The following is a 55,761-nucleotide window of genomic DNA, read 5'->3' on the forward strand; positions in this document are numbered from 1 at the left end:
CTCGACTCGCTGGTCTCCCTGGAGACGGTCAAACGCGAGGTCCGGCTGTACGCCGCCGAGGCCCGGGCCGAACGGCTGCGTGCGGACGCCGGGGTGCCGGTCCCCGCGCCCGCTCGGCACATGGTGTTCAGCGGCAACCCCGGCACCGCCAAGACCGTCGTCGCACGCATGCTCGGCGCCGTCTACGCGGAGCTGGGGCTGCTCTCCTCCGGGCACCTGGTCGAGGCCACCCGTTCCGACCTGGTCGGCGAGTACATCGGCCAGACCGCGCCCAAGGTGGAGCGGATGGTCCGCAGCGCCCTGGGCGGGGTGCTCTTCATCGACGAGGCGTACACCCTCACCGACGCCCGGGGCCGGGACTTCGGGCCGGAGGCGATCGCCACCCTGCTCAAACTGATGGAGGACCACCGCGACGAACTGGTCGTGGTGGTGGCCGGTTATCCCGCTGAGATGACCCGCTTCCTCTCCTCCAACCCCGGGCTGGCGTCCCGCTTCCCCCGCCAGCTCAGCTTCCCCGACTACACGGACCGCGAGCTCACCGAGATCTTCGCGGTGATGGCGGCCGAGGCCGGGCTGCTCCTCGGCGACGGCACCCGTTCCCGGGTCCGCCGCCTACTGCTCGCCACCCCCCGCGACCGGACCTCCGGCAACGCACGTCTGGTCCGCAACCTCCTGGAGCGCGCGAGGGCGCTCCAGGCCGAGCGGATCACCGACGGCCGGGACCGCACCCCCGAGGAGCTCCGCTCGCTGCTGCCCGCCGACATCCCCGCCACCCTCTCCACCCGGCTCGGCGCCCCCGATCCGGAGGACCCGCTGACCCGCGCCGGCCGGCTGGTCGGCCAGGAACCCGCCAAACGGGAGCTGCGCGACCTGGACGCACGCGCCCGGGTGGAGCAGGCCCGCCACGCGGCGGGTGTCACCGCCCCCGGGGCCCTGGAGCACATGGTGTTCCTCGGCGCCCCCGGGACCGGCCGCAGCACGGTCGCCGAACTGGCGGGGGCGGTCTGCGCACGCCGTGCGATCCTGTCCTCCGGCCACCTGGTCCGTGCCCGGAAGGAGGACCTGATCGGCAGCGGCCCCCGGCCGACCCCTGACTCGGGACCGGGCGCCACACCCGTGGAAACCGCCGTCCGGTCGGCGCTGGGCGGGGTCCTCTACCTGGAGGAGGCGCACACGTTCCTGGCCCGGCCCGCCTCCCCGGTGGTGGAGGAGACGGTGCGGGAACTGGTGCGGTTGGTCTCACTGCACCGGAACGAGCTGCTGCTGGTCGTTTCCGGGTCCGCGGAGGAACTGCCCGGGGTACTGGAGTCCCATCCCGGGCTCGACGCGCTCCTGACGCGCCGGGTGCCCTTCCCCGACCTCGACGGGGAGGAGCTCACCGCGGTGTTCACCGAACGCGCCCACGAGGCGGGGATGCGGTTGGCGCCCGGCACCGCGGACGCCGCCCGGGGCCGGCTGCGCGCGGGCGGACCGCCCCCGGGCCCGTACAACGCCCGGTTCGCCGCCGACCTGTTCGAGCGGACCGCCCGGGCCCAGGCGGCACGGATCGCCGGGCTCGACCTGGACGACCGGGACGTCCTGTGCACACTCGTCCCGGAGGACGTCCCGGCCGCCCGCCCCGACCGGGTGGAGGAGGGCGCGGGCGCGGGCCTGTACCTCTAGGGCCCCGGACCGCCGGGGCCCGTCCGGCGGTCCGGGCCCGTGCGGGTGTGCCCCGCGCAGGAGCGGCATAGGATTCGGGCATGGACGGCCACGCGGACACCGTGGTCCTCAGACCGGGGGTCGGCGGCATCGCCGAGGTGTTCCACACCCATCTGCGCCAACACGCCTACCCGATGCACACGCATCGGTCCTGGACCCTGCTCATCATCGACTCCGGGACCGTCCGCTACGACCTGGGGCGGCACGAGCACGGGGCCCTGGACCGGACGGTCACCCTGCTTCCGCCGCACGTACCGCACAACGGCACCCCCACCACCGCCCAGGGACTGCGCAAACGGGTCCTGTACCTGGAACCGGAGCAGATCGGCACGGACCTGGCCGGGCGGGCGGTGGACCACCCGATGTTCGAGGACCCCCTCCTTCGCCACCGCATCCACCAACTCCACGGCGCCCTGTTCCAGCCGGGGGAGGGACTGGAGGCGGAGAGCCGGCTCGAACTCGTCTCCGAGCGCCTCCGCCGACACCTGCGCGGCACGCTGGGTCAGCTCGCGGCCCCCGACGACCCCGGCCTCGCCGAACGGCTGCGGGACCTGCTGGACAGCCGAACCGTCGAGGGGGTCTCCCTGGCCGAGGCGTCCGGACTGCTCCTCACCCACCCCGCCTACCTGACCCGGGTGTTCACCCGCCGGTTCGGCATGCCCCCGCACCAGTACCTCGTGGGGCGGCGGGTGGACCTCGCCCGGCGGCTGATCCTCGAAGGCCGGGCGCCCGCGCACGCGGCGGCGGACGCCGGGTTCCATGACCAGGCGCACCTGAACAGGCACTTCAAAAGGATTCTCGGCCTCCCGCCCGGGCGGTACGCTCGCGCCCTCAGCCGTGCATCCGGGCGCCCTTGACGATCTTGTCGACCCCGTTCCTCGGCCCGTACACCGCCAACCCCACGAGGTCCAGGGAGTCCCGGCCGACCGCCCGGACCGCGGCCCGGTTGTCCCGGTCGTTGCCGGTGGCGAAGAGGTCGGAGGTGAACACGGCGAGGTCGGCCTCCCGGGACAGGGCCCGGGTGTGCGCCCTGGTCAGGATCTCCTTGGTGCCCTCGAAAACCAGGACGGGCTGACGGAACATCGGCAGGTAGGCGGTGCCGTCGGCGTCCTCGTAGGGTTCGCCGACCAGCTCCGGCACCCGGCTGCCGAGCCCGCTGACCAGGAAGGCCGTGACGTTGAGCCGCTGCCACACCTCAAGGTCCGCTCGGAGCAGGACGGCGATCTTGGTGTCGAAGCGCTTGTTGCCGGGGGTCACGGGTGCGTCTGTGGTCTCCATGCCCCGCATCCTCTCCGGGAGGCGGTCCAGCGGTCTTGTACGTTCCTCACCCTCCCCGCACCGGCCCGCGCGGCCCGTACTCCAGGCCGATACCGCGCGCCCACAGACGGGTCGCGGTCTCCACGACCACCTCGGGGTCGTGCTCCTCGCCGTACAGGAACAGCATCCGGGCGGTGTGCTCCACCATCCCGCCGAGCATGCTCGCGGTGGTCTCCACGTCGATGCCGGTCGAGGCCAGTCCCTCCTCCTGGAGGCGGCGGGTCCCCGAGATGATCCGGTCGACGAAGAGCCCGCGGATCTCCAGGAAGAGGGTGCGGAAGTGCGGGTGACGCGGGGAGACCTGCTCGATGACCTGCATGATCCGCGCGTTGTCCCGGTAGGCGGCCAGGAAGCGCTCCGTGGCGTACCGGATCCGGTCCACCGGCGCGGTGCCCGGGGGCGCGGCCGACCGGGCGGCGTCGAACATCTCCCCGGCCACACCCTTGGCGACCTCGTGGAAGACCGCCTCCTTGGAGTCGAAGTAGGTGTAGAAGCTCCCGTAGGCGATCCCGGCCCGGCCGGTGATCTGCGCGATCCTCGTCTCCTCGAACCCCCGTTCCTCGAACACTTCACGGGCCGCCTGGACGAGGGCACCGCGCTTACGCCGTCCGCGCGCCGTGGGCGGCCGCCCGGTCAGCGTCTGCTTTCCCACTGGTACCCCTCCTCGTGGTCAGCGCAGGGGGAGGAACTTAGCGATGACCTCGTTCATGATCTCGTAGGTGCCGCCTCCGATGCTGAACACCCTGGCGTCACGGTAGTGGCGCTCCACCTCGGTACCGCGCATGAACCCCGTGCCGCCGTGCAGCTGGACGGCGTTGTCGACCACGTAGTCCATCGCCTCGGTCGCGGTGTTCTTCGCCATCGCCACCTCCGCGATCAGGGGTTCGCCGTCCTGGAGGCGTTCGGCGATCCCCCGCACGTACGCGGTGGCGACCTCGGTGCGCCGGTGCATCTCGACCAGCCGGTGCCGCAGGACCTGGCGGCGCGACAGCGGCCCGCCGAAGGCCTCGCGCTCGCGGACCCATTCCAGGGACAGGTCGACGCAGCGCCGTGCCATCGCGCAGGCCTGCACCGAAAGGCCGATCCGCTCGCCGGCGAACTGGTGCATGATCTGGAGGAAGCCCTGGTCCACCCCGCCCACCAGCCGGTCGGCCGGAACCCGGACGTCGACCAGGGAGAGTTCGGCGGTGTCCGAGGAGCGCCACCCCATCTTGTCCAGCTTGCGGGTGGCCGTGAACCCGGGGGTGCCGCGCTCCACGACGAAGAGCGAGATCCCCTCGTGCCCGGTGTCCGAGGTGCGGGCGGCGACCGTCACGAAGTCGGCCCGGTAGCCGGAGGTGATGAAGGTCTTCGTCCCGTTCAGCACCCACTCGTCGCCGTCACGGACCGCGCGGGTGCGCAGGTGGGCGACGTCCGAGCCCGCGTCGGGTTCGGTGATTCCGAGCGAGCAGACGAGCTCGCCGGCCAGTGCTGGGCGGACGTAGTCGCGCATCAGGTGTTCGCGCCCGTCGGCGACCAGCGCGGGAAGTGCGATGGTGTGCGTGAACAGCGAGGCCAGGACCCCGGTGGGCACCCCGGCGAGGACGGCTTCCTCGGAGACGACCAACTGGTCGAGCATTTCGCCCTCCCCGCCCGCGGACTCCGGGTACCCGAGCCCGAGCAGGCCCAGTCGGGCCGCCGCCCGGTGCAGGTCACGGGGCAGTTCGCCCTGGTCCTCCCACTGTTCCACGTGGGGAAGGACCTCCTTGGCCGCGAAGGCCCGCACCGTCTCCCGGAGCGCGGCGCGTTCCGGGGTGTTCCAGCGGTCCGTGCCGGGGTTATCGGTCGCGGTCATGTACGCACACTCGCATCCGTTTCGGGGGGGCGGCCCGGGCGGCGCTCCGGGTTCCGGCGACCCGACCCCTGGGAGAGTCAGGTCACACTTTGCTATGGTGCGCCGAACATGACAAGTCAGTCAACATTTGTCGGGCGAGGCCGGAAGGCCAGCGGCTGCCCCCGTGAGGAGTCCCCGTGGTCGACGCAAAAACCCTGGTAGCGGACCTGCGCGCGGAACAGGAGGACCTCGCCGCGCTGCTCGACGGACTCGACGCCGCCGACTGGACCCGGCCGACCCCGGCACCCGGCTGGACCATCGCCGACCAGGTCGCCCACCTGGCCTTCTTCGACCAGTCGGCGCTGACCGCCCTGACCGACGCGGACGGGTTCGCGAAGATCGTTGAAGCGGCCGTGGCAGACCCCGGGGGATACGTGGACACAGCCGCCGCGCCCCTGGCCGCGCTGCCCCCGGACACCCTGCTCGCCGAGTGGCGCGCTGCCTCGGCCGCCCTCCGCTCCGCCCTGGCCGCGGCGCCCGCCGGGACCCGCGTGCCCTGGTTCGGTCCGCCGATGAGCGTGCCCTCGAAGGCGACCGCGCGGCTGATGGAGACCTGGGCCCACGGCCAGGACGTGGTGGACGCCCTGGGCACCACCCGACAGCCCACCGAACGCCTGCGGCACGTCGTCCACATCGCCCTGCGCGCCCGCCCCTACAGTTACTTCGCCCGCGGCCTACCGGTGCCCGAGGCGGCGGTCCGCGTGGAACTGACCGCGCCCGACGGCGGACTCTGGAGGATGGGCCCCGAGGAGGCCCGTGCGGTGGTCCGCGGCGACGCGGAACAGTTCTGCCTGGTCCTCACCCGCCGCCGCCACGTGGCCGACACTTCCCTGACCGCCGAGGGAGAGACCGCCCAGGAGTGGCTCCGGCTCGGCCAGACCTACGCGGGCGGCCCCGGCGAGGGCCGTCAGCCCGGCCAGTTCTCCGGCCGGACCGGGTCCGGGCGGGGCTGACCGGACGGGACCCTGCCGAACGGCAGCACCCGCTCCTTCCGATGTTGACCACCTTGTCAGGTCGACGGTCCGCTCCGTGGAGGGGCGGTCCGCCGGAGAACCCGGTGCCCCCAGGGGAGCACCCCGGCTCCCGCCAGGCCCGGACCCGTTGGACCCGGTGGGCTCAGGGCTCGGACCGCATCGACCGCATCAGGGATTCCAGAAGGGGCCGGAACTCCTCGTCGGAGGTGAAGAGCGAGATCTCCCTCTTCTCGTCGTCGACGGTGATCGCCACCTCCCGCAGATCGGGGAGGTCCCTGCCCCGCGAGTCGGGGTGCCACCAGTACAGCTTGTCGCTGACCGGCTTGTCCGTGTCGGCTGTGTACCGCTCGGCCAACTCCTGGAGGTGCTCCATGGCCGTGACGGGGTTGCTCCGGCCCAGGACGTGCGCCACGAGCACCGACGGGGAGGGGAGCACCACGAGGGCACCGTGCGGGGCCTGGCCCAGGTAGCGGTCGAGGACGTTCAGGTGGGCGAGGGTGTACTCCTGGTTCCCGCCGCCGATGTGCACGATCGGGGTGTTGAGGAGGTCCGTCTCGGAGACCTCGAACGGTTCCTCCAGGGAGTTGGCGACGGCCGCCTCCAGGGCCCGCTCCTCGGTCATATCGCCCAGCTGTTCGCGCCTGAGCACCAGCATGCTCTCCGGGTAGTCGACGACGACCACCAGCCGCAGGCCCGAGGTGAGCGGACGTGAGACCAGTGTCGGGAGCGCGTCCTCGGGAAACGACGACTCGGGGCGGACACGGACCCGCAACCGGTCCTCGGAGACCGAGGTCTGGACTCCCCGGGCGTAGTCGCGCTCGAAACCCGCCACGTACTCGACCGCGTACCGGGAGACGGCGTCCTCGTCGAGGCCCTTGGCGGCCGCGAGGTACCGGTGGGCGTGGAGCGTCCTCTCCTCGGCGTCCCCGAGGAGGGCCACGGTGTCGGGATCGGTGAAGCGGGCGTCGTGCCCCCGTTCGGACAGTGCGGCGAGCAGGGCCCGCCTGGCGTGGTCGTCGGACCGGGGCGGGTAGTGCGTGCCCAGCGGGATGCCGCGCTCCCGCATGTTGCGCATCATCGCGAGGACCACCTGTTCGGCCAGCTCGGGATGCCTCTCCTCCGGGTGGTCGGCGAGCTGTGCGATGGGGCCGGTGTAGTCGATGACCGTGGTCCCGTAACCCGGGAGTTCGACGCTCAGACCGGCCGGGGGAACGATCTCGACCTCGACCCGCGCCCTGGTGTAGGCATCGACGAGGAGGGCGAGGAAGCTGTTCGTGTGCGACATACCGAGGTGGTCCTCCGGCTACCCGCGCGGCGCGGATGCCTGGTGGTTGGTGGTCGGGGTGAGCGGCGGGGGCCACGGGAACGTTGTTCCGGGCCTCCGGGAAACCGGCCCCGTCAAGCTACCGGATCCCGTAGAGGGCCTTCTTCTGGATGGCCTCCAGCGGGCCCTGGCGAAAGTAGCGCAGCCACAGCGCGGACACCGCCACCAGCAGCAGGGAGACCGCGGTCCACAGGCCCATCACCCACCACGGCCCCGGATCCGCCATCCGCTCGGCCAGGCCGGACCCGGAGCCGCAGCAGGCGAACATCAGGACGGCGTTCTGCGCCACGTAGCCGGTCATCGCCATCCGCCCCCTCGTGAACCGGAGGTCCCTGCTGGTCGGCGGAGGTGTGCTCCTGGGCGGCCCGGTGGCGCTCGACTCCTCGGCCCGGATGCCGCGGCGGTCCGGGGTCAGTTCGCGGGGGGTGTGAGAGCGCCCTCCGTCCGGACGAGGCGGTTCAGTTCGTCGAAGGCCAACTGGACACCGAAGGCGTTGAGTGTGAGGGTCCGCCCGTCGGCGGAGAACTCCGGTCCGAGCCCGCGCAGCCGCGCGTAGCTGTACACGGCCCTGCGGTGGTCGGTGACGGAGGCGAGCCCGGAGACGGCCTGCTGGACGATGCCGATGACCCCGAGCGGGGTGGCCTCGGGGAGCTGGAATGCGGGGTGTTCGATCAGGAAGGCGGCGCGGGTGCCGCCGCCGACCTCGCCGTTGTAGGCGGTCCACCGTCCGGTGAGGACCTTGGCCGCGTCGGTGAGCAGCGTCAGGACCTGGTGCGGCAGCTCCGGGGAACCCGGAAGGGAGTCGAACGGGACCTCAGCTTCGGCCAGTTCCGGGATGCCGTGCTGGCGGCCGAGGTCGCGTACGGTCGCGGAGAGCTCGGTGACCTCGGGCTGGAACCCGGGCGAGGGATTGGCCCAGGCCCACATCCAGGAGCCGGGTCCCGGTGCGGCGGTACCCAGGAGATGGAAGCGGTCGCAGACGAGCCCCTGCTTCCCGGAGAAGTCGAACCTGGGCGCGGCGAGGTCCACGTGCCAGTCGAGACCGCCCACGACCGTCTCCAGGTGGAGCTGGTGCTCCAGGGAGAGGATCGCGGCGTCGTTGAGAAGGTCCTGGAGGGTGAGTGTGTTCTGCACGCGCCGGATGCTAGCGAGGGCCGCCGACACTCGTCCATCCTCCGAGGTGCAGGCGTCGGCGGTCCGCGGCCGCGCGGGTTCCGAGGTGCGCGTCGGCGGTGCGTGCTCACACCGCCGGTCGGGGTCCTGTACTTCGCGGGTGAGCCGGCCGCCGGGGAGAACACCGTGGACCGCGCCCACGCCAGCGGGTACGACGCCACCGACGCCCTGGTGGCGCAGGTGTGGGGCCTTCCGCCACCGGCCGCCTAGACTGGTGCGGGCACCGGCGCGGCACCCTCCCGGGCCAAATTCAGTCCGATATGCCTGAAATGACCAGTTGTGATGCAATATCCGGTGGGTTCGTGACCCGTGAGGGCTCCGGCACCGCGCAACAGCACAACAAGCAGAGGGAGGTTGGCGATGACCAACCGCGCGTACGTGATCGCAGGGTCGGAGGCCACCGGCGGCGCCGGGATCCAGGCCGACCTCAAGGCCTTCCAGGAACTGGGCGTCTACGGGATGGGGACGATCACCTGCATCGTCTCCTTCGACCCCGGGAACGACTGGGGCCACCGCTTCGTCCCGGTCGAGCCGGGCGTCATCGCCGACCAGATCGAGGCGGCCACCGCCTGCCACGACCTCGACGTCGTCAAGATCGGCATGCTCGGCACCCCGGACACGATCGACGTGGTCTCCGAGGCGCTCCAGCAACAGCCGTGGCGACACGTGGTCCTCGATCCGGTCCTGATCTGCAAGGGCCAGGAGCCCGGTGCCGCGCTGGACACCGACAAGGCCCTGACCGCGCAGATCCTGCCGCTGGCCACCGTCATCACCCCGAACCACTTCGAGGCCCGCACCCTCGCCGGGATGGAGTCCCTCGACACCGTCGACGACCTCGTCGAGGCCGCCCGCCGCATCCGTGAGCTCGGCCCCGCGCACGTGGTCGTCAAGGGCGGCACCGAACTGCCCGGGCCCGACGCCGTCGACGTCTACTTCGACGGCGAGGAGGTCACCGTCCTGCGCGCCCCCAAGATCGGTGAGGAGCGCGTGAGCGGCGCGGGCTGCACCTTCGCCGCGGCGATCACCGCCGAGCTGGCCAAGGGCGCCGAGGTGGGCGAGGCCGTACGCACCGCCAAGGCCATGGTCCGCGAGGGCATCGCCGAGCGCCTGACCACACGCGCGCCCTTCGCCTCCGTCGTCCCGATCGAGCCGTCCGAGGTCTAGGCCCCGCCTCCCGGGGTAGCGCCCCCGGCCGCCGGGAGAGACACCTCACTCCCGCGACATCCGTGGCCCCGGAGATGGTTCAACCGCCCGCGGAGCGGACAGGGATCCCGGTAGAACAGATCGAAGGAGGCTCCCATGTCCGAAGAGGACAAGGCTGAGAACAAGTTCGACGAGTTCAAGGGCAAGGCCAAGGAGGGCCTCGGCAAGGCCACGGACAACGAACAGTGGCAGGCCGAGGGCAAGGCCGAACAGACCAAGTCCAAGCTCAAGCAGGCAGGTGAGAAGGTCAAGGACGCCCTCACCCCGGACAACGGCCCCAAGAGGGACCAAGGCTAGTCCGGAGCAGGACTCCGGGGAGGTCCCGTGCGCGGGGCCTCCCCTTCGTGTCGCGGGAGGCCGGGTTCACGGGGGTGCCGCCCCGCTGCCGGACCGCCCCGGCCACGCGGCGCCCGGAGCCGGGTTCAGGCCCGCGGCTCCTCGGGCGCGGTGTCGCCCAGGGAGAGCAGCAGCTTGCGCATCAGGGCGGCGAGCTGGTCCCGTTCGGCCGCGTCCAGCCCTTCCAGCAGTCTTGCCTCGTTGGCCACGTGCCCCTCCGCAACCCGGTTCACCAGGTCCAGTCCCCCACCGGTGAGGCTGACCAGGACACGGCGTCGGCTGGCGGGGTCCGCCCGGCGGTGCACCAGCTCCCTGCGGACGAGGCGGTCGACCCGGTTGGTCATGGCGGCCGAGCCCACCATCATCATCCGCACCAGCTCCTTGGCGGTCAGCTGGTAGGGGGCGCCGGACCGCCGCAGGGTGGCCAGCACGTCGAACTCCCAGCGCTCCAGGTCGTACTCCGTGAGCAGCTCGCTGATCCCCCGGCCCAGGATCTGCTGCAGACGGTTCGTCCGCCCGATGACCCCCATGGGTGAGGTGTCGAGGTCGGGTCGCTCACGTGCCCATTGGGCGAGGAAGAGGTCGACGGCGTCGTTCATCCGGCGATCATAGCGCCGCACCCTTGACGGACCGGACCCGTGCGCATAATCTTTCGACATCGAACAATTAGACGCCGAAAGGTACCCCGTGGCGCCTCCCACCGTCGCCCTCCCGCCCTCCGTCGGCTTCCCAGCCGAGGAGCGCCGCCGCCCCGGCCGACACCCCCTCGCCCGCCCCGCCTTCGGCGAGCGCTACGGGGAGGGGCTGTGACCGGCCGCGGCCGTGTCGCCGCGGACTCCCTGCTCACCGTGCTCGCCCCGGCGGTCTGGGGGAGCACCTACCTGGTCACCACGGAGTTCCTCCCGCCCGACCGCCCGTTCCTGGCCGCGATGGCCCGCGCCCTGCCCGCCGGGCTCCTCCTGCTGCTGTTCACCCGGTCGCTGCCCGCCGGCGTGTGGTGGTGGCGTTCGCTGGTCCTCGGCACCCTCAACATCGGCGCCTTCCTCTACCTGCTCTTCGTCGCCGCCTACCTGCTCCCGGGCGGGATCGCCGCCCTGGTGATGTCGGTCCAGCCGGTCGTGGTGCTGCTGTTGGGGGCCCTGCTGCTACGCCAGGCGGTCCGGCCCGTGCACCTCCTGGCCTGCCTGCTCGGCGCCGCCGGGGTCGGCCTGCTCGTGGTGGGCCCCGAGGCCGCCCTGGACCCGGTCGGCGTCCTCGCCGGACTGGCCGCCGCGGTCTCCATGGGCACCGGCGTCGTGCTCACCAAGCGGTGGGGGCGACCCGAAGGGGTGGGCCTGCTGGGCTTCACCGGCTGGCAGCTCACCGCGGGCGGACTCGTCCTGCTGCCCGCCACCCTCGTGCTGGAGGGGCTGCCGACCTCGGTCACCGCGGTCAACCTGGCCGGGTTCGCCTACCTGGGGCTGATCGGCGCGCTGCTCTCCTACGCGCTGTGGTTCCGCGGCCTGGAACGGCTACCCGCCCTGGCGGTCTCCTTCCTGTCCTTCGCCAGCCCGCTCACCGCCACCGTCCTCGGCTTCCTCGTGCTCGACGAGACACTCAGCCCGCTCCAGGGGATCGGCGCGCTCGCCGCGGTCGGGGCGGTGCTGCTGGTCCAGTTCACCGCGCACCGGCCCCGCCCCGCGGCGGAACCCGACGGCGCCTCCGGGGCCGGCGCCCGCGGAACAGGAGTGCCCGGGGCCCCGACCGCCCTGAGGTCCGGGGCCCCGGAGGCCGCAGTCCGATAGGGCCCCCGGGGCCCCGGGGGGTGTCCGTCCCACGCGGCAGCGGCACCGTCCGCACCGGTCAGCCGACCGGGAGGAAGCCCAGGCGCAGGTGGTGGCGTCCGGCGGACAACCGGTGCTCGGGAAGGACACCCGGACCACAGGAGGCCGATCCCAGGCCGTGCTGGGCAAGGTCCAGCCCCAGGTGGATCCGGTCCTGCGGGGACAGCTCGTGCGGGTGCCCGGCGGCGTCCAGGGCGCGGTCGTCCCAGCGCCGGGCCGTCAGGGCGAAATCCGGTCCGCCCTCGATCCGCAGGCCCGCCCCGTCCGGTCCGCGGAGCTCGGCCCAGCGGACCCCCATCCGGTTCCCGTTCTCCTGCGGACGCAGGTAAGGGGTCTGCAGGCCGTCCACCGTGTCGAGGAACCGACCGACCCGCACCCCCTGCGCCATGTCCCGGTACGCCTCCCCCGGTCCGTAACCGAACCACTCCACCTCGCCCAGTTCGGCGGGGACCGTCAGGGCGAGGCCCAACCTCGGCAGCGGGCAGATCCACTCCCCCGTCGCCTCCGCCGTCAGGTCCAACCACAACCGGTCACCGTTGCCGGTCCACCGGTAGACCACGTCCATGCCCAGGTCGCGGGCGGCCGGGGCGACCCGGGTACGCACCACAACGGCGTCGGGTCCCGCCTCCACCGCCACCCGCCGTTCGGTGAGCCGGTCCAGGCCGACCGCCCGCCAGAGGGAGGAGACCGCCAAGCCGTGCAGACCGTCGTCGTTGTCGGTCGGCGCCCGCCACAGGTTCAATCCGGGAGCGCCCACCGCCACACCGCCCACCGAGCGCAGCCGCCCCGTCCTCGGGTCGAACATTCCCGGCCCGACTCTGAGCACCCCGCCGTCCACGACCGGCGCCGAGAGCGGTGCGGTCGGTTCCCCGGGCGCGGAGCCCTCCGCGCCCGGACCGGTGGCGCGGCCGGGGACGGGGGGAAGGACGCGGGCCTGGGCCCAGGCGACCTCGTGGCCCGTCTCGGCCCAGGCGCACCCCTCGGTCAGGTGCGCGGAGACCGTCAGCCAGCTCTCCTGCCCGGTCGCGCCCCCGGCCGCGGTCGGCAGCGCGATCCCGACCTCCTCCCCCGGCCCCAGCAGCGGTACCGGAAGGGGGCCCTCCGCGGTCAGGACCCCTTCCGCCTCCAGCCGCCAGCGGAACTCCAGCCCGGAGGTGTCCAGTACCTCCTGGCCGTTGACCACCCGAACCGTGCCGGCGTCGGCCCCTGCCGCCGCGTCCGTCCCCGCGCCCGGGGCCGTTTCCGTTCCGGCCCCGGGTTCGACGGTGATCCGTACCGGGGCGAAGGTCCGGGCCAGGGCGGTCAGCCCCGGGCTCGGGGTGCGGTCGGGGAACAGCAGCCCGTCCGCCACGAAGTTGCCGTCGTGCAGCTCCTCGCCGAAGTCGCCGCCGTAGGCGAACCACTCCGTGCCGTCCGCCTCCCGCCGCCGCACTCCGTGGTCGATCCACTCCCAGACGAACCCGCCCTGGCAGCGCGGGTACCGCTCGAACAACCGCTGGTACTCCTCCAGACCGCCCGGGCCCGGACCCATCGCGTGCGCGTACTCGCACAGCACGAACGGCAGGCCGCGCCGGTGCGCGTCGGCCTCCGGGTCCTCCGTGCGGGGTTCACGGTGCTGACCGATCGCCTCGACCTCGTCGTGCGGGGCGTACATCAGCGAGTACACGTCCGCGTAGGAGCTGTCCCGGTCGCCCTCGTAGTGCACCGGCCGGGTGGGGTCGTGCTCGCGCGTCCACTCCGCCATCGCACGCAGGTTCTCCCCGGTGCCCGCCTCGTTGCCCATCGACCACAGGATGACGCTCGGGTGGTTGCGGTCCCGGGCCACCGTGCGCCGTATCCGGTCCAGGTAGGCGTCCCGCCAGCGCGGGTCGTCGGAGGGGTTGCCCCGCCAGCCCACCACCTCGAACCCGTGCGTCTCCAGGTCGCACTCGTCCACCACCCACAGCCCCAGCTCGTCGCAGAGGTCGAGGAAGTCCGGGTGCGGCGGGTAGTGGCTGGTGCGCACGGCGTTGACGTGGTGCCGCTTCATCAGCAGCACGTCCTCGCGCATGGTCTCCCAGGGCACCGCACGGCCGTGGTCGGGGTGCCACTCGTGGCGGTTGACCCCTCGCAGCAGCAGGGGAACCCCGTTCACGCGCAGTCGCCCGCCCTCGGTGTCCACCGTCCTGAAGCCCACGCTCAGCCGGACCCGTTCCCCCGGTGCGACCACCTCGGCGTCGTACCGGCGCGGGACCTCGGCCGACCACGGTTCCACCGGACCGACCTCGTGCACGGTCCCGGTCCCGGCTCCGAGGAGGCCCATCTCGGGCAGGTCGACCACGGCCTCCGCGGAGCCCACGACGTCCACCCGCAGGGTGCCCGTGCCGGTCCGGTGGTCGTAGTCGGCGCGCACCGTGACGTCCTCGACCCCCCGGTCCGGCCGGGACAGCAGGGTGACGTCGCGGAAGATCCCGGACAGCCACCACATGTCCTGGTCCTCCAGGTAGCTTCCGGCTGACCACTGGTGCACCCGTACCGCCAGGACGTTGCGCCCCGGCCGCAGCAGGTGCCCCACCTCGAACTCGCTGACCAGGCGGCTTCCGGTCGCGAAGCCCACCTCGGCTCCGTTGAGCCACACCCGGAAACAGGAGTCCACCCCGTCGAAGCGCAGCACCGACCCGCCCGCGCGGGCCCCCGCCCCGGTCTCCGTAGGCCAGTCCCCGGGCAGGTCGAACTCCCTCCGGTGGTCACCGGTGGGGTTCTCGTCCGGCACGTGCGGCGGGTCGAGCGGGAAGGGGTAGTGGATGTTGGTGTACGCGGGGGCGCCGTAGCCGTGCATCTGCCAGTGGGAGGGGACCGGCAGCGCGTCCCAGGCGGAGTCGTCGAAGTCCGGCTGCTCGAACCCGCCGGTCCCGCTCTCCGTCCCGTCGGTGGCCTCCGGCAGCAGCCGGAACCGCCACGAGCCGTTCAGTGCGAGTTCCGGGGCGTTCGAGGACAGCCGGGCGCGCGGGGCGCGGGCTCCGGCGGAGGGGGTGAAGCCGTCCAGGTAGGCGGCTTTCGTCCCGGGCGTGGAACGGGTGTGCGCGAAGGACACTCAGCTCTCCCTTGGGGGTACGGCCTGCGCCGGGTCCGGGTTCGGCGTCCAACGGCCGGACCGGTTCGGAACGCCGCGCGCCCGTGAGCACCGCCGCAGGGAAACACCCACATAGTCAACACTTCACCCAGCACCTGTCAACACTTACAAACAAGGATCAACAAAAAACCAGATACAGGCCAGCATTGACAACGCAAACAAACCTCAGGACACTACTTTCGAACAAGAACCAACAGAGCCAACCGCCTTGGGAGACGGATGCTGGCCGCACAACGGCAGGAGCTGATCCTCGAACAGGTCCGGCGGGACGGGGGCGTGCGCGTCACCGAGCTCGTCGAGGCCCTCGCCGTGTCGGACATGACCATCCGGCGCGATCTCGACACCCTGGAGGGCCGCGGTGAGCTGCGCAAGGTCCACGGCGGCGCCGTCGCCCCCGAGGGGGCGCGCACCGAGGAGCCCGGCTTCGAGGCGAAGTCGACGCGGCAGTCCGGGGAGAAGCACGCGATCGCCCGCGCCGTCGCCGGTCTGGTCCGCCCGCACAGCGCCGTGGGGCTGTCCGCCGGAACCACCACCGCCCTGGTCGCCGAGTACCTGCACCGGACCCCCGGGCTGACCGTCATCACCAACTCGGTCCACGTGGCCGAGGTCTTCTACCGTTCCGAGCGCACCGACCAGACCGTGGCCCTCACCGGCGGTTTCCGCACCCCCTCGGACGCCCTCGTGGGGCCGATCGCCCTGGCCTCCGTGCGCGGGCTCAACCTGGACACCCTCGTCCTGGGCGTGCACGGCATACACGAACGGGCCGGGTTCACCACACCCAACCTGATGGAGTCCGAGACCAACCGGGCCCTGGTGGAGTCGGCCGACAGCCTGGTGGTCGCCGCCGACCACACCAAGTGGGGCACGGTCGGCATCAGCACCATCGCCCCGCTGGACCGCTGCGACGTACTCGTCACCGACGAAGGGCTGTCCCCCGCCGCACGCGACACCCTCCAGGACCGCGTGGGCCGCCTCGTGGTCGCCGAAGTCCCCCGGGAGGACCGATGAGGAAGACCTCCGCACGCCTGGCCGACGGCCGGGAGATCATCTACTACGACGAGGACGGCGGCACCCGGGCACCGGCCCCGGACCTGCGGGAGCTGCCGCCCGCCGTCCCGGGCTCCGAACTGCGCTGGGACCCGCTCAGACGCGAACAGGTGATCCTCGCCGCCCACCGCCAGGGCCGCACCCACCTGCCGCCCAGCGACGAGTGCCCGCTGTGCCCCTCCGAGGGCGGCCGACTCACCGAGGTGCCCTCGTCCTCCTACGACGTGGTGGCCTTCGAGAACCGCTTCCCCGCCCTCAGCGGCACCGAGGGCCGGTGCGAGGTGGTCTGCTTCTCCTCCGACCACCACACCTCCCTCGCCGGGCTCGGCCCCCGCCGCCTGCGCACCATCGTGGACGCCTGGGCCGACCGCACCGAGGAGTTGTCCGCCCGGCCCGGGGTACGGCAGGTGTACGTCTTCGAGAACCGGGGCCCGGAGATCGGGGTGACCCTGCACCACCCGCACGGGCAGATCTACGCGCTCCCGTTCGTCACCCCCCGGACCGAGCGCGACCTGGAGTCGGCCCGCCTGCACCGGGCGGAGACCGGGCGCGACCTGTTCGCCGACATCCTGGCGGCCGAGGCCGCGGGGCCCCGTGTGGTGCTGGCCAACGAGCACTGGACGGCCTTCGTGCCCGAGGCGGCCCGCTGGCCGGTGGAGGTGCACGTGTACCCGCACCGGGCCGTGCCCGACCTGCCCGCGCTGGACGGGGCCGAGCGCACCGCGCTGGCCGAGCTCTACGGCGACCTCCTCGGACGGGCGGACCGGCTGTTCGACGGCCCGCTGCCCTACGTCTCCGCCTGGCACCAGGCGCCCGTCGGCGCCCCCGGGCCGCGCGGGCCCGCCCGGCTGCGCCTCGAACTGTTCTCCGTGCGGCGCGCCCCGGGCAGGCTCAAGTACCTGGCCGGGACCGAGTCCGGCGCGGGTGTGTTCAGCAACGACGTGGCCCCCGAGACCACGGCCCGACGACTCAGGGAGGCCTGACCGTGAAGCTCCTCGTCACCGGCGGCGCCGGCTACATCGGCAGCACCGTCGCCGCGCTCCTGCTGGAGGCGGGGCACGGGGTCACCGTGCTCGACTCCCTCTCCACCGGGCACCGCGACGCCGTCCCCCCGGGCGCGGCCCTGGTCGAGGGGGACGTCCACGGGGCCGCCGACGTACTCGACCCGTCCTTCGACGCGGTCCTGCACTTCGCCGCGAAGTCACTGGTCGGCGAGTCCGTCCAGGACCCGGGCCCGTACTGGGCCAACAACGTCGGCGGCACGCTGGCGCTGCTGGAGGCGATGCGCAGCCACGGGGTGAACCGTCTGGTGTTCTCCTCCACCGCCGCCGTCTACGGCGACCCGCCCTCCGACGCGCCGCTGCGCGAGTCCGCCCCGGCCGTGCCCGCCAACCCCTACGACGCGAGCAAACTCGCCGTGGACCACCTGCTGTCCGGCTGGGCGCGGGCGCACGGGCTGGGCGCGGTGAGCCTGCGCTACTTCAACGTCGCCGGGGCGCACCTGGGGTTCGGCGAGCGGCACGACCCGGAGACCCACCTCGTCCCGAACCTGCTCCGGGTGGCCGCCGGGCGGGCCCCGCACGCCTCGGTCTTCGGTACCGACTACCCCACCGGGGACGGCACCGCGGTCCGCGACTACCTGCACGTGGCCGACCTCGCCGAGGCCCACCTCCGGGCGCTGGAGCGCACGGAGCCGGGGGGCCACCGGGTGTACAACCTCGGGAGCGGCGGCGGGTACAGCGTCCGGGAGGTCCTGGCCGCCGTCCGGCGCGTCACCGGACACCACGTTCCGGTGGTCGACGGACCTCGGCGCGCGGGCGACCCCGCGGTGCTGGTGGCAGCCAACGACCTCGCCCGCCGGGAGCTGGGCTGGGAACCCGTGCGCACCCTGGACCAGACCGTGGCGGACGCGTGGGCCTTCGCCCGCGGGCGGGAGGCCGGCGCGTGAGCGGCGTCGCGGCGGAGTTCCGGAGGCTGTTCGGCCGGGAGCCCGAAGGGGTGTGGACCGCGCCGGGACGGATCAACCTCATCGGCGAGCACACGGACTACAACGACGGTTTCGCGCTTCCGATCGCCCTGCCCCACTCGCTCGCCGTCGCTGCCGCACGCCGCCCGGACGGTGTGGTCCGGCTGAGCTCACGGCAGTTCCCGGACGTCTTCGAGGCGCCCCTGGCCGACCTGGTCCCGGCTTCGGTGCCCGGCTGGGCCGCCTACCAGGCCGGGGCGCTGTGGGCCCTGCTCGACGAGGGGTACCCGGTCAGCGGGGCGGACCTGCTGGTGGACAGTGCGATCCCGACCGGTACCGGGCTCTCGACGTCGGCGGCGGTGTGCTGCGCGACGGTGCTCGCCGCGACCGGTCTGCACGGCTGCGCACCGGCTCCGGCCGAGGTGGCGCGGTTGGCCCAGCGCTCGGAGAACGACTTCGTGGGGATGCCCTGCGGGATCATGGACCAGTCCGCGGTGATGCTGTCCGACCAGGGCCGGGCGCTGTTCCTGGACTGCCGTTCGCTGGTGACCGAGCAGGTTCCGTTCGACCCGGCCGCGCACGGGATGTCGCTTCTGGTGGTGGACACCCGGGCGCCGCGACGCCTGGTGGAGGGCGCCTACGCACAGCGGCGGCGCTCCTGTGAGGAGGCCGCCCGGATCCTGGGGGTGCGGGCGCTGCGGGACGTCTCCTCCGAGGAGTTGCCCGGGGCGCTGGCTGCGCTCCCGGACGACCTCGTCCGCCGCCGGGTGCGACACGTGGTCACCGAGAACGCGCGGGTGCTGGAGACCGTCGCCCTGTTCCGGGAGGGTCGGCCGCGTGCGGCGGGGCCGCTGTTCACCGCCTCGCACGCCTCCCTGCGCGACGACTTCGAGGTGAGCGTGCCCGAGGTGGACACGGCGGTGGAGGCCGCCCTGTCTGCGGGGGCCCTGGGCGCGCGGATCACCGGGGGCGGGTTCGGCGGCTGTGTGATCGCGCTGGTGGAATCCGGTCTCGTGGCCGGGTGCGGCAGGGCGGTGCGTGCCGCCTTCGCCGAGCGCGGGTTCGGTGAGCCCGTGGTGTTCACCGCCCTGCCGTCCGCCGGGGCCCGCCGCCTGAGCTGAGCGGGGCCCGCCCGCGGGCGGGGGCCTCAGCGCAGGTGCGCGCCCACCCGCTCGGCCTCGGCCCCGTTCCCGATCCCCCGGTACAGCCGTACCGCCACGACCAGGTGTTCGCGCCAGTCCTGCGCCCCGGAGAGCTGGTCCACACCGGCGAGCACCTCGCGGACCTTGGCCGTCTGGTAGGTGTGGCCCCCGGACTCGAAACCGGACAGCGCCCGTTCCAGCTCCTGTCGGGCCTGCGCGGTCCGGCGTTTGCCGTTGAGCGCGCGACCGCGTTCCAGGCGCACCCTGGCGACGTCCGTTCCGTCCGCGTCCCGCCCGTCCCCCGGCGCGGTGAAGACCTCCAGTGCCGCGTCCAACCGTTCCAAGGCGTGGTCGAACCGGCCCAGACTGACCAGCGACCGCCCGCCGAGCAGGTCCAGGACCGCGATCTCCCGTGGTCCGCCGGTGGCTTCCCGGAGGGGTCGGGCGCGGTCGAACAGCGCCAGCGCGGCCTCGTCCCGCCGATCGTGCTGGGCGAGGGCCCCCATGCACTCCAGGGCGGCCGCGCGAGCCCGGTCGTCCTGGTCCGCCTCGGCCAGCGCGTGGGCCGCGGCGGCCTCCTCCCCGGCGCGTTCGAGTGCGCCGGTGTCGAGCAGGGCGAACGCCAGGATGTTGCGCATGCGCGCCTCCCACGCGGTGTCACCGAGGGCCAGCGCGGCGCGCACACCGGTCTCGGCCATCTCCAGGCGTTCGGTGGGGGAACCGCTGCCCCGCAGGTGGCTTTCGACCGCCTCCACGACCCACAGCACGGTGGTGTGGCGCTCCTCGGTTCCGGCCCAGCGCACACAGGAGGCCAGTGCCTCGCCGTTGCTCCGTATCCACTCCCTGGCCTGGCCCTCGGCCTCGTCGGAGAGCGGACGCGGGCAGGTGCTCCCGTCCGACCGGACCAGGGGTCGGCGGCGGGTGATGAGGGTCGCGGCACGGACAGCGGTCTCGGCCAGGCGGTGGATGGTCGGCTCGTCGTCCATCGGGTCGGGACTCACCGGTTCGGCCCCTTCGTCCGGAGTACTGGCGTCCGTGGAGCAGGGGTTCAGACGGGATCCGCCGAGATTTCCGTCAGTGCTCTGACCTGCACCCACAGGTGACCATGATGGGGGAACCCCGAAGAGATCACCAGGAGTTTTCCGAAACGGGGCGTGACACCGTTCACGTACTCCTCGGACAAAGCCCGCCCCACCTGTGCTTTCGTCGGGGCGGCCCCGGGCCCGGCGTCCGCATCCGGCCACGTCAGCCGGGACGGACGGCCCGTGTGCGACGCCCGTCGAGGGCGGCGGCCGCCACCCGTCCTTCCTGGCCGCCCCTTGCTGGGAGCGTTCCCATAAGCCAGGGTGCACATGGTGGATTTCCGACCTCGGAGGAATACATGGGACTGCGATTCGGCCTGCTGGGCACCGGCCACTGGGCCCGCGAGACACAGGGGGCGGCGCTGGCCGCCCACCCGGAGGCCGCCCTGACCGGAGTGTGGGGGCGCGACCCCGCCAAGGCGGCGGCGCTGGCCGCCCGGCTCGGCACCCGGCCCTACGAGGACGTGGACGCCCTGATCGCCGACGTGGACGCCGTCGCGATCGCCGTGCCCCCCGACGTCCAGGGCGAGCTGGCCCTGCGCGCCGCCCGGGCCGGCAGGCACCTGCTGCTGGACAAGCCGGTCGCCCTGTCCACAGAAGCCGCCGACGCGATCGTCGCCGAGACCGAGGCGCGCGGGCTGGCCTCGGTGGTCTTCTTCACCAGCCGTTTCTCCGACACGGTGAACGACTTCCTCGCCGGGGCCGCCGCCGACGGCGGGTGGCACGGGGTGCGGGCGACCCTGTTCGCGTCCATCTTCCAGCCGGGCAACCCGTACGGGGCCTCACCCTGGCGCCGCACGAAGGGCGGACTGTGGGACGTGGGCCCGCACGTGCTCTCGGTGGTGCTGCCCGTGCTGGGCCCGGTCGAGGAGGTCACGGCGGTCACGGGACCGCGGGACAGCACCCACGTACTGACCCGGCACCGGGACGGTGCGGTGGGTTCGCTCTCGGTGACGCTGGACGCCGCGCCGGAGGCGAACACCTTCGCGGTCGACCTGTACGGGGAACACGGGTGGCGACCGGTCCCGGGCGGGGACCGAAGCGCGGTCGAGGCCTTCGGCGCGGCTGTCGACCGCCTGTCGGACCGGGTTCGCCGCGGCCCCGGCAGCCCCGGCGACCCCTGCGACGTACGGTTCGGACGCGAGGTCGTCGCAGTGCTGGCCGCGGCGGAGGCCTCCGCCGGATCCGGCCGGACGGTGCGCGTACCCGAGGCCACCGGATCCGGTCCGGTGGCCTCGGGCTGACGCGGCGGGTCGTGGGCGCGGCGACCTGTCAGGCGGTTCCGGGTGCTTCGGTCACGGTCAGGCCGTATGGGCGTTCTTGGAGTACATGCCGTCCGCGAGGTAGACGATCCCCGCCGCGACCAGGACCTGGACGATCAGCACGAACAGGAAGGCGTCCCAGATCATGCCACCGATCCACCCACCGACGAAGGCGGCCACGATGCCCAGGAGCAGGGTCAGCCAGATGGGCAGGTGCTGCTTGCCGGGAACGACGAGCCGCCCCAGCGCACCGATGATCAAACCGATGACGATCGCGCTGATGATGCCGGAGATCTCCACGGGTCCTCCCCCAAGGTAGACGCCCTCACCCCGTTCCCGCTCAGAGCGCCCGGAACACCGTCTGAGGCCGCCCGGCCCGAAGGTTTTGCCCGTGCTTGGCGACTTCGCGTACTTCACGTGTATCCGCGCGGCGGAAGCCACCGCGTCGGACCGGCCCAGCCCGGCACGGCGGCCTTCTGCCGTCCGCAGAAGGCCGCCGGATCACCTCCCGCCGGGGACGCCCCCGGCGTAGGCTCGAAGGCCTGTACCCAGAACGACCGGGAGGCACCGATGTCCGAAAGCGTCCTACGCTCCCTGGACGGGGCCCGCAGGGGCGACCGCGACGGGGAGGGCGCGGCCGAACCCCTGATGCGCGACCTCATCGGTGACCTGCTGCGCCGCACCCGCACGGAGCAGGGCCGGACCCTGCGCGAGGTGGCCGAGGACGCCCAGGTGTCCCTCCCCTACCTGTCGGAGATCGAACGCGGCCGGAAGGAGGCCTCCTCCGAGGTCCTCGCCGCGGTCTACCGGTCCCTGGGGCTGGGCATCGCCGACGTCCTCGGGCAGCTCCACCAGCGCACCTCCACCGCCCGCTTCGAGCGGGTCGGGCAGCGTCGGGCACACCTGTCCCGCACCGACGCGTCCGTCCCCTCCCAGGCCGGGCAGGCCCTGGTCGTGTCCCTGGCGGCCTGACCCGTCCGGGCCCCGGAACCCGGGGCCCGGAACCCGGGTTCCGGGCAGTCCTCAGCCGACGGCCGGACCGGGCTCGCGGGTGGTGATGATCCCGTCCACCAGGCCGTACTCCCTGGCCTGGTGGGCGGTGAAGATCTTGTCCCGGTCGGTGTCGGCCCGCAGCCGTTCCTGGCTCTGGCCCGTGTGCCGGGACAGGATCCCCTCCACCTGGGAACGGACCCGCAGGATCTCGGCGGCCTGGATCTCCAGGTCGGCGGCCTCCCCCCGGCCCTCGGTGGAGGGCTGGTGAAGGAGTACCCGGGCGTGTTCCAGGGCCGCCCGCTTGCCCGGCGTCCCGGCGGCGAGCAGCACCGCCGCCGCGGAGGCGGCCTGTCCCATGCAGACCGTGGCCACGTCCGCGCGGACGAAGCGCATCGTGTCGTAGATGGCGGTCAGCGCGGTGTTCGAGCCGCCCGGCGAGTTGATGTAGAGCTGGATGTCCATGTCCGGGCTCTCGTAGTCCAGGTGGAGCATCTGCGCCATGACGACGTTGGCGACGTCGTCGTCGATCGGCGTGCCCAGGAAGACGATCCGCTCGGACAGCAGACGGCTGAACACGTCGAACGAACGCTCTCCGTGCGGGGTCCGCTCGACCACCATCGGTACCGTGTAACGCCCGCTCACCTGTCGCCTCCCGTCCGCGTCACGAACCCGGGCGAGGTGCCGCCCAGGCGCATCCCGCCCGCCATCTGGCCGACCGAGTCGACCACGTGGTCGACGAACCCGTAGTCACGGGCCTCCTCCGCGGTGAACCAGGCGTCCCTGTGCTGGTCCCCGGCGATGGTCTCCTCGCTCTGGCCGGTGTGCCTGGCGATGAGCCCGACCATGGTGCGCTTGGTGTGGGCCAGGTTCTCGGCCTGGATGGCGATGTCGGCGGCGGTCCCGCCCAGTCCGCCGGAGGGCTGGTGCATCATGATGCGGGCGTGCGGCAGGCTGTAGCGCTTGCCCGGGGAGCCCGTGCAGGCCAGGAACTGGCCCATGCTCGCGGCGAACCCCATGACCAGGGTGGAGACGTCGTTGGGTACGAAGTTCATCGTGTCGTAGATGGCCAGTCCCGCGGAGACGACCCCGCCGGGGCTGTTGATCGCCAGGGTGATGTCCTTGTGGGGGTCCTCGTCGGCGAGCAGGAGGATCTGGGCACAGACGCGGTTGGCGCTGTCCTCGTCGACCTGTGTGCCCAGCATCACGATGCGGCTGCGCAGCAGGCGCGCGGCGAGCTGGTCGTCGAAGGTCCCGCTCGGCGCGTACTCCGCGGCGAGCCGGTGGTGGATCGGCATGAGCTCTCCTTGCCCCGGCGCCTTGCGGAACGGACCACTCGTCCGTTCCCGCCGGTGCACCCAGCCTGCTCCGCGCAGGGCTTTGACCTCCACCTTTTCGGCCCGGGGCAGATCTGCCCACGGCAGACCCCTCCCCGGGCAGGTCCGGCCCGGGAACGGATCAGGTGTCCTCTATGGCCTGGCGCAGATCGCGCAGGACGTCGAGGACGACGGGGCGCAGCGAGGGCCTTATGGCGTCGAAGACCTGGCGCTGTCTGCACTCCATGTACCTGCGGCGTTCGACGAGGGCCCGCTCGCCCTCCGCCGTGATGGTGACCACGGTGCTGCGTTCGTCACGTTCGGAGCGGCGCCGGACCACCATCCCCTTGCGTTCGAGCTGCTGGATCATACGGGTGGCCGAGGGTGAGGACACGCCGACGATGTGGGCGACCGCACCGACACTCGGACCGTCCATCCCGCGCACCGCCTCCATCAGCAGCGACTGTGTCAGTGTGAGGTCCCCCGCGCCGCGGTGGCCGTGCCCGCCCCGGGAGCGGGCGTGGAGCGCCGCGTTGATCAGATCGGTCCACACACGTTGGAACTCTTCGAGCTCCGCCGTCTCGGACTCGGCGGGTTCCTGCTGGTCAGAACAGGGCTCGGGGGTCTCGTCGGGCACGAAACAGTCCTCGCAGGCTGGGCGTGTCACGCGGGTACTCGACCCGCGCGGTGGTTTGACGTTTGTGTAGTCTAGCTATTAGATAGCTTATGTACGCAAATTCCAGTAGATCCATGCCCCCTCGAAACGCTGGCGACACCCCGCCCACTGATCCGGTTGCGGGCGAAGCGATCCGCCGCGGGGGCGGTGGACGTCCGCCCGAACACCCGGGCGGGCCCGGACCGGTCCGGGAGGGGCGCATTGACAACAGTGCTGGTCGCGCATTTCATCACCGCGGCGGTCGCACCGTTACTGGTGCGCCTGTGGGGCCGTAACGGCTTCTACGCGCTCGCGGTCGTCCCCGGTCTGGCCACCGTGTGGGCCCTCCTCCAGCTTCCGGACGTGCTCCGCGGCGGCACCCGGTCCGAAAGCACCGAGTGGGCGCCCGAGTTCTCGCTCCGGCTCGGCCTGCACATGGACGCCCTCGGCCTGGTGATGACACTGATCGCCACCGGCGTGGGCACCCTGATCCTGGTCTACTGCGCGCGTTACTTCGAGGACTCCGAACCCGGCCTCGGGCGTTTCGCCGGCGTGTTCGTCGCCTTCGCCGGGGCCATGCTCGGCCTGGTCCTGGCCGACGACCTCATCCAGCTCTTCGTCTACTGGGAGCTGACCACGGTCTTCTCCTACCTCCTCATCGGCCACAAGGCCGAGGCGAAGGAGAGCCGCCGCGCGGCGATGACGGCCCTGACCGTCACCACCTTCGGCGGCCTGGCGATGCTGGTCGGCATGATCACGCTCGGCGAGGCCGCCGGAACCTACGTGATCACCGACATCGTCGCCGACCCGCCCGCGTCCGGCGCCGCGGTCAACACGGCCCTCGTGCTGATCATGGTCGGGGCGATGTCCAAGTCGGCGCTGTTCCCGTTCAGCCTCTGGCTGCCCGCCGCCATGCAGGCGCCCACACCGGTCTCCGGGTACCTGCACGCCGCGGCGATGGTCAAGGCCGGCGTCTACCTGGTCGCCCGCCTCACCCCGGCCTTCGGCGACACCGCCGTCTGGCAGGGCATGGCGCTGCTCTTCGGTGTGGTCACCATGCTCCTCGGCGGCTGGAAGGCGCTGCGCCAGTTCGACCTCAAGCTCGTCCTGGCCTACGGCACCATCAGCCAGCTCGGTTTCCTCATCGCCCTGCTGGGCACCGGAACCCGGGCCGCCGCCCTCGCCGGCATCGCGATGCTCATCGCGCACTCGCTGTTCAAGGCCCCCCTGTTCCTCGTGGTCGGCGTCATCGACCACAGCACCGGCACCAGGGACCTGCGCGAGCTCTCCGGGCTGCGCAGATCCATGCCCGCCACCTTCTGGACCACGGTCCTGGCACTGGCCTCCATGGCCGGGCTGCCTCCCACAGCGGGTTTCGCCGCCAAGGAGCTCGCCTTCGGCGCCTACACCCACGGCGGCACACTCGACACCCTGGTCCTGGCCGGTCTGGTCGCGGGCTCGGCCCTGACGGTCGCCTACAGCCTCCGCTTCCTCTGGGGCGCCTTCCTCGACAAGGAGGGCGTGCGGCCGACCCCGGTCCACTCCCCCGGAACCCTGTTCCTGGCGCCCGCGGCCGTCCTGGCCGGACTGGGCCTGTTCGGCGGCCCCGCCTCCGGCTGGGCCGACCCGTTCCTCGCGGTCTACGCCGACACGGTTCCGCCGGGGCCGCACGAGGAGTACACCACCCACCTCGCACTGTGGCACGGCTGGGAACCGCCGCTCCTGCTCTCCGCCGCCTGTGTGGTCAGCGGCCTGGTGCTCTTCTACCTCCGGCACCGGGTGGTGTGGCTCGGCAACCGCCTGTCCTTCGTCAACCCGGAGCGCAACTACCGGCGGATGCTCGCGGGGCTGGAGAACCTGGCCCTCCAGGTCACCGGTAGCACCCAGCGCGGTTCGCTGCCGGTCTACCTCGGCACCATCCTGATCGCCCTGGTGGTGGCCGCCGGAGTCCCGATGGTCACCGGCCGGCTCTGGGAGGGTCCCAGCCCCGACCTGCGCCTCTGGGACACCCCGGTCCAGGTCATCCCGGCCCTGATCATCGTCATCACCTGCCTGCTGATCCTGTTCGTGCGGCGGCGCCTGTTCGCGGTGATCCTCGTCGGCATCGGCGGGTACGGCGTGGCGGCGCTGTACTACCTCCAGGGCGCACCGGACATCGCCCTCACCCAGTTCCTCGTGGAGACCGTCAGCCTGGTGGTCTTCGTCCTGGTGCTGCGCCGCTTCCCGACCCACTTCTCGGTCCCCGCCCTGCGCGGCCGCCGTATCTGGAACATGGCCATCGGCCTGGCCACCGGCCTGGTGATGGCGTCGATGACCTGGTTCGCCCTGGCCGGACGGCAGGAGCCCTCGATCTCCGAGGGCTACGAGGCCGCCGCCCACGAGGCGGGCGGCTACAACATCGTCTCCGTGCTGCTGGTCGACGTCCGAGCCTGGGACACCATGGGCGAGATCTCGGTGCTCGCCGCCGCGGCCGCCGGTGTCGCCAGCCTGATGTTCGTCCGCCGCCGGGCCCAGCCCCGCAAGGCGCCCGGCGGGGTGATGGCACTGTCCGTCACACCTCCCCCGGAGCCCGCCGCCGGACACACCCGGCCGGACCTGGGAGACCTCCGGATCGCACCGCGGAACCTGCACGTCAAACCCCGGTGGGAGCGCACCTGGCTGCCCGGGGCGGGAAACCTGCCCACCGAACGCCGGTCGATCATCTTCGAGGTGGTGTCCCGCTTCCTCTTCCCGGTGATCATGGTCCTCTCGGTGTACCTGCTCCTCACCGGCCACACCGACATCGGCGGCGGGTTCGCCGGCGGCATCGTGGCGGGCCTGGCGTTCATCGTCCGCTACCTGGCGGGCGGCAGGTTCGAGCTGTACGCCACCGCGTGGGTGCAGCCGGGCGCGCTGATCGGCGCCGGCCTGGCCCTGGCCACCGGCACCGCCCTGGGCGGGGCGGTCTTCGGCGGGGACGTCCTCGCAGGCGGCGACACCTACATCAGCTTCGGCTTCCTGGGCGAGGCCCACCTGACGGTCTCCCTGATCTTCGACATCGGCGTGTACCTGCTGGTGATCGGACTGATCCTGGACATCCTGCGGAGCCTGGGCGCCCGCATCGACGAACAGATCGAACGGGACGCCGTACAGGTGGGGAAGACCGCCGGGGCCGAGGGCCGAGCACGCGCCGAGGAGGTCACCTCGTGAACGAGTCACCAAGCCTGACCCTCGTCCTCGTCATCGGCGTCCTGGTGGCGGTCGGCGTAGTGCTCCTGCTGGAGCGCAGCCTGACCCGGGTGCTGCTGGGCTTCATCGTGATGAGCAACGGCGTCAACCTGATGATCATGGCCATGGCCGGCCAGGGGGGCGGGCCCCCGCTCCTGTGGTTCAACGACGCGGACGAGATGACCGACCCCCTGCCGCAGGCGATGATCCTGACGGCCATCGTCATCACCCTCGGCATCACGGCGTTCCTGTTGGCCCTCGCCTACCGGAGCTGGCAGCTCGAAGGCAACGACGAGGTCCAGGACGACGCGGAGGACCTGCGCATCCTGCAGGGCGAGGGGCGCCGCGCCGTGCGGCAGCGCTTCCTCAAGGAACGCCGCAGGCTGCGGGCGGACATCCGCCGCCAGCGCGCCGAACTCCAGGCCACCATCGCCGCGGCCGACGCCCAGGAGCTGGCCGAACAGGCCCGTATCAAGGCGGAGATCGCGGCCGCCCAGGCCGAGCTGGCCAGATTCGAGGTCGAGGCCGAGGACGGCCGCTCCGACGAGCACTCCGAGGAGACCGTCCGCCGCCTGACCGACCGCCAGCAGAGCATGGTCAACCAGGTGACGGAGCTGCGCGGCCGCATCCGGCTGGGCCGCAAACGACTGCGCGAGCACCGGCGCGCCGACCGCGCCGCCGAGCGCGAGCTGTGGCGTGAACTGCGCCGCCGCATCCGCTCGCAGCGGCGCCAGGCGCGCCAGACCATGAGGGCGGAGCGGGAACGCCTGGCACGCGCCGAGGACAGCGAACTGCAAGGGAACGACTGACCATGGGATGGGACTACTTCGCCGGTATCCTCCACTACCTCATCCCCCTGCCGGTGGTGCTTCCGCTCTTCGCGGCCGGGGTCAAACTGGCCATGGGCATCCGCTGGCCCCGCGTCCAGCAGTGGCTGAGCGTCATCTCACTGGCGCTAGTGCTGGTGATCGGGGCCGCGCTGATGGTGGGCGCCGACGTGTTCGGCCCCCAGGTGGTCCACGTGGGCGGCTGGCAGGCCCCGGTCGGCATCAACCTGGTGGCCGACCGGCTGTCCGCGCTGATGGTGACGGTGTCGGCGGCGATCACGCTGGCCGTGCTGGTGTACTCCATCGGCCAGGGGATGGCGGGCAAGGCCGAGGTGGCGCCGCTGTCGGTGTACCAGCCGACCTACCTGATCCTGGTAGCCGGCGTCTCCAACGCCTTCCTCGCCGGTGACCTCTTCAACCTGTACGTCGGGTTCGAGATCCTGCTGACCGCCAGCTACGTGCTGCTGACCCTGGGCGGCACGCAGTCGCGGATGCGGGCGGGCGCCATCTACGTGGTGGTCTCGCTGGTCTCCTCGGTGCTGTTCCTCATCGCCATCGCGCTGGTGTTCGGCGCGACCGGCACGGTGAACATGGCCCAACTGGGCGAGCGGATCCCCGAACTCTCACCCGACCTGGCCCTGGTCCTCCAGGTGATCCTGCTGATCGCTTTCGGCATCAAGGCCGCGGTGTTCCCGTTGGCCGCCTGGCTGCCGGACTCCTATCCGACCGCGCCCGCCCCGGTCACCGCGGTGTTCGCGGGCCTGCTGACCAAGGTCGGCGTGTACGCGATCATCCGCACGCAGACCCTCCTCTTCCCGGGGACCCAGCTCAACGACGCCCTTATGTGGGTGGCCCTGGCGACCATGCTCATGGGCATCCTGGGCGCCGTGGCGCAGACCGACATCAAACGTCTGCTGTCGTTCACCCTGGTCAGCCACATCGGCTACATGGTCTTCGGGGTGGCGCTGGGCACCGAGCAGGGCATGGCGGGGGCGGTGTTCTACATCGCGCACCACATCACCGTGCAGACCACCCTGTTCCTGGTCACGGGGCTGATCGAACGCCGGGGCGGGTCCACCTCCCTGGACCGCCTGGGCGGGCTGGCCAAGATCGCCCCGGTACTCGCGGTCCTGTTCTTCATCCCCGCGATGAACCTGGGCGGCATCCCGCCGCTGTCCGGTTTCCTGGGCAAGGTCGGACTGCTGCAGGCCGGTGTGGACGCGGGCACTCCGCTCGCCTACACGCTGGTCGGCACCTCGGTGACGACCAGTCTGCTGACCCTGTACGTCATCGCACGGGTGTGGAACTACGCGTTCTGGCGCACTCCGGCCGAGGGCATGGTGGCCGAACCCGGCACCGTCCTGGAGGACTCCGAAGCCGACGACACATCGACCGCGGCGCTCGGTCCCTCGGAGGAGGCGGTCGGCCCGTCCTCGCGGCTGAGCGACACCACCACCGCGGCCACACCGGTGGTCACCTCGGTGGTCCTGCCGAAGAGCATGGTGGGCGCCACGGTCGCACTGGTCGCGTTCGGCCTGGCCATGACCGTGTTCGCCGGGCCGCTCATCGGCTACGCCTCCGACGCGGCGGTCGACCTCCAGGCCCAACGGCCCTACATCGAAGCGGTCCTGGGAGGCTCCCGATGAACGACCCGAAGACCAGGAGGGGCAGGGGCCTGAACGCGCTCCGGCGCCGCCTCGGCAAGGTGCAGATCCCGGTCGCCCTCGGGATGACCCTGGTGTGGATGCTGCTGTTCAAGGGGTTCGAACCCCGCCCGGAGTCCCTGGGGATCGCACTCCTGGGGTTCCTGGTGTCGGCGGCGATCATGATGGTCTTCCCGCTGCCGCCCATCGTGCCCGGTTTCCGCTTCTGGCCGGTGCAGTGCGTCCGCCTGTTCTGCCACGTCCTGGGGAAGATGGTCGTCGCCAGCCTCCAGGTGACGGCACAGGTGTTCCGCCCCGGCCCCCCGGTACGGAGTTCTGTGGTGGCCGTGCAGATGCGCACCGGCTCCGACCTGATGCTCGTGTGCACCGCGATCGCCGCCTCGGTGATCCCCGGCAGTGTGATCGTCGAGGTCGCCCAGCCAGAACACATCCTGTACGTGCACATGCTGGGCGCGGAGAGCGACGCCGAGGCACAGGAGTCCAAACAGATCATCCTCACCCTGGAGGAGCGGATCGTCCGGGCTCTCGGTACCCGGAAGGACATCACCGACCTGGAGGCCGCGACGGCGGCCGGGAAGGAGAACACGTGAGCGCGCTGTGGGTCGTCATCGCCGTCCTGCTCGGTGTGGCCTCGCTGCTCGGTACCGCCCGGCTGCTGCTGGGGCCGAGCATCCTGGACCGGGCTCTGTCCGTGGACGTGCTGCTGGCCTCCGCGCTGACCGGGCTCGGCGCCTACGCGGCCTTCAACCGTGATCCCACGATCCTGCCCACCCTGCTGGTGCTGTCGCTGCTGGGCTTCGTCGGATCGATCAGTATCTCCAAGTTCGTCGCCAGGCGTCCCGAGGAGCATGCCCGTCCCGAGGACACCGTGTACCCGGCGACCACGGAACAGGGGGAAAACCGTGAGTGAGCAGTTCGTCAGCGTCCTGGACTGGGTCGCGATCCTGTGCATCCTGGCCGGGGCCCTGCTGTCCTTCGTCGCCGCGGTGGGCCTGATCCGCTTCCCCGACCTGCTCTCCCGGATGCACGCCGCGGCCAAGCCGCAGGTACTGGGCATGCTGTTGGTGCTGCTCGGTATCGGGCTGCGCATCATGCCGGTGGAGGAGACCGGGGTGTTCGACTTCGGCACCCTGATCCTGGTCGGCCTCTTCCAGATCGTCACCGTCCCCGTCGCGGGCCACATCGCGGCCCGGGTGGGCTACCGGACCGGTCGGATCCGGCACGACCTGGTGGTCACCGACGAACTGGAGGAGCGGCTGGAGGCCAAGCGCCGCGCGGTACGGAACCTGCCGTCCGGCGAAGACGCGTCCTAGCGGGGCACCCCGCACGGCTCGGCGAGCGACCACACCCCCGCCCCCACGACTCCCCCATACCGTGGGCAACCAGACCGCCGTCACCGGCATCATCGTCTTCGTGGCCCGGTCCCGCCGCCCGCGGCGGTCGTGGTCCGGGCGGTCACGGCGCCGCGCCGAAGCCCGGCTCGCGGGCCGGCCCCCGCCCCCAGCGGTCCACACCCTCCGCCGCACAACGTCCACAGCCCATCACCAGGGCTGAAACCGAAAGCAGCAGACCCCCTCATGCCGATCCCCGAAGAAGGCCCACCGCCCGGCGGGTACCAGCGGCCCTCCGCTCCTCCTCCACCTCCTCAGGACCTGAGCCTGCCCAAGGCACCGCAGGGCGCCCCGCCCCCACCGCCCCCGCAGCACCTGCGACCGCAGCACCCGCCCGTCGCGCACCCCCAACACGCCCGCCCCCACGATTCGCCCGCCGCACCGGCAGGACCGGGCGCCGAGGAACCGCTCCCCGACGTGAAGCCCGCCCGGTTCTGGTACTGGGTGGGCGGCGCGGTCTTCCCGGTGAACCTGCTGATCAGCATCCTGCTGCTCAGTGACAACCCCGAAGCCTCCCCGCCCCTGATCGTCGGCGGCATCCTGTCCCCGATGCTCACCTTCCTGGTGTCGCTGGTCGTGTGCGTGACCGTACTGGTCATACGCACCAGCAGGCTGTCCAGCCGGCGCGCACAGCGCCGGTACGCGGCCGCGGCCGCCCACGCGCCTCCCCCCGGATACGCCGCGTCCCCCGGATACGCCGTGGTCCCTCCCCCGGTGCACGTCCCCGCGCAGGACGTCCGGCCCGGACTCCGCTGGATGCTGCTCGGGCCCGTCGGTCTGGTGCTCTGCGTCGCGCTGGGCGCGTCCGCCTTCTGGCTGTTCGGCAGCAACGCCCCCCAGGACCGGCCCGAGTTCGCGTCCGAGGTCGTGCCGGGCGGCGGCAGCACCGTGTTCCAGGTGGAGGCGGGACAGACGGACTCGCTGGGCCTGTACGTGGCGCCCCGCGACGGGAACCCCGACTCCTGCCGCCTGTCCGGCTGGGGCAGCCCCCGACTCGTGGAGAGGGTCGTCAGCTACAGCCACGGCGAGTGGCGGCTGGCCCACTCGGTCTCGGTCGGCTCCCCGGGCCAGTACACGCTGGAGTGCTCCGGCTCACCCGACACCGAGTACGTGATCGCCGACACCGACCTCGCGGTCGAGTACGACCGGGCCATGCTCACCGGGTTCGGGACACTGATGCTTTCGGTCGTCCTGGGCGCGCTCCTGTCCGTGGCCCTGCCGGTCGCGGTCGCGATCAGGCGCGGCAACCACCGGCGGCGACTGGTCCGCGAGTACCAGGCCCGCGCCTACCACGCCTGGGTCAACGGGCAGGGCCAGCGGCACGGCTGACGTCCCCGGCAGGAGACCGTCAGGGAGGAGTCCGGAACCGGAGTGCGTCCTGCGTGCGTCACACCGGACACCGGCGGGCTCCCGCCGGTGGAGCCCGCCCGTACCCGGCACGAAGGTGCAGCCATGAGTTTCCCCCACCCGCCACCGCACGGCCGCCCCGGCCCGGCGCCGATCCGCGTCCACCCGCGTGAACTGCGTCCCGGCCGGTTCTGGTACGCCGTGGGAACCCTGGTCCTGGTCGGCGGACTCGTTACCGCCCTCGTCGGTTTCCTCGTCTCCGTTCTCTCCACGGTGGCCCTGCCGGAGTTCGAGGCCCGGGTGTCCTCCGGTCAGGAGGCCGTCTTCACCGTGACGGAGACCGACACCCTCCTGGGCCTGTACTCCTCCGGCGGGGACGCGGACCCGTGCGTCCTGGTGCGCCCCGACGGCACCGAGTCCGGGTTCGGCCTACCGGGTTACAGCCACGACGTGGACACCGGCTCGGAGAGCTGGTCGCTGGTCGGGGCCCAGGAGGCGCCGGAGACCGGGGAGTACACGCTGTCCTGCCCCGGCGCCTCAGGCACCGCGGAGTTCGCGGTGGCCGACGTCGGTGACGGCGGCGCCGAGTTCGTCCGGGGTGTGGCGGGCACGTTGCTGTGGGCCTTCGTCCCGTCGTTCCTGGGCCTGCTGCTCGGACTGCCGGTCCTCGTCACCACGGCGGTCCGGCGCAACCGGCACAGGCAGCGTCTGCTCGTCGAACGCCGTCAGGGCTTCCACGGACCGGCGACCGGTTAGGACTCCGCTTCCCGTTCCCCGCCCAGGTGCTCGGCGAAGAAGGACCCGATCCGCTCCCAGGCGTCGGCCGCGGACTCCGGGTGCGGTCCGGTGCCCATCGCGCGCAGCACCACACGCAGCGGCCTCGGGCCGTTGGGGGGCCTCGTTGAGGAAGGAGTGCCCGGCGTCGGGGTACTCCTTGACGTCGTTGGGCACGCCCGCCTCCCGAAGAGCGCCCCGCAGCCGGTCTGCGGCCCCGACCAGGGTGCGGTCCCTGGCGGCGTAGCTGGCGACCATCGGGCAGGAACGGGCCGCGACCGCCCGGAGGTCCCCGGGCAGGTACCCGTAGTTGGGTGCGGAGGCGTCGAAGTCGGGAGCCGAGGCGATCGCGAAACCGCCGCCCAGGCAGAAACCGAGCACCCCGACCCTCCCGGTGCAGTCGTTCTGGGCGCGGAGCCAGTCCCGCCCGGCGAGCAGGTCGGTGAAGGCCCGCCCGTGTCCGGCACCGAGGGCGCTGACGACCCCCCGGACACAGCGCAGCCCGCCGCCGTCGCTGTAGAGGTCCGGAAGGACCGTGAGGTAACCGGCCCGGGCCATCCGGTCGGCGTGCCGGCGCATCTGTTCGTCGGCCCCGAAGACCTCGTGCGCCACCACCACCCCGGGCCAGGGCCCCTCACCCTCGGGACGGGCCAGGTAGGCGCGCAGGTTCGGCGAGCCGCCACCGCCCCGGGCCAGGTCGCTGAGGTCGATCTCCGGCATGGCTCTCTCCCGTGTGTCGGTGGTCCCCCGTGTCGCTCCCCGCCCCGCCGAGCCTAGGACAGGGGCCCGCCGGAGGACGCGGCGAGCCCGGCCCCGCCGCGCGCGGTGTGACCGGAAGCGGCCGTTACGGCACGCCGCCCCCCGGACGCCCGGGCCCGTGGATAACCTCCCGGAGAGAGAGCGGCGAGACCGAGGGGGCGTTCGATGGGCGTGGAATCCGAGAGCACCCGGGAGGCCAGGGAGGCGGCCGCGCGGCTCTGGGCCAAGGCCAGCCTGGTCACCCCGATGGCGATCCGGGCGGTGGCGACCCTGCGGGTGGCCGACCACCTGGCCGACGGTCCGCGAACCGCCCGGGAACTGGGCGAGGCGGTCGGGGCGCGGCCGGAGGCCCTGGCCCGGGTGCTGCGGCACCTGGCGGGCGAGGGCCTGTTCACCCGGGAGGGCGAGCGGTACGCCCTCACCGGGACCGGCGCCTCGCTGCGCTCGGACCACCCGTACTCGCGGCTGGACTGGTTCGCCGCCGACAGCGCGCACGGCCGGGCGGACCTGTGCCTGGCGGAGCTGGCCGAGGCGCTGCGCACCGGGGAACCCGCCTACGGGCTGTACTTCGGAGGTTCCTCGTTCTGGGAGGACCTGTCCGCCGACCCGGAGCTTTCCGCGTCCTTCGACAACATCATGGGGGCGCGCATGGCCGCGCAGGCGCGGACCCTGGCCGGGATGTACGAGTGGGAGGCGCTGGAACACCTCGTGGACGTGGGCGGCGGGGACGGTTCCCTGCTGCGGGTGCTGTTGGAGCGCTTCCCCCGGCCGCGCGGGACCGTCGTGGACCTGCCCGGACCGGCGGCGGCCGCCCGGGAGGCCTTCCGGCACGCCGGGCTGGCGGACCGCGCCACCGCGGTCGAGGGCAGCTTCTTCGACCCGCTGCCCGAAGGCGGGGACGCCTACCTGCTGTGCTGGATCCTGCACGACTGGGACGACGCCTCGGCCCGCGCCATCCTGCGGCGCTGCGCCGAGGCGGCCGGCCCGAGCGGGACCGTCCTGGTCGCCGAGTACGGCGGCGGGGAGGCGATGAGCGAACTCGACGTGCGGATGCTGGCGTACTTCAACGGCCGGGAGCGGGACGGCGAGGAGTTGGCGGCCCTGGCGGCGGAGGCGGGGATGAGCCTGGCCGGGGACCACGAATCACACGGGATCAGGCTCCAGGAGTTCACCGTGGGCCGCCCCGAGTGACCCGGGCCGCGCCCGCCACCACGGGTGACGCGCCCCTCCGAACCCGCCCCCTCGACGGGCGCGCCACCCGACGCTCACCGCCGGGCGGGGCGCAAGCCCCTCCGTGGCGGGATCAGCGGCCCCGACCGTCAGCCGCCGGTGTACTTCGCGCCCCGCTGCGTCACCTCGAACCACTCCCGGGAGGGAGCCCTCTCCACGAGCAGGACGACCGCGACGGCCAGCACCAGTGCGATGACGGCGTTGAGCCACCGGCCCAGCACCAGGTTGAGCAGCACACCGGCGAAGCCGAGACCGGCGGCCACCCGGGCGAACACCTGCGCCCGCCGCCCGCCCCGTTTCACGGTGGCCGCTACGTAGTAGTCGAAGACGGCCATCGCGACCCCGATCAGCAGCAGGAACGCCAGCACACCCTTGGTCGTCCCGTAGTCGACATCGGCCTCGGACCGGCTCATGCTGTCCAGGATCGCCAGGGTGAAGACGTAGGACAGGCCTCCGAGCGCGAACCTGAAGAAGAGCAGGATCCGCGCGACGGACAGGGTCTGGGGCAGCGGATGGTGATACGACACGGGGGCTCCCGGCACAGTCGTGAGGGTGGTGTGTCCAACAGATGTACCACCCGGGCTCCTCCCGAAACACCCGGTTCCGTTCGGTTCGTCCTGTCGGCTCGTCCTGCCGACGGGCGGCTACGGCCCCGTCCGCTCGGTGCCCGCCCCGGGCTCGGCGAGACCGAGCGGCCCGTCCGGAGCGGGGTCGAAGGCCCGGGCGACGTCGGTGTCGGCGACCTCCGCCAGCGCGGCCGGGGACCACCTGGGCCGACGGTCCTTGTCGACCACCTGGGCCCGGATGCCCTCCGCCAGGTCCGGCCAGGCCAGCGCGGCCGTGGAGACCCGGTACTCCTGTTCCAGGACCTCCTCCAGGGTGGCCAGCCCGCGGGCCCGGCGCAGCGCCGCCAGGGTGGTCTTCACCGAGGTCGGCGACTTGCCCTCGATGGTCTCGGCCGCCTTCGCCGCCTCCGGGTCGCCGTGGGCGCGCAGCCGCGCCACGATCTCCTCGGCGGTGTCGGCCGCGTAACAGGTGTCGATCCAGGCCCGCCGGGACGCCAGGTCCCCGGCTGGTACGGTCTGCGCGAAGCGGCCCACAACCTCGACGACGTGGGCCTCCGTGACCGTTTCCGAGAGGGCACGGACCAGTTCGGGCAGGTGTTCGGAGGGCACGTAGTGGTCGGCCATGCCGGTGTACACGGCGTCCGCGGCACCGACCGCGGTACCGGTGAGCGCCAGGTGGGTCCCGGTCTCGCCCGGTGCCCGTGACAGCAGGTAGGTGCCGCCGACGTCGGGCACGAACCCGATGGTGGTCTCCGGCATGCCCACCCTGGAGCGCTCGGTGACCACACGGACCCCGCCGTGCGCGGAGACACCGACCCCGCCGCCCATGACCACACCGTCCATGAGGGCGACATACGGCTTGGGGTAGCGGGCGATCTGGGCGTTGAGGTGGTATTCGTCCCGCCAGAAGTCGGCTGCCCGCCGGTCCCCGGTCACGGCGCTGGCGCGGATGGCGCGGATGTCGCCGCCCGCGCACAGGCCGCGTTCACCGGCGCCGTCGAGCAGCACCGCCGATACCCTCTCGTCCTTCTCCCAGGCGGTGAGGGCGTCCGCGAGCACACGGACCATGCCGTGGTCGAGGGCGTTGATGGCGCGCGGCCGGTTGAGCGTGGCCCGGGCGAGCGAGCCGTGGACGCGCAGCAGCACCGTGGCTTCGTCGGGGGTCCCGTCACTGGTCATCCGGCGGCTCCGGTGGTCCGGCGGGTGATGATGGGGCTCATGGTATCGGTGGTTCCTTCCAGGGTTCGGTGCGCCCGAAGGCCGCACACGATCCTCTCAACACCGTCCTCGGCCCGGTAGCCGCGCCCCCCGGGGAGCCCCCGTCGGCACCGACTGGTTTCCGGATTCCACCGGAATCACGCGAATACTCTCTGTAGTTTCATGCCATGCCCGGATTCGACCACGAACTGCAGGTAAGGCTGTTCCAGAAACAGCCCGCCCTGGCCCCGCTCATGCTGCGTGACACGATCGGCTTCCCCGTACCCGACTTCGCCCGCGCGGAGCTCGGCTGCGGCGACCACACCAAGCTCACGCCCCAGTCCTTCAAATCGGACAAGGTGGTCGTGTTGTACGACCACGACTGCGCCAAGGTGCTGGCCATCATCACCGAGGTCCAGCAGAAGGTGGACGAGGACAAGCCCTACACCTGGCCCCTGTACCTCGCCACCGTCAGGGAGGAACTCCGCTGCCCCGTACGGCTGATGGTGGTGTGCCCGGACAACCGCACGGAGCGGTGGGCCCGCAAGCCCATCGAGTTGGAGACCGGAGGGGCGGTCCTCAGGCCAGCGGTCCTGGGACCGAGCAACACCCCGGTCGTCGACGACATCGACCGGGCGAAGCGCCTCCCGGAGCTCGCCGTCCTCTCGGCCGCCGCCCATGGCGACGACCCGGCGGTGCTCAAGGCCGCCGAATCGGCCCTGGACGGCCTGCCCGAACACACCCGTCTCATTTATTATGACTTCATCGAGTCCAAGCTCAGCGCGGCGGCTCGACTGATGTGGGAGGAACTCATGGCAACCGGAACCTACGAGTGGCAGAGCGACTTCGCCCGCAAGTACGTCGGCCAGGGACGCGAAGAGGGGCTTGAGGAAGGCCGGGAAGCAGGCCTGGTCCAGGGCAAACGAGAGGCGCTCCTGCGCCTTCTGGACGTACTCCCCGTTTCGGTCGGGCCAGACGCGCGCAGGCGGATCGAGGAGTGCACCGACTCCGACCGGCTCGACACCTGGATCACCAGGGCCGTCGGAGTGAAACACACCGACGAGCTCTTCGACTGACCCGCAGCACACACGGGGCCGGGCGCACCGCGTCCGGCCCCGTCGTCTCTCACCGGCCCCGCTCACCGCGCGCCTTTGGCCGCGACCTAGCCTGGCGCCGTGCTCCGGCCACCCGCCCGGGCCTCCTTCCGAAGCCCCGCGCGGACTGCGCGGTGTGGGATCGGACGTGGCCGAGGGGGCTCGGGCGCTGTGGCGGCAGCCGCTGCTGCGGGCGGTGGCGGTCATCGCGGTGTTCGTCAACACCTCCTACGCGACCATGCTCTCCACCCAGGTCCTGTTCGTCCGCGACACCCTGGGACTGGGCTCGGCCGGGTTCGGTCTGCTCATGGCCTTCGCCGCGGTCGGCGGGGTCGTCGGCGGACAGGCCGTCTCCCGGCTGCGCTCCGCCCTGCCGCACGGCGTCCTGCCGGTGGTCTGCCTGGCCGGGAGCGGTCTGCTGTACCTGGTGGCGGCCCTGTTTCCGCTGCCCCCCGTGGTGGCCGGGGTGTACCTCCTCTCGGGCGGCCTGGTGCTGGGATACGCGGTCACGATGACCTCGATCCGTCAGCGCATCACCCCGGACCACCTGCTGGGGCGGGTGAACGCCGCCATGCGCACGGTCAGCTGGGGCATGAGCGCCGTGGGCATGGCGGTCGGGGGTGCCCTGGTGTCCTCCCTGGCGCCCGCCCTGGGCCAGACCGACGCGCTCCGGGTCCCCTACGCCCTGGTGGGCGCGGTCAGCCTGACCGTGGTGGTGCTCTTCGGCCGCGGACTCACCCGCCTGGTGCGCGAGCACGACGCCTGAGCCCCCGCCCGTGTCCCCTTCCGGCTCCCGGCGGGGCCGGTCGGGGCCCGGGCGGCCCCGGCCCCCTCGCCTGGGCGGTGTCAGTTCCCGAGGGTGTGCAGCATCCCGTAGGCCTCGTCCACCCGTGCGGGGAAGAGCTCCGGGCCCTCGGCCAGCCGCATCGCGGTGAGTTCGCAGGCCATCGCGGCGTGGCCGGCCAGGACGGCGGTGTTCTCGGCCGCCCCCGCCTCGGTCAGGGCCCCGGCGAGGCGGAACGCCCGCTGCTGTCGGGTGAGCAGGTAGCGGGATCTGAGGTCGACGCTCTCTCTGAGCAGGCGGACCAGGACCGCGGAGTGGGCGGGGGACAGCGCGGCGTAGGGCCTGGTGGCGACGGCGGCCTCGCGGAGCAGGGTGAGTGCGGCCCCGAGGTCGCCGCCCAGCGGCCGGTCCGCCTTGTCGAGCACGTAGGCGCACATGCGGTCCACCTCGGCGCCGTCGTCGGCGAACAGCACCTGTTGTTTGTCACCGAAGTACCGGAAGAAGGTGGTGCGGCCGACCTCTGCGCGTTCCGCGATGGCGGCGACCGTGACGTTGTCGAATCCGTGCTCGGCGAAGAGTTGGAAGGCTGCCGACACGATCGTGGCCCTCGCCTTACGACGTTTGCGAGCGTGGAGTGTGTCCGGGGGGTGGTGCATGGGGCGACCCTATCGAGTGGGAACTCGGTTCTCTTCGGTACGCGGGACCGGCCATAGGGACGGTGGTCCCGAAACGGACCGGGAGACCGAGGGAGCGGGAAGTCTTCCGGGCTGGATGACGGGCTGTCACCGGCCATCCGAGGCCTGGGAGGACCTCGGACGCGAACACCGGTTGGCCCGGGAGTTTATTGCAAAGAGATCTGGTACTGACAACCGCCTTCCCCTCGCCGCGGAACCCTTGCCCGGAAAAGGTTCCCTCCTCACGGAACTTATCCCTCCGAGAGGGTCACCATTTTCACTCAAGGCGAATTAGCCACCACGGCAAATCGTTCGGGTTCCTAACTATTAACTTACCGAGACGTCCGTAACCCCTTGGACAAGGCCGCCCCGGCGCCCCCGCGCCCCTCTCCGCAGGTCCTCCCACGGATGTCGCACCCCTGTGCCAGAGTGGAGACCTGTCTCACACTCGGGGGTTCGTCATGGCATATCTCCTGGTCATAGGTACACGTAAGGGCCTGTTCACGGCCCGGAGCGAGGATCGGCGCGCGTGGGAGGTGAACGGACCACACCGCCTCGACGAGGCCAACGACGCCGGGATGAGCCCCGTCTACACCGTCGGGATCAACCCGCACACCGGACGCCTGCTCGCCGGGACGGAGAGCTGGCACTTCGGACCGAGCGTCTGGCACAGCGACGACCTCGGCGACACCTGGACCGAACCGGGGGCGCCGCCGATCGCCTTCCCCGAGGACACCGGGGCCTCGCTCACCCGCGCCTGGCAGTTCGCCTTCGGCCCGGACCCGGACACCGTCTACGCCGGGGTGGAGCCGCACGCCCTGTTCCGTTCCTCCGACGGCGGCGACAGCTTCGACCTCGTCCGCGCCCTGTGGGACCACCCGCACCGGAGCAACTGGTTCCCCGGGGCCGGGGGCGCCGCGATCCACACCGTCCTGCCCGGCGTCCTCGGCGCGGGACGCCGTTCCCCCGAGGCGCTCACCGTGGCGATGTCCACCGGTGGTGTCTACCAGACCGAGGACGGCGGAGCCAGTTGGGCTCCGGCCAACCGCGGTATCTCCGCGGGGTTCCTGCCGGACGAGGAGCCCGAGTACGGCCAGTGCGTGCACAAGGTCGCCGTCGCCTCCGACGGCTCGTTCTACGCGCAGAACCACCACGGGGTCTACCGGAGCGCGGCCCCTGCCGACGACGGCTGGAGCCGGATCGAGGAGGGCCTGCCCACGGACTTCGGCTTCGCGATGGTCACCCACCCGCACCGGCCCGGGACCGCGCTGAACTTCCCCGTGGTCAGCCAGGAGGTGCACTTCCCGCCGGACCACAGGCTGAGTGCCTACCGCACCGACGACGGCGGCGACTCCTGGCGGCCGGTCAACCAGGGCCTGCCCGAGGACCCGTACTTCGGGATCGTGCTGCGCGACGCCGCCTGCACCGACGGCGCCGACGTACCCGGCTTCTACTTCGGCACCCGGTCCGGGGACGTCTACGCCATCACCGACGACGGCGAGCGCTGGCACCAGGTGGCCGCACACCTGCCCGATGTGCTGTGCGTCCGGGCGGGGCAGGTGTGAGATGCGGGTGACCGTGCACCTGACCAGCGTGCTGCGGGCCGACGCCGAGGGGGCCGCACACGTCCCGCTCGAGGTCGCCGACGGTGCCGCGTTGGGCGGGGTACTGGACGAGCTGGCCGCCCGCCATCCGGGCCTGGACCGGCGGATCCGGGACGAGCGGGGCGAACTGCGCCGGTACGTGAACGTGTTCGTGGACCGGGACGAGTGCCGGTCCGTCGGCGGGCTGGACGCCCCCGTCCACGAGGGGGCGGACGTACGCCTGCTCCCCTCGGTGGCCGGAGGCTGAACCGAGGGGCCCGGGACCGGAAACGTTCGTTTCCGGTCCCGGGCCCCTCGTACGACGTGTCGGCGGTGCGGCTATCCGGCGTGACCGCTGTTCCCGGGCCGCCCGGCGGTCTCCGCGCGCCCCGGCTCCCCCTCGTCCCGCACCCGGCGCATCGGCATGGGACGCAGGTAGGTGAGGCTCCGCCAGACCCACTCCAGCGGGCCGAGCCTGAAGCTGCCCAGCCACCAGCGGGCGAAGAGGGCCATCACCACGAAGTAGGCGGCGGCGATCCCGTACTGCGCCAGGATCGGGATCACCCCTTCGAACGGCTTCATGGTCAACAGGAACACCGCGGTGCTGCCCAGGTAGACGGTGAGCGTCATCCGCCCCAGCGGGGCCAGGGCGCCCAAAGCCCTGGCGGCGGCCCGGTCACGAGTGAACAGCCACCACACCAGGCCCAGGAAGAACAGGCCTCCGCCCAAGCCGGAGAGACTGCCTCCGAGGGACATCATCATGTCCGCGCCGGGGTGGACCACCGGCATGCCGTCGGGTCCCAGTACCGGGATGCCCTGGGCGTCGAACTCCATCGGGAAGAACAGGTCGGAGCCGAACATGGTGACCATGCCGAGCACCTGCCCGACCAGTCCCGCCCACAGCAGGCGCAGCGGAAGCCGGGTGGGCTCGCCAGCGGTCTCCGGAGCGAGTTCGGGCCTGCGGGCGAGCCATACGCCCACGCAGAAGAACCCGAGGGTCTGCGGGATCAGGCTGACCAGGTCGCCCGGGCCGCCCGGGAGCAGCTCGCCCGCCCCGTAGGCGAGGAACGGCGCCGCGGCGAACAGGGCCGCCGCGGACCAGAACGGCCGGGATCGCGAGCCGGACAACAGGAACGGCATCAACGGGGCGAGCAGCAGTACGGTGAGCGAGTAGTGGGTGAGGATGTCCCCGGAGAACACCATCAGGTGCGGCACCCCGAAGAGCAGGCCCAGGACCGCGTAGCGGCGCAGCATGAGCACCATCGGCCGTCCCCCGCGCCGGGCCGCCGCCCGCCAGGCGAGGACGGCGCCCACGCCCAGCAGCAGCATGAGCAGCGCACGGGCCTTGCCGGACATCAGCACGCTCAGCCCGCCGTCCACGACCGAGGCCAGGGTGCTCTGTTCGCGCTCTCCGAGCCGTTCCGCGGCGAAGACGACGGTGGGCGCGTTCATCGCCACCACACCGATCATCGCCACGGCGCGGGCCGCGTCCAGGAAGGCGACCCTCCTGCGGGGCGCGGGCGCTCCCCCGCCTGCGGGTGTGCGCGGGTCTGCTTCGGGCGGCGCTGCGGCCGGGGTCGGCTCTGCGGTCACGGGTCCTCCTTGTGAGACGGCCCCCAGCATCACCCGCCCGGCACCCGCCGCACATCGCCCGAACAGCCGAAACGCCTCCCCGCCGAGTCAGCCTTTCGGCCGATCGACGACGCCCGGCGACCGACGGCGCACCGCTCCCGCCGGAGGGGCCCCGGCGGGACTCCCCGCCCCGCCGGTGAACGTGCTCCGCGGTTCGTCCCTTTGACCGATGCCCGATCCGGGGCGGCGGCCTAGCCTGAACACCATGACCCGCACCACCGCTCTGAACAGGTTCTTCGCCGCGTTCGACCAGAGGTCCCGGACGCTGCGGCACCTCGCGGCACCCGGCCTGTCCGCGATGATGATCCTGCTGTGGGCGCTGGACCTGCGGGCCGCGCTGCAGATCCCGACCATCGAGGACTGGCCCGGCCCGCCCACCGGCCCGATGGACTTCGCCGGTGTGGCCTCCGGGGCGGTCTGTGTCCTGGCCGTGGTCCTGGTGTCCGTGCCCCGAGCGGGTCCCCGGGCGACGCTGGCGGCCGGGATCGCGGTACCCCTGTCCGTCCTGACCGTGTCGGCACTGCTGTGGCCGCTGCCCAAGGGGATGTTCGGCTTCCCGACCACAATGGCCGAGACCGCCGGAGTGATCGTGGTCCTGGCCCTGGCCGGACTGCGCTGCCGAGCCTGGCAGATCGCCGTGGTGTCGGTACTGGCCCTGGCCGCCTTCTTCTCCGACTACCTGCGCGAACCCACCGGCCTCTACCTCTCCAGCACGCTGATGATGGTCGCGGCGGGGCTGGCCCCGGGCCTGTACCTGCGCTGGCACGCGGCCGAGCGCCGAGCGCACGTGGAACGGGTCCGGTCGGCGGAGCGGCTGGCCATCGCCCGCGACCTGCACGACGTGGTGGCCCACGAGGTCACCGGGATCGTGGTGCAGGCACAGGCGCTGCGGCACATCGCGGACCGGAACCCCGCGGCGGTCCGGGCGGCACTGCCCGAGATCGAGGCGTCGGGCACACGGGCCCTGGAGTCCATGCGGGGGATGGTCTCCCGGCTGCGGGAGCCGGGTGAGGCACCGCTGGCTCCCAGCCCCGCCGAGGGGCTGACCGCGCTCGCCTCCCCCGCCGCGCCCGGGCGGCCCGAGGTGACGGTGCACGTGTCCGGCCCGGTCGGGGAGCTGCCCCCGGAGGTGGGCACGGCGGTGCTGCGGATCGCCCAGGAGTCGGTGACCAACGCGCTGCGGTACGCCCGGGGCGCCACCCGGGTGAGTGTGGTGGTGACGGCAGATGACGGGGAGGTCCTGATCCGGGTCGAGGACGACGGCCGGGGCGCCGGGAGGCCGGTGGGCGGCGGCCACGGGCTGGTGGGGATGGCCGAACGCGCCCGCCTCCTCAACGGTGAGCTGACGGCGGGCCCCGACGGGGTGGGGCAGGGTTGGACGGTGCGGGGGACCATCCCCGCCCGAAACGGAGGGGACGGCCGGGAGTGACGGTTCGGGTACTGCTCGCCGACGACCAGCAGATGGTCCGGACGGGTTTTCGCTACATGCTCGACGCCGAGGACGGGATCTCGGTGGTCGGGGAGGCCGGTGACGGGATCGAGGCGGTCCGGCTCGCCGGGGAGCTGCGGCCGGACGTGGTCCTCATGGACATCCGGATGCCCGGGATCGACGGTCTGGAGGCGACCCGGCGGTTGGCCGGCCCGGACGTGGCCGACCCCCTGCGGGTCGTCGTGGTGACCACCTTCGACCTGGACGAGTACGTGCACGCGGCGCTGACCGGCGGCGCGGTCGGCTTCCTGCTCAAGGACGCGGGGCCCGCCCTGCTGGTCGAGGCGGTGCGGGCCGCGGCCCGGGGTGACGCGCTGGTCTCGCCCCGGATCACGGTGCGTCTGCTCCGGCACTTCGCGAGCGCCCCCGCACCCCGGCGGGACCCGGCCGGGTCCGGGCTGACCGCGCGCGAACTGGACATCGTGCGCACCGTCGCGCGCGGGCTGACCAACACCGAGGTGGCGGCGGAGCTGCACGTCACCGTGAGCACGGTCAAAACGCACCTGGCCCGGGTCCAGGAGAAGCTGGGCGCCCGCAACCGGGTGGAGATCGCCGCCTGGGCGTACCGGGGCGGACTCATGTCCTGAGAGGCCGCGGAGGGCCGCGGTGCTGTCCGCTTGACGAAAAAGTAAGCGGCTTCTGACCCTTTTCGCCCGTGTCGTCCTTGTAGACACCCCTGCACGAAGCGTGATGATCGGTGGGGGAATGAGTGTCAACGACACGACTGCGAGGAATGACCTATGGCCACCATGCGCGCGGCCCGCCTGAACACCACCGACCGGTCCTTCGGGGTCACCGACGTCCCCAGGCCCGTTCCGGGCCGGGGCCAGGTCCTCGTCCGGGTCCGGGCCGCCGGTGTGTGCCTGTCCGACATCCACCTCATCGACGGCTCGCTGAGCCCGCTCCACCTCGAAGGCGACACGGTCACCCTGGGGCACGAGGTGTCCGGGGTCGTCGAGGAGCTGGGCCCGGAGGTGTTCGACGTCGGAGTCGGCGACCGGGTGGCGCTCCAGGCGGGCGAGTACGACCGGCGCGGGCGCCTGCTCACCCGGGGTGTGGACTACGACGGCGGGTGGGCCGAGTACGCACTGGCCGCCGAGGAGACACTCGTCCCGATCCCGGACGACCTGCCCTTCGAACAGGCCGCGATCATCCCGGACGCCGTCTCCACACCCTGGGCCGCGGTGACCGCCACCGGTGACGTGCGCCCGGCCGAGGCCGTGTGCGTGTGGGGTGTGGGCGGCCTGGGCGCGCACGCCGTCCAGCTCCTGCGGATGGTGGGCGCCGCGCCGATCATCGCCGCCGACCCCGACGAGCAGGCCCGGGACCGCGCCCTGGCCTACGGGGCGGACGTCGCCCTGGACTCCACGGCTCCGGACTTCCTCACCCGGGTCGGTCAGCTGACCCACGGTCGCGGCCTCGACGTCGCCTTCGACTTCGCGGGGGTGCCGGTCGTGCGCGAGCAGGCGATCCAGGTGCTCGGCGAGCACGGCCGCCTGGTGCTGGTCGGCCTGACCGCCAAACCGCTGGAGGTCGAGGACGGCACCCGGTTCAGCTACCTGCGCCAGCAGATCCTCGGCCACTACGGTTCGGAGCCCGAGCACGTGACCCAGCTGGTGGACCTGGTTCGGGCGGGCCGCCTGGAGTTCAGCCGCTCCATCAGCGGCACGTTCACCCTGGAGGAGGCCCCCGAGGCCGTGGAGCAGCTGGAGAAGCGGATCGGTTCCCCGGTCCGTCTGGTCCTGCTGCCCTGACCTGGTCGGCCCGGGCGGGTCAGGGACGGGGACGGGCCCGGGCGGTGGTCACCAGTTCGCGGGCCGGTAATCCTTGAGGAAGCAGCCGTGCAGGTCCTCGCCGAGTTCCCCGCGGACGATGGGGTCGTACACGCGGGCCGCGCCGTCCTCCAGGTCCAGGGGCGCGTGGAAACCCGCCTCGGCCATCCGCTCCCGGTCCGGGTGCGGCCGCTCGTCGGTGATCCATCCGGTGTCCACACTGGTCATGAGGATGCCGTCGGTTTCCAGCATCTCCTGTGCGCTGGTCCGGGTGAGCATGTTCAGCGAGGCCTTGGCCATGTTGGTGTGCGGGTGGCCCGGTCCCTTGTAGCCGCGGCCGAACACGCCCTCCATCGCGGACACGTTGACGATGTACTTGCGCCGGGCCGAGGAGGCGGCCATCGCCGGGCGCAGCCGGTCGACCAGTAGGAAGGGCGCGCTCACGTTGCACAGCTGCACCTCCAGCATCTCCACCGGGTCGATCCCGCCGATCCGCTGGGTCCAACTGTTGACCGGGGCCAGGTCCGGCACCAGCCCGCCCGCGTCGATCGCCCCTCCCTCGCGGACCCGGTCCGGATGCGCGGCGCCGGTGGTCAGCGCCAGTGAGGTGAGCATCTCGGGGGTCAGGGTGTGCGGCGCGGCCTCGGCGACCTCCGCCTCCGCGGCGCCCGCCAGCTCACGGGGCCGGACCCCGCCGAGCACCAGCGGTTCGGGCAGCCCCTGGCCGGTGACCGGTTCGGCCTCGGCCGCGAGCAGCGGGGCGTAGGAGCCCGGTGAGCGGCGGACGGTCTGTGCGGCGTTGTTGACCAGGACGTCCAGCGGTCCCTGCTCGGCCACCGAGTCGGCCAACCGCACCACCTGGCCGGGGTCGCGCAGGTCGAGGCCGACCACCCTCAGCCGGTGCATCCACCGGTCGCTGTCGGGCATCGCGGCGAACCGGCGCACGGCGTCGTTGGGGAAGCGCGTGGTGATCGTGGTGTGGGCGCCGTCGCGCAGGAGCCGCAACGCGATGTACATGCCGATCTTGGCGCGGCCGCCGGTGAGCAGGGCCCGCCGCCCGGTCAGGTCGGTCCGGGCGCCGCGGCGCTGCCGGTTGAAGGCGGCGCACCCCGGACAGAGCTGGTGGTAGAAGGCGTCGACCTCCTGGTACTTCTGCTTGCAGACGTAGCAGGGCCGGGCCTTGCGCAGGACCCCGGCGAGCCGCCTGCCCTCGTCGGCGCCGTCCGCGTCGGCGGGGCCCGTGTCGGCGAGACCCTGGTCGTCGGTACCGCTCCCGGCGCCGTCGCCGTCCTCGCCGTCGGCCAGGGCACGGCTGGTCAGGGCGCGGCCGTTGGTCTCGTCGTCGATCCGGTCCGGCGCGGCCGTGGCCGTGGCGGCGAACACGGCCTCGTCATGGGCCCTGCGGGCGGCCTGGCGCTCCTTGCGCCGGCGCTCCTTGAGCGCTTTGAAGAGTCGGGCGGTGGCCCGCTGGAGGGTTTTGGAGTCGTCGTGGTCGCCGGGCAGCGCCTCCGCCTCGGCCAGTACCTCCAGGCACACCCGAAGTCTGTCCGGGTCGATCCCGTCGACTGTCGTCCGCGTCACCGTTTCCGTCACCACTGCACCCCGCCGCTGTCTCCGATGGCCACCCTGCCGGGCCATCAGGAACCCTATGCGCACTCCGGGACCGGACGGTCTGGGCGTCTTTTCTCCCGTTCGGGGCACGACGGACCCCGGGACGGGCCACCATGGGAGGGAACAGAGTCGATACGTGTGCACCAGGTGCCACGGGTAGGGGGAGTTCCGTGACCCAGCAGACATCCGCCCCGGCCGGGAACGGGCGCGGAACCGGACGCGAGTTCGTGGTCCTGTTGGACGAGGAACACGAACCGGTGGGGGTCGCCGACAAGGCCACCGTGCATACCGAGGACACCCCGTTGCACCTGGCCTTCTCCTGCTACGTCGTGGGCCCGGACGGCCGTGTGCTGCTCACCCGGCGCGCCCTGGGCAAGACCACCTGGCCCGGGGTGTGGACCAACAGCTGCTGCGGCCACCCCTCCCCGGAGGAGACCATGACCGAGGCGGTGCGCCGCCGGGTCCGCCAGGAGTTGGGGATCGGTCTGACCGAGGTCGCCGAGGCCCTGCCGGACTTCCGCTACCGGGCGGTGTCGGCGGAGGGGATCGTGGAGAACGAGTTCTGCCCGGTCTTCTGGGCCCGGACCGAGGACGCCCCCGACCCCGACCCCGGGGAGATCGCGGAGTTCGCCTGGGCCGCCTGGCCGGACGTGGTGGCGCTCGCCGAGCGGACCCCCTGGCTGATCAGCCCGTGGGCGGCCGAGCAGGTCCCCCGGCTGGCCGCGGCCCGGCCCCCGGCGGTGTGAGCGCGGGCGGCCCGAACGGGTAGGAACACTCCACCCCCAGGAGTTTGGAGTGCAGCCGATGCCCCCTCGTCCCGCCCGTCCCGCGGCCCTGGTCTTCGACGTCCTCGACACCCTCTTCCCGCTCGGTCCGCTGGAGTGGCGTTTCCGGGAGGCGGGCGTACCCCGGGTGCTGATGGCCCGGTGGCGCGACCACCTGTTGCGGGACACCTTCGCGCTGGCCCTGCTGGACGGGGAGCGCGCCTTCGAGGAGGTTGCCCGGGGGTCGCTGCGGGACATCACCGGGAACCAGATCGCCCCCGCGGCGGAGGACGTCGTCATCGACGGCCTCACCCGCCTCGAACCGCGCCGTGAGGCCGCAACCGCCCTGGCCGCGGCACGCGGGCGGGGGATCCGGACCGCGGTGCTCGGACACGGCGACGGCGGGGACACCCGCCTGCTGTTGGAGCGTTCCGGGCTCCCGGTGGAGACGGTCGTGGGCGGGGACGGTCTCGGGGCGCGGAGGCCGTCCCGGGAGCCCTATCTGGCAGCGGCCCGCGCCCTGGACGTGTCTCCGGATCGGCTGGGACTGGTCACCGCGCACGGGTGGGACGCGGCCGGCGGCAGGAGGGCGGGCCTGGTCACCGGTTGGTCGGCGCACCTGGAGGGGCGTTTCCCCTCGGTCTTCGAGCGCCCCGACGCCGAGGGCCGGGATCTGGCCGAGACGGTCGAGCTACTGCTCGCACTGCCAGAACGGGGAGGACGGGAGTCGGGAGGAGGCCGCGCCGCAGGCGTCCGTTGAGGGTGGCGGCGGGCGACGTGGGAAAGGGACCGCGCCGCAGGCGTCCGTTAAGGGCGAAGGGCGACGTGGGAAAGGGACCGCGCCGCAGGCGTCCGTTGAGGGTGGTGGCGGGCGACGGGTGGGCGGCCCTCACCCCTCCCAGGTGCGGTCGTATTCGGGGTGGCCCCGGTAGACGGCGGCCAGGTACTTGACCGCGAGCCGCCAGGCCAGCAGTTCGGACCAGGGGTCCCCCTCGGCCTTCGCCGCCTGGGGAGAGGTGTCGAGGATGCGCATGCTCGCGCTGTGCGCCTCGGTGTAACCCCGGACGATCCTGCGTTTGGCCGACACCTCGGCCAGTGCGCGCTCCCGACCGCGTGAGCCCACCGGCACGGCCTTGGAAGCGCGTTCGTCCTCGTCCAAACGTGCGTTCAGGAACTCCACGATGGTCAACGGACAACTCCTCTTCTCTCCCCCCAATGCCCTACACGAGGTTCAGTATCTGCCATATAGCCCTCTCGGACCACCCGGAGACCCACGCTGATCCGAGCGGACACGGCAGCGTGGTCCCGGGTCCCACCCGGGGCACACCAAGCCCCGCGAGGAGCTCTAGGCACAGCCCTCGAACTGCGGGACGCTCCGGACCACCTCCAGGTCGGTCTCGCCGAACCACTCCTCCAGCAGGCCGACCGCGGTCCCGTCCTGGTACATCTCGCTGATCGCCTTGTTGACCGCCTCGCAGGCCGCGACGTCGCCGTACGGCAGACCCACGCCGTACTTCTCGTCGGTGAACGGGTCGTTCACGAACCGGAACGCGTCAGGGTCCTCGGCCAGGAACCCGGCGAGGATCAGGTTGTCCGTGGACACCGCGTCCACCGAACCCTCTCTCAGCCGTTCGACGCAGGCGCTGTAGGTCTCCGCCTCCTGGAGCTCGCGGACCTCGATGCCGAGGCCCTCGGTGATGCGGGTGGCCGAGTTGGAGCCCGCCCCCTGGCAGACGCTGCGGCCCTCCAGGTCGCGGACCCCCTCCACCCCGGTCTCGTCCGCGCGCACCAGGATGTCCTGCTTGGCCACGTAGTACGGGCCGCCGAAGGTCACCTCGGTCCTGCGCGCCGGGGTGATGGAGTAGGTCGCCACCACCATGTCGACCTCTCCGCTGATCAGCTTCTCCTCGCGTTCCGCGGAGGTGACGCCCACCATCCGCACGTCGTCGATCCCCATGTGCCCGGCGATGTAGGTCGCGACGTCCACGTCGAACCCGACCAGCTCGCCGTCCACGTCCAGCCCCAGCCCCGGCTGGTCCTCCTTGACCCCGACCGTCAGCGAGGCCGCGCCGACCAGGGACCCCTCCCCCTCCGCGGAGCAGGCGGGCAGCGCCATCACCGCCACGGCGCCCAGGGCTGCCGCGGCCGTGCCACGGCGGTGTCGAAACCACATCGGCCTGTTCCTTGTCTCTCGGGGTCAGCGGTACTCGGCGAGCCGGGGGCGGACCCCGACCACCACCAGTGCGAGCAGGACGAGGGAGCCGAGCGGCAGCCCCCAGGACCACCGGGACAGGACGGCGTCGCCCCGCCCGATGCCCGCGGTGAACTCCTCCCGGTGGAGGTCGATCAGCCCGTCCAGGGCGTCCGTGTAGGCGGTGAACACTCCGTCGTCTGCGTGGGCTACCCCCATCCGGATGTCGATCGCGGCCGCCGTGTCCCCCCGCTCGGCGGCGGCGCGCATCCGCTGGTCCTCCTCCTGGAGCGCGCTGTAGGCGGTGAGGACCTCGGCCAGGGCGTCCTCCTGGCCCGGCAGCAGGGAGTCCTGGGCGCTCTGCCCGAGGTATCCCAGCGTGCCCGGGTCCAGGGGGTCGGTGCCGTCCGGGCCCGGCAGGTCCGGGTAGGCGTCCGGGATCTCACCGATCGCCTCGTAGTAGTCCGTCAGCGTGCTGGCCGGGCGGAACAGCACCTGTTGGGCGCGCTCCAGGTAGACCTGCTGGTAGTTGTCGGCGAAGTCGTCGTCCAGGAGGTAACGGCTCTGGTCCGCCTGCATGTCGGTGGCGATGGCCCCGGCCCGGGCCAGTGCCATCGCGGCGTCCAGCCCCTCGTCCCTGGCACCGCTCTGGTGGGCGCCGCTGCTGTTCAGCGCCAGGACGACGCCGAGGGTCAGCGCCACGGTCCCGGCCGTGGCGGCCAGCAGCGGGGCGTTGAACCGGCGGCGGAACCGCACCCGCAGGTAGAGCTGCAGCCCGATGAGGGCGGCCGCGGCCCCCGCGCCCGCCACGCCGACCCACACGAGTCCGAGCGCCACCGAGGACCGCCCCGCCTCGTGGTTGGCGCGCACTATCGCGGAGGAGTCGAGCCCCAGGTTGAACGCCTTGGGCAGCAGTTCGGTGTGCATCAGCCGGGTGGCCTCCCGGTACACCTCCAGGGCCCGCGGGTCCACCTCCCCCGGCGGGGCCTGGGCCTCGTCGTTGAGCAGGCGCGCCTCGCCGACCTTCTGGTCGTAGGTGCCCATCCCGTCCAGAACCGCCTGGACGTTGAACTCCTCGACGGTGTCGCCCTCGGTCAGCGAGGCGGCCTGGAGCAGGGCCTCGTTGGCCCTGGCCCGACTGGCGTCGTACTGCGCCAGGGCCTCGTCCCGCCCCGACCCCAGGTCGTGGTCGGTGCCCATGAGGAGGACGTCCGCGACGACGGCGTCCATCTCGGCCAGTGCCAGGTACAGCTCGGTGGTGGCCATGGCCTGCGGTCCCGCGTCCCGGCCCAGGACGGTGAGCCCGTCCCGGGCCTGGTTGAGCGTGACCGTCGCGGATCCGGACAGGCCGGCGATGACCAGCAGGCACAGGAGCGTCAGAGCCCGCAGCCGGGCGGGCGTGGTCCGTATCGCCCCGCGCAGGCGCGGTCCCCAGGAGCGGAGCCGTGCCGGAGAGGGGTCCGGCTCCGCTCGCCCGGCCGCCGGATCGGAGTTGGAGGGCATCAACGGGGTTCACCCCTTCTGGAGGATGATGACGGTCCATGCGCCGACGTAGATGCGGTCACTGTCATTCAGGGGAACCTCCACGTGGCGGGCGATGGGGTCGGCGGTCCCGTTGACCGTGGTTCCGTTGGTCGACCCGGGGTCGACCAACGACCAGGTGTCGCCCGGGCGGGCCAGCAGGACGGCGTGGACGTGGGAGATCGCCGGGTCCCCTCCCGGGCCGCCCAGGTCGATCTCCGGGGTGAACCCCCTGGACCTGCTCCGGCGCCCGATGTGCACCCGGTCGCCCTGGAGGGCCACCCGACGCTGCCGGGCCCCTGCGGGGAAGCTGATCCGGTTCGGGTCGAGCATCCCCCGGTCCACCATGTACTGGTAGTACGCGGGGTCCGCCGCGACGACCGCGCGCCAGCGCACACCGGTCGGCGCGCTGCCGGGCGCGGAGGTCCGGCGCTGGTGGCTGCCCGACCGGGAGGCGAAGTCGTAGCCGCACTCCTCGCAGAACCGGCCGGCCCGGGAGGTACCGCACTCCGGGCACGGGCCGCCCCGGGTCGCCGGTCCCGGCCGGGAGGGGACAGGGGGCGGGGCGGACAGCGCCCGGAGGCGCAGCCCGCAGACGTCGCAGAGGTCGGTAGCCGTGGAGTGGTGCCCTGAAGGGCAACTCGGCATGGGTCCCTCCTACCCGGGTCCGGGGGTACCGCCGGTTCCCGGAGAGCACTGGCGGGGGCGGGTCCGCGCGGTCCGGGTCGGGTCGGTGTCGGGGGTCCCCCCGTCGGCCTTGTCGGCGCCGGGCTCGAGGTGGATGGTCCCGGTGACCGCGGCGAAGCGGAGCCCGGGTGCGGCCGTCCGGTCAGACCCGTTCGGCACGGGTACCCCCTCCTCCGGCGGGTACCGGCACGAGGACGACGGTGATGTTGTCCTTGCCGCCCGCTCCGAGGGCGAGGCTGACGTAGGTTCGGGACGCCTCGCGGGGTGCGCCCGCCGCTCCCGGCACGGCTTCGGTCAGGTCCTGCGCCTCGGGGTAGTAGTTCCAGAGGCCGTCGCTGCAGAGCAGGACGGCGCCCGGGCCGGTGGGGGTGACGGTCGAGATGTGCGCGTCGATCTCGCCCGAGTCCGCTCCCATCCAGGCGATGAGCGCGTGGGCGTTGGCGGAGCGCATCGCCTCCTCCCGGGAGAGGGCGCCCATCTGCACCATCGCCTCGCTCCAGGAGTCGTCCCTGGTGAGCAGGGCAGAGGCGCTGGACGCCGCTCCTCCGGAGATCCAGTAGGCGCGGCTGTCCCCGACCCAGCCGACGGTGACGGCGCCCGTCGCCGGGTCCACCACGGCCGACACGAAGGTGCAGGCCGGAGCGGAACCGGGTGAGTCGGCGATCGCGGCGACCGCCTCGGCGGCACGGATCATCGCCGTCCCGGTCGCCTCGCGCGGATCGGCGCCCTGGCGCATCCGTTCGGCGAGCACGGTGGCGCCCGTCTCGGCGGTGATCCGGGACGCCTCGTCGGAACGGGGGGAGCTGGACACCCCGTCGCAGACGACGGCCACGACGGTCCCCCCGGCCCGGGGCGCGTCGTCCTCGATGACCCGGATGGCCATGGCGTCCTCGTTGCGTTTGTGCCGAAGACCGCGGTCGCTGACCCCGAAGGCACGCCGGGCGCGCACCTCGACGTGGTCCCGGCCGGTCGGCTGGAGGAAACCGCACTCGCCGCAGTACCCGTCCACCACCCGGCCCGGGCACCACACGCACAGGTCGGGGTTGTCCACCGCCACGGGATTGCTGCCGGCGCAGGGCGGCGGCCAGTCGGGGACCGCCTTCGGCGCCGCGACCTCCTGCGCGCCGTCGTCCGTGTCATCGCCGACGGCGGTGCACCCGGCCTCCGCGGGCCCGACGGCACCGAGCAGACTGACCTGGGGCGCGGTCGGTGAGCCTTCGGCGGGTGCCAGGCCGGGCCGCTGGACCACCATCGTCTCCGCCTCCGGGGACGCGCCGGAGGCCTCCGGGGACGTGTCCGGCACCTCCGGGCCCGCCCCGGACAGGCTCGGCTGGGGCGCGGTGGGCACCTGGTCGGGCCCGCCTCCCCCCGCTGCCCCGGGCCGGTTCCGGTCCGGGAGGGTCCGGCCGCAGCCCTCGCAGAAGGAGTCGCCCGCTGACACCATTCCGGCGCAGGCAGGGCAGGTCCGTACCTTTGTCATCGCCGTTCCTTCGATCCTCACAGCAGCGTCACGGGGCGTAGGGAGTTCGCCCTGTCGATGAGTTCGTAGCGTTCCGGGGTCCGGCTGGCGCGTTGGGCCAGGGACCGGTAGCGCCGCTCCAGGTTGGCGCGGACGCCCTCCTCGGTGAGCTCGCCGCCGAGGAGGCGCTGGCCTCCGGGGGGCGCGCCGCCAGAGCGGAGCCACCCCAGGGCGGCTTCCAGGACCCGGGCGGCCAGCCGGTCGGCGGACTCGCTGTCCAGTCCGATCCGGCCGAGCCGTTCACCGGCGCGCACGTAGTCCGAGCCGTCGCCGGAACCGCTGGCGAGCACGGAGATCAGCGCGGTCTGGGCGTGGACGTACAGGCTGGACAGCTCGGGGACGGTGTCCAGGACCCTGATGGCCGAGGTCCGGTCCCCCTGCGCCAGCCGGATACGGGCCAGGCCGAAGGCCGCGCTGACGTAGGAGTGGTCGGTGGACCAGACCGTGGCGTACTGGCGGGCGGCGGTCTCCAGTTCCCCGAGGTGCTCGCAGGCCAGGGCCAGGCCGAGCTTGGGTGCCGCCTCTCCGGGGAGGTGGCTGTAGAGCTCGTCGAAGTGGTTCCTGGCCCCGTGGAGGCTGCCCGTGGTCAGTTCGGCGACGGCGAGGTACCACATGGTCCGCCAGTCGCCGGGGACGGTCGAGCTGAACTGCTGGAGGACGTTCAGGGCCTCGCCCGGACGTCCGGCCGCGATCAGGGCCCGGGAGAGCATCAGCAGGGTCTCGGGGGTGGGCGCGCGGGCCGCGCGCAGGGCCGGGACGAGTTCGGCCGGGGGCATACCCGCGAAGCTGCGCAGGAGTTGCGCGGCCGGATCGGCCGGGTCGATGAGCGGCGCGGGGAGCAGCTCCGCGGCCCCGGTGGCGGACGGCGGGCCGAGCATGTGGTCGGTGTCGTGCGCCCCGGTGCCGGAACCGCTGGTGAAGCTCTCCGCCCCGAAAAGCGCGGAGGCCGCCGGGTGCGGGGCGCCCTCCACGTCGGAGAGGACCTCGCGGAGCACGCCGGTGAGCTGGTCGGCCATGTCCCCGGCGTCGTGGAAGCGCGCCTCGGGTTCGCGGTGGGTGGCGCGGCGCAGAAAGCGGTCGTAGGACTCGTACCGCTGGAGCAGGGGCACCTCGTCTCGGGGCGGGATGCTGTGCGGATGCCTGCGCGTGAAGCTGAAGTGGAAGCTGAGCACGGCCAGGAAG

At 72.5% G+C, this 55,761-nt stretch carries 56 protein-coding genes and 2 pseudogenes (2 of these 58 running past the window's edge); 32 read left to right on the plus strand and 26 right to left on the minus strand.

Annotation, left to right across the window (positions count from 1 at the left end):
* Positions 1-1,662, plus strand: partial view of an AAA family ATPase gene (locus tag AC0VYD_RS23940; protein ID WP_475477574.1) — the 3' portion only. 2,187 nt of this gene lie to the left of the window's left edge; the window shows 1,662 of its 3,849 coding nt (coding positions 2,188-3,849); its start codon lies beyond the left edge, outside the window; it ends in the stop codon at positions 1,660-1,662.
* Between the two features lie 80 nt (positions 1,663-1,742).
* A complete protein-coding gene (locus AC0VYD_RS23945; RefSeq protein WP_475477575.1) occupies positions 1,743-2,558 on the plus strand; it encodes a helix-turn-helix domain-containing protein in 816 nt (271 codons plus the stop codon).
* Here the strand turns inward: AC0VYD_RS23945 and AC0VYD_RS23950 are convergent.
* Genes AC0VYD_RS23950 through AC0VYD_RS23960 form a run of 3 tightly spaced genes read right to left on the minus strand, consistent with a single transcriptional unit; the run spans position 2,533 to position 4,852 of the window.
* Complete coding sequence (locus AC0VYD_RS23950; RefSeq protein WP_475477576.1) at positions 2,533-2,979, minus strand: DUF2000 family protein; 447 nt, start codon at positions 2,977-2,979, stop codon at positions 2,533-2,535. The two genes, AC0VYD_RS23945 and AC0VYD_RS23950, sit on opposite strands and share 26 nt — an antisense overlap.
* Before the next feature lie 46 nt (positions 2,980-3,025).
* Positions 3,026-3,670 carry a TetR/AcrR family transcriptional regulator gene (locus AC0VYD_RS23955; protein ID WP_475477577.1) on the minus strand — a complete coding sequence of 215 codons (645 nt, stop codon included), beginning with the start codon at positions 3,668-3,670 and terminating at the stop codon, positions 3,026-3,028.
* A gap of 18 nt (positions 3,671-3,688) precedes the next feature.
* Positions 3,689-4,852, minus strand: coding sequence for an acyl-CoA dehydrogenase family protein (locus tag AC0VYD_RS23960; protein WP_475477578.1), 1,164 nt, complete (start codon positions 4,850-4,852; stop codon positions 3,689-3,691).
* Between the two features lie 176 nt (positions 4,853-5,028).
* Between AC0VYD_RS23960 and AC0VYD_RS23965 the strand changes: the two genes are divergently transcribed.
* A complete protein-coding gene (locus AC0VYD_RS23965; RefSeq protein ID WP_475477579.1) occupies positions 5,029-5,844 on the plus strand; it encodes a TIGR03084 family metal-binding protein in 816 nt (271 codons plus the stop codon).
* Positions 5,845-6,007: 163 nt separating this feature from the next.
* Here AC0VYD_RS23965 and AC0VYD_RS23970 read toward each other — a convergent pair whose 3' ends face one another.
* The 3 genes and pseudogenes from AC0VYD_RS23970 to AC0VYD_RS23980 form a co-directional block, all read right to left on the minus strand.
* On the minus strand, positions 6,008-7,150 hold the full coding sequence (locus AC0VYD_RS23970) for a hypothetical protein (protein ID WP_475477580.1): 1,143 nt from the start codon (positions 7,148-7,150) through the stop codon (positions 6,008-6,010).
* Positions 7,151-7,268: 118 nt separating this feature from the next.
* Positions 7,269-7,502 (minus strand): annotated as a pseudogene (locus AC0VYD_RS23975) (DUF418 domain-containing protein); the annotation flags it as partial.
* A 98-nt stretch (positions 7,503-7,600) separates the two neighbouring features.
* The gene (locus tag AC0VYD_RS23980; RefSeq protein ID WP_475477581.1) at positions 7,601-8,323 is read right to left on the minus strand and encodes a DUF6882 domain-containing protein; all 723 of its coding nucleotides are present in this window, start codon (positions 8,321-8,323) and stop codon (positions 7,601-7,603) included.
* A 102-nt stretch (positions 8,324-8,425) separates the two neighbouring features.
* On the opposite strand from AC0VYD_RS23980, the gene AC0VYD_RS23985 reads away from it, so the two are divergent.
* The 3 genes from AC0VYD_RS23985 to AC0VYD_RS23995 all read left to right on the plus strand — a co-directional run bounded on the left by AC0VYD_RS23985 (position 8,426) and on the right by AC0VYD_RS23995 (position 9,862).
* Positions 8,426-8,572, plus strand: a complete 147-nt coding sequence (locus AC0VYD_RS23985) for a hypothetical protein (RefSeq protein WP_475477582.1) — start codon at positions 8,426-8,428, stop codon at positions 8,570-8,572.
* Positions 8,573-8,722: 150 nt separating this feature from the next.
* Positions 8,723-9,526: a bifunctional hydroxymethylpyrimidine kinase/phosphomethylpyrimidine kinase gene (gene thiD / locus AC0VYD_RS23990; RefSeq protein WP_475477583.1), complete on the plus strand. Its 804-nt coding sequence runs from the start codon at positions 8,723-8,725 to the stop codon at positions 9,524-9,526.
* 135 nt (positions 9,527-9,661) lie between these two features.
* Entirely contained in the window at positions 9,662-9,862 is a 201-nt protein-coding gene (locus tag AC0VYD_RS23995) for a CsbD family protein (protein WP_475477584.1), read from the plus strand.
* A 125-nt stretch (positions 9,863-9,987) separates the two neighbouring features.
* Here AC0VYD_RS23995 and AC0VYD_RS24000 read toward each other — a convergent pair whose 3' ends face one another.
* Positions 9,988-10,500 carry a MarR family winged helix-turn-helix transcriptional regulator gene (locus AC0VYD_RS24000; protein WP_475477585.1) on the minus strand — a complete coding sequence of 171 codons (513 nt, stop codon included), beginning with the start codon at positions 10,498-10,500 and terminating at the stop codon, positions 9,988-9,990.
* Between the two features lie 88 nt (positions 10,501-10,588).
* Here AC0VYD_RS24000 and AC0VYD_RS24005 point away from each other — a divergent pair, with 88 nt between their 5' ends.
* Positions 10,589-10,711, plus strand: a complete 123-nt coding sequence (locus tag AC0VYD_RS24005) for a hypothetical protein (protein ID WP_475477586.1) — start codon at positions 10,589-10,591, stop codon at positions 10,709-10,711.
* Positions 10,708-11,685: an EamA family transporter gene (locus AC0VYD_RS24010; RefSeq protein ID WP_475477587.1), complete on the plus strand. Its 978-nt coding sequence runs from the start codon at positions 10,708-10,710 to the stop codon at positions 11,683-11,685. The genes AC0VYD_RS24005 and AC0VYD_RS24010 overlap by 4 nt, the downstream gene beginning before the upstream one ends.
* A gap of 58 nt (positions 11,686-11,743) precedes the next feature.
* On the opposite strand, the gene AC0VYD_RS24015 is transcribed toward AC0VYD_RS24010, so the two are convergent.
* Entirely contained in the window at positions 11,744-14,797 is a 3,054-nt protein-coding gene (locus AC0VYD_RS24015) for a glycoside hydrolase family 2 TIM barrel-domain containing protein (RefSeq protein WP_475477588.1), read from the minus strand.
* A 258-nt stretch (positions 14,798-15,055) separates the two neighbouring features.
* On the opposite strand from AC0VYD_RS24015, the gene AC0VYD_RS24020 reads away from it, so the two are divergent.
* From AC0VYD_RS24020 to galK, 4 genes are read left to right on the plus strand one after another with little or no spacing between them, the layout of a single operon-like run.
* Positions 15,056-15,844, plus strand: a complete 789-nt coding sequence (locus tag AC0VYD_RS24020; RefSeq protein ID WP_475477589.1) for a DeoR/GlpR family DNA-binding transcription regulator — start codon at positions 15,056-15,058, stop codon at positions 15,842-15,844.
* On the plus strand, positions 15,841-16,866 hold the full coding sequence (gene galT / locus AC0VYD_RS24025) for a galactose-1-phosphate uridylyltransferase (protein WP_475477590.1): 1,026 nt from the start codon (positions 15,841-15,843) through the stop codon (positions 16,864-16,866). The genes AC0VYD_RS24020 and galT overlap by 4 nt, the downstream gene beginning before the upstream one ends.
* Before the next feature lie 2 nt (positions 16,867-16,868).
* Positions 16,869-17,831, plus strand: coding sequence for a UDP-glucose 4-epimerase GalE (gene galE, locus AC0VYD_RS24030; protein WP_475477591.1), 963 nt, complete (start codon positions 16,869-16,871; stop codon positions 17,829-17,831).
* Positions 17,828-18,970 carry a galactokinase gene (galK, locus tag AC0VYD_RS24035; RefSeq protein WP_475477592.1) on the plus strand — a complete coding sequence of 381 codons (1,143 nt, stop codon included), beginning with the start codon at positions 17,828-17,830 and terminating at the stop codon, positions 18,968-18,970. The genes galE and galK overlap by 4 nt, the downstream gene beginning before the upstream one ends.
* A 26-nt stretch (positions 18,971-18,996) precedes the next feature.
* Here the strand turns inward: galK and AC0VYD_RS24040 are convergent, their stop codons facing one another.
* Positions 18,997-19,992, minus strand: a complete 996-nt coding sequence (locus tag AC0VYD_RS24040) for a tetratricopeptide repeat protein (protein WP_475477593.1) — start codon at positions 19,990-19,992, stop codon at positions 18,997-18,999.
* Positions 19,993-20,372: 380 nt separating this feature from the next.
* On the opposite strand from AC0VYD_RS24040, the gene AC0VYD_RS24045 reads away from it, so the two are divergent.
* On the plus strand, positions 20,373-21,317 hold the full coding sequence (locus AC0VYD_RS24045; protein ID WP_475477594.1) for a Gfo/Idh/MocA family protein: 945 nt from the start codon (positions 20,373-20,375) through the stop codon (positions 21,315-21,317).
* 57 nt (positions 21,318-21,374) lie between these two features.
* Here AC0VYD_RS24045 and AC0VYD_RS24050 read toward each other — a convergent pair whose 3' ends face one another.
* Positions 21,375-21,635 (minus strand): GlsB/YeaQ/YmgE family stress response membrane protein, encoded by a 261-nt coding sequence (locus AC0VYD_RS24050; RefSeq protein ID WP_475477595.1) that lies wholly within the window; start codon positions 21,633-21,635, stop codon positions 21,375-21,377.
* Positions 21,636-21,905: 270 nt separating this feature from the next.
* Between AC0VYD_RS24050 and AC0VYD_RS24055 the strand changes: the two genes are divergently transcribed.
* A complete protein-coding gene (locus AC0VYD_RS24055) occupies positions 21,906-22,307 on the plus strand; it encodes a helix-turn-helix domain-containing protein (RefSeq protein WP_475477596.1) in 402 nt (133 codons plus the stop codon).
* A gap of 51 nt (positions 22,308-22,358) precedes the next feature.
* On the opposite strand, the gene AC0VYD_RS24060 is transcribed toward AC0VYD_RS24055, so the two are convergent.
* The 3 genes from AC0VYD_RS24060 to AC0VYD_RS24070 all read right to left on the minus strand — a co-directional run bounded on the left by AC0VYD_RS24060 (position 22,359) and on the right by AC0VYD_RS24070 (position 24,278).
* Positions 22,359-22,970 carry an ATP-dependent Clp protease proteolytic subunit gene (locus tag AC0VYD_RS24060; protein ID WP_473037841.1) on the minus strand — a complete coding sequence of 204 codons (612 nt, stop codon included), beginning with the start codon at positions 22,968-22,970 and terminating at the stop codon, positions 22,359-22,361.
* Positions 22,967-23,623 (minus strand): ClpP family protease, encoded by a 657-nt coding sequence (locus AC0VYD_RS24065; protein WP_475477597.1) that lies wholly within the window; start codon positions 23,621-23,623, stop codon positions 22,967-22,969. The genes AC0VYD_RS24060 and AC0VYD_RS24065 overlap by 4 nt, the downstream gene beginning before the upstream one ends.
* A gap of 160 nt (positions 23,624-23,783) precedes the next feature.
* The gene (locus tag AC0VYD_RS24070; RefSeq protein ID WP_475477598.1) at positions 23,784-24,278 is read right to left on the minus strand and encodes a MarR family winged helix-turn-helix transcriptional regulator; all 495 of its coding nucleotides are present in this window, start codon (positions 24,276-24,278) and stop codon (positions 23,784-23,786) included.
* A gap of 249 nt (positions 24,279-24,527) precedes the next feature.
* On the opposite strand from AC0VYD_RS24070, the gene AC0VYD_RS24075 reads away from it, so the two are divergent.
* The 8 genes from AC0VYD_RS24075 to AC0VYD_RS24110 all read left to right on the plus strand — a co-directional run bounded on the left by AC0VYD_RS24075 (position 24,528) and on the right by AC0VYD_RS24110 (position 33,488).
* Positions 24,528-27,485 carry a Na+/H+ antiporter subunit A gene (locus tag AC0VYD_RS24075; RefSeq protein ID WP_475480359.1) on the plus strand — a complete coding sequence of 986 codons (2,958 nt, stop codon included), beginning with the start codon at positions 24,528-24,530 and terminating at the stop codon, positions 27,483-27,485.
* Entirely contained in the window at positions 27,482-28,312 is an 831-nt protein-coding gene (locus AC0VYD_RS24080; protein WP_473037838.1) for a Na(+)/H(+) antiporter subunit C, read from the plus strand. The genes AC0VYD_RS24075 and AC0VYD_RS24080 overlap by 4 nt, the downstream gene beginning before the upstream one ends.
* Positions 28,313-28,314: 2 nt before the next feature.
* Complete coding sequence (locus tag AC0VYD_RS24085; protein ID WP_475477599.1) at positions 28,315-29,976, plus strand: Na+/H+ antiporter subunit D; 1,662 nt, start codon at positions 28,315-28,317, stop codon at positions 29,974-29,976.
* Complete coding sequence (locus AC0VYD_RS24090) at positions 29,973-30,584, plus strand: Na+/H+ antiporter subunit E (protein WP_475477600.1); 612 nt, start codon at positions 29,973-29,975, stop codon at positions 30,582-30,584. Before AC0VYD_RS24085 ends, AC0VYD_RS24090 begins: the two co-directional genes overlap by 4 nt.
* Positions 30,581-30,904, plus strand: coding sequence for a monovalent cation/H+ antiporter complex subunit F (locus AC0VYD_RS24095; RefSeq protein WP_475477601.1), 324 nt, complete (start codon positions 30,581-30,583; stop codon positions 30,902-30,904). The genes AC0VYD_RS24090 and AC0VYD_RS24095 overlap by 4 nt, the downstream gene beginning before the upstream one ends.
* Positions 30,897-31,307 (plus strand): monovalent cation/H(+) antiporter subunit G, encoded by a 411-nt coding sequence (mnhG, locus tag AC0VYD_RS24100; protein ID WP_475477602.1) that lies wholly within the window; start codon positions 30,897-30,899, stop codon positions 31,305-31,307. The genes AC0VYD_RS24095 and mnhG overlap by 8 nt, the downstream gene beginning before the upstream one ends.
* A 264-nt stretch (positions 31,308-31,571) precedes the next feature.
* Positions 31,572-32,714, plus strand: coding sequence for a hypothetical protein (locus tag AC0VYD_RS24105; RefSeq protein ID WP_475477603.1), 1,143 nt, complete (start codon positions 31,572-31,574; stop codon positions 32,712-32,714).
* 123 nt (positions 32,715-32,837) lie between these two features.
* Positions 32,838-33,488 (plus strand): hypothetical protein, encoded by a 651-nt coding sequence (locus AC0VYD_RS24110; protein ID WP_475477604.1) that lies wholly within the window; start codon positions 32,838-32,840, stop codon positions 33,486-33,488.
* 171 nt (positions 33,489-33,659) lie between these two features.
* On the opposite strand, the pseudogene AC0VYD_RS24115 reads toward AC0VYD_RS24110, so the two are convergent.
* A pseudogene (locus AC0VYD_RS24115) lies at positions 33,660-34,226 on the minus strand (dienelactone hydrolase family protein); the annotation flags it as partial.
* Between the two features lie 204 nt (positions 34,227-34,430).
* Between AC0VYD_RS24115 and AC0VYD_RS24120 the strand changes: the two are divergent.
* Positions 34,431-35,456 (plus strand): methyltransferase, encoded by a 1,026-nt coding sequence (locus AC0VYD_RS24120; protein ID WP_475477605.1) that lies wholly within the window; start codon positions 34,431-34,433, stop codon positions 35,454-35,456.
* A 128-nt stretch (positions 35,457-35,584) separates the two neighbouring features.
* On the opposite strand, the gene AC0VYD_RS24125 is transcribed toward AC0VYD_RS24120, so the two are convergent.
* On the minus strand, positions 35,585-36,022 hold the full coding sequence (locus AC0VYD_RS24125) for a hypothetical protein (RefSeq protein WP_475477606.1): 438 nt from the start codon (positions 36,020-36,022) through the stop codon (positions 35,585-35,587).
* A 117-nt stretch (positions 36,023-36,139) separates the two neighbouring features.
* Positions 36,140-37,240 carry an enoyl-CoA hydratase/isomerase family protein gene (locus tag AC0VYD_RS24130; protein WP_475477607.1) on the minus strand — a complete coding sequence of 367 codons (1,101 nt, stop codon included), beginning with the start codon at positions 37,238-37,240 and terminating at the stop codon, positions 36,140-36,142.
* Positions 37,241-37,446: 206 nt separating this feature from the next.
* Between AC0VYD_RS24130 and AC0VYD_RS24135 the strand changes: the two genes are divergently transcribed.
* Entirely contained in the window at positions 37,447-38,334 is an 888-nt protein-coding gene (locus AC0VYD_RS24135) for a hypothetical protein (protein WP_475477608.1), read from the plus strand.
* 91 nt (positions 38,335-38,425) lie between these two features.
* Complete coding sequence (locus AC0VYD_RS24140; RefSeq protein ID WP_475480360.1) at positions 38,426-39,118, plus strand: MFS transporter; 693 nt, start codon at positions 38,426-38,428, stop codon at positions 39,116-39,118.
* Positions 39,119-39,198: 80 nt separating this feature from the next.
* Here the strand turns inward: AC0VYD_RS24140 and AC0VYD_RS24145 are convergent, their stop codons facing one another.
* Positions 39,199-39,792 carry a TetR/AcrR family transcriptional regulator gene (locus AC0VYD_RS24145; protein ID WP_475477609.1) on the minus strand — a complete coding sequence of 198 codons (594 nt, stop codon included), beginning with the start codon at positions 39,790-39,792 and terminating at the stop codon, positions 39,199-39,201.
* 479 nt (positions 39,793-40,271) lie between these two features.
* Between AC0VYD_RS24145 and AC0VYD_RS24150 the strand changes: the two genes are divergently transcribed.
* Together AC0VYD_RS24150 and AC0VYD_RS24155 are read left to right on the plus strand one after the other, a co-directional pair.
* Positions 40,272-41,375, plus strand: a complete 1,104-nt coding sequence (locus AC0VYD_RS24150) for a WD40/YVTN/BNR-like repeat-containing protein (RefSeq protein WP_475477610.1) — start codon at positions 40,272-40,274, stop codon at positions 41,373-41,375.
* 1 nt (position 41,376) lies between these two features.
* Positions 41,377-41,661: a MoaD/ThiS family protein gene (locus tag AC0VYD_RS24155; RefSeq protein WP_475477611.1), complete on the plus strand. Its 285-nt coding sequence runs from the start codon at positions 41,377-41,379 to the stop codon at positions 41,659-41,661.
* Positions 41,662-41,732: 71 nt separating this feature from the next.
* On the opposite strand, the gene AC0VYD_RS24160 is transcribed toward AC0VYD_RS24155, so the two are convergent.
* Complete coding sequence (locus tag AC0VYD_RS24160; RefSeq protein ID WP_475477612.1) at positions 41,733-42,986, minus strand: DUF418 domain-containing protein; 1,254 nt, start codon at positions 42,984-42,986, stop codon at positions 41,733-41,735.
* Positions 42,987-43,230: 244 nt separating this feature from the next.
* Between AC0VYD_RS24160 and AC0VYD_RS24165 the strand changes: the two genes are divergently transcribed.
* The 3 genes from AC0VYD_RS24165 to AC0VYD_RS24175 all read left to right on the plus strand — a co-directional run bounded on the left by AC0VYD_RS24165 (position 43,231) and on the right by AC0VYD_RS24175 (position 46,268).
* Positions 43,231-44,454, plus strand: a complete 1,224-nt coding sequence (locus AC0VYD_RS24165; protein WP_475477613.1) for a sensor histidine kinase — start codon at positions 43,231-43,233, stop codon at positions 44,452-44,454.
* Positions 44,451-45,101 (plus strand): response regulator, encoded by a 651-nt coding sequence (locus AC0VYD_RS24170; protein ID WP_475477614.1) that lies wholly within the window; start codon positions 44,451-44,453, stop codon positions 45,099-45,101. Before AC0VYD_RS24165 ends, AC0VYD_RS24170 begins: the two co-directional genes overlap by 4 nt.
* A gap of 153 nt (positions 45,102-45,254) precedes the next feature.
* Positions 45,255-46,268 (plus strand): zinc-binding dehydrogenase, encoded by a 1,014-nt coding sequence (locus AC0VYD_RS24175; protein ID WP_475477615.1) that lies wholly within the window; start codon positions 45,255-45,257, stop codon positions 46,266-46,268.
* Positions 46,269-46,316: 48 nt separating this feature from the next.
* Here AC0VYD_RS24175 and AC0VYD_RS24180 read toward each other — a convergent pair whose 3' ends face one another.
* Positions 46,317-47,879 (minus strand): SDR family NAD(P)-dependent oxidoreductase, encoded by a 1,563-nt coding sequence (locus AC0VYD_RS24180; protein ID WP_475477616.1) that lies wholly within the window; start codon positions 47,877-47,879, stop codon positions 46,317-46,319.
* A 188-nt stretch (positions 47,880-48,067) separates the two neighbouring features.
* Here AC0VYD_RS24180 and idi point away from each other — a divergent pair, with 188 nt between their 5' ends.
* Entirely contained in the window at positions 48,068-48,643 is a 576-nt protein-coding gene (gene idi / locus AC0VYD_RS24185) for an isopentenyl-diphosphate Delta-isomerase (protein ID WP_475477617.1), read from the plus strand.
* Between the two features lie 58 nt (positions 48,644-48,701).
* Positions 48,702-49,421, plus strand: coding sequence for an HAD family hydrolase (locus AC0VYD_RS24190; RefSeq protein WP_475477618.1), 720 nt, complete (start codon positions 48,702-48,704; stop codon positions 49,419-49,421).
* 129 nt (positions 49,422-49,550) lie between these two features.
* Here the strand turns inward: AC0VYD_RS24190 and AC0VYD_RS24195 are convergent, their stop codons facing one another.
* From AC0VYD_RS24195 to AC0VYD_RS24225, 7 genes are all read right to left on the minus strand, one after another.
* Positions 49,551-49,850, minus strand: coding sequence for a DUF6221 family protein (locus tag AC0VYD_RS24195; RefSeq protein WP_475477619.1), 300 nt, complete (start codon positions 49,848-49,850; stop codon positions 49,551-49,553).
* Between the two features lie 156 nt (positions 49,851-50,006).
* On the minus strand, positions 50,007-50,834 hold the full coding sequence (locus AC0VYD_RS24200; protein ID WP_475477620.1) for a glutamate ABC transporter substrate-binding protein: 828 nt from the start codon (positions 50,832-50,834) through the stop codon (positions 50,007-50,009).
* A 24-nt stretch (positions 50,835-50,858) separates the two neighbouring features.
* The gene (locus tag AC0VYD_RS24205; RefSeq protein WP_475477621.1) at positions 50,859-52,355 is read right to left on the minus strand and encodes a hypothetical protein; all 1,497 of its coding nucleotides are present in this window, start codon (positions 52,353-52,355) and stop codon (positions 50,859-50,861) included.
* 9 nt (positions 52,356-52,364) lie between these two features.
* Entirely contained in the window at positions 52,365-53,021 is a 657-nt protein-coding gene (locus AC0VYD_RS24210) for an FHA domain-containing protein (RefSeq protein WP_475477622.1), read from the minus strand.
* A 9-nt stretch (positions 53,022-53,030) separates the two neighbouring features.
* Entirely contained in the window at positions 53,031-53,219 is a 189-nt protein-coding gene (locus tag AC0VYD_RS24215) for a hypothetical protein (protein ID WP_475477623.1), read from the minus strand.
* A complete protein-coding gene (locus tag AC0VYD_RS24220) occupies positions 53,203-54,540 on the minus strand; it encodes a PP2C family protein-serine/threonine phosphatase (RefSeq protein WP_475477624.1) in 1,338 nt (445 codons plus the stop codon). The genes AC0VYD_RS24215 and AC0VYD_RS24220 overlap by 17 nt, the downstream gene beginning before the upstream one ends.
* Before the next feature lie 17 nt (positions 54,541-54,557).
* Positions 54,558-55,761 carry the 3' portion of a serine/threonine-protein kinase gene (locus AC0VYD_RS24225; RefSeq protein WP_475477625.1) on the minus strand. 1,103 nt of this gene lie beyond the right edge of the window, so the window shows 1,204 of its 2,307 coding nt (coding positions 1,104-2,307); its start codon lies off the right edge, out of view — the gene reads right to left on this strand; its stop codon occupies positions 54,558-54,560.

The organism is Nocardiopsis sp. iso_40 (genome assembly GCF_056173285.1).

Coding starts and splice junctions, on each gene's coding strand:
- AC0VYD_RS23945 (WP_475477575.1), top strand. CDS start 1,743: ATGGACGGCCACGCGGACACCGTGGTCCTCAGACCGGGGGTCGGCGGC.
- AC0VYD_RS23950 (WP_475477576.1), bottom strand. CDS start 2,979: ATGGAGACCACAGACGCACCCGTGACCCCCGGCAACAAGCGCTTCGAC.
- AC0VYD_RS23960 (WP_475477578.1), bottom strand. CDS start 4,852: ATGACCGCGACCGATAACCCCGGCACGGACCGCTGGAACACCCCGGAA.
- AC0VYD_RS23970 (WP_475477580.1), bottom strand. CDS start 7,150: ATGTCGCACACGAACAGCTTCCTCGCCCTCCTCGTCGATGCCTACACC.
- thiD (WP_475477583.1), top strand. CDS start 8,723: ATGACCAACCGCGCGTACGTGATCGCAGGGTCGGAGGCCACCGGCGGC.
- AC0VYD_RS23995 (WP_475477584.1), top strand. CDS start 9,662: ATGTCCGAAGAGGACAAGGCTGAGAACAAGTTCGACGAGTTCAAGGGC.
- AC0VYD_RS24000 (WP_475477585.1), bottom strand. CDS start 10,500: ATGAACGACGCCGTCGACCTCTTCCTCGCCCAATGGGCACGTGAGCGA.
- AC0VYD_RS24020 (WP_475477589.1), top strand. CDS start 15,056: ATGCTGGCCGCACAACGGCAGGAGCTGATCCTCGAACAGGTCCGGCGG.
- galT (WP_475477590.1), top strand. CDS start 15,841: ATGAGGAAGACCTCCGCACGCCTGGCCGACGGCCGGGAGATCATCTAC.
- AC0VYD_RS24045 (WP_475477594.1), top strand. CDS start 20,373: ATGGGACTGCGATTCGGCCTGCTGGGCACCGGCCACTGGGCCCGCGAG.
- AC0VYD_RS24055 (WP_475477596.1), top strand. CDS start 21,906: ATGTCCGAAAGCGTCCTACGCTCCCTGGACGGGGCCCGCAGGGGCGAC.
- AC0VYD_RS24065 (WP_475477597.1), bottom strand. CDS start 23,623: ATGCCGATCCACCACCGGCTCGCCGCGGAGTACGCGCCGAGCGGGACC.
- AC0VYD_RS24085 (WP_475477599.1), top strand. CDS start 28,315: ATGGGATGGGACTACTTCGCCGGTATCCTCCACTACCTCATCCCCCTG.
- AC0VYD_RS24090 (WP_475477600.1), top strand. CDS start 29,973: ATGAACGACCCGAAGACCAGGAGGGGCAGGGGCCTGAACGCGCTCCGG.
- AC0VYD_RS24105 (WP_475477603.1), top strand. CDS start 31,572: ATGCCGATCCCCGAAGAAGGCCCACCGCCCGGCGGGTACCAGCGGCCC.
- AC0VYD_RS24110 (WP_475477604.1), top strand. CDS start 32,838: ATGAGTTTCCCCCACCCGCCACCGCACGGCCGCCCCGGCCCGGCGCCG.
- AC0VYD_RS24120 (WP_475477605.1), top strand. CDS start 34,431: ATGGGCGTGGAATCCGAGAGCACCCGGGAGGCCAGGGAGGCGGCCGCG.
- AC0VYD_RS24130 (WP_475477607.1), bottom strand. CDS start 37,240: ATGACCAGTGACGGGACCCCCGACGAAGCCACGGTGCTGCTGCGCGTC.
- AC0VYD_RS24135 (WP_475477608.1), top strand. CDS start 37,447: ATGCCCGGATTCGACCACGAACTGCAGGTAAGGCTGTTCCAGAAACAG.
- AC0VYD_RS24145 (WP_475477609.1), bottom strand. CDS start 39,792: ATGCACCACCCCCCGGACACACTCCACGCTCGCAAACGTCGTAAGGCG.
- AC0VYD_RS24150 (WP_475477610.1), top strand. CDS start 40,272: ATGGCATATCTCCTGGTCATAGGTACACGTAAGGGCCTGTTCACGGCC.
- AC0VYD_RS24155 (WP_475477611.1), top strand. CDS start 41,377: ATGCGGGTGACCGTGCACCTGACCAGCGTGCTGCGGGCCGACGCCGAG.
- AC0VYD_RS24165 (WP_475477613.1), top strand. CDS start 43,231: ATGACCCGCACCACCGCTCTGAACAGGTTCTTCGCCGCGTTCGACCAG.
- AC0VYD_RS24175 (WP_475477615.1), top strand. CDS start 45,255: ATGGCCACCATGCGCGCGGCCCGCCTGAACACCACCGACCGGTCCTTC.
- AC0VYD_RS24190 (WP_475477618.1), top strand. CDS start 48,702: ATGCCCCCTCGTCCCGCCCGTCCCGCGGCCCTGGTCTTCGACGTCCTC.
- AC0VYD_RS24200 (WP_475477620.1), bottom strand. CDS start 50,834: ATGTGGTTTCGACACCGCCGTGGCACGGCCGCGGCAGCCCTGGGCGCC.
- AC0VYD_RS24205 (WP_475477621.1), bottom strand. CDS start 52,355: ATGCCCTCCAACTCCGATCCGGCGGCCGGGCGAGCGGAGCCGGACCCC.
- AC0VYD_RS24210 (WP_475477622.1), bottom strand. CDS start 53,021: ATGCCGAGTTGCCCTTCAGGGCACCACTCCACGGCTACCGACCTCTGC.
- AC0VYD_RS24220 (WP_475477624.1), bottom strand. CDS start 54,540: ATGACAAAGGTACGGACCTGCCCTGCCTGCGCCGGAATGGTGTCAGCG.